This is a genomic window from Pseudomonas sp. RW409, assembly GCF_003184125.1.
Taxonomy (GTDB): domain Bacteria; phylum Pseudomonadota; class Gammaproteobacteria; order Pseudomonadales; family Pseudomonadaceae; genus Aquipseudomonas; species Aquipseudomonas chlororaphis_I.
Genome location: NZ_QHHP01000042.1, coordinates 211,690 through 269,005, shown reverse-complemented (window position 1 = coordinate 269,005; position 57,316 = coordinate 211,690). Strand labels below are relative to the sequence as shown.

At 61.2% G+C, this 57,316-nt stretch carries 51 protein-coding genes and 1 pseudogene (1 of these 52 cut by a window edge); 36 read left to right on the top strand and 16 right to left on the bottom strand.

All coding sequences use genetic code 11. From position 1 onward, the window contains the following. The 10 genes from DK261_RS28215 to DK261_RS28170 form a co-directional block, all read left to right on the top strand. On the top strand, positions 1–486 hold the 3' end of the coding sequence (locus tag DK261_RS28215) for a hypothetical protein (RefSeq protein ID WP_110177106.1). Its footprint begins 1,392 nt before the window's first position; the window shows 486 of its 1,878 coding nt (coding positions 1,393–1,878); its start codon lies off the left edge, out of view; the stop codon is at positions 484–486. A gap of 280 nt (positions 487–766) precedes the next feature. Next, positions 767–1,537: a hypothetical protein gene (locus DK261_RS28210; RefSeq protein ID WP_177411737.1), complete on the top strand. Its 771-nt coding sequence runs from the start codon at positions 767–769 to the stop codon at positions 1,535–1,537. Then, positions 1,534–7,059, top strand: a complete 5,526-nt coding sequence (locus DK261_RS28205; RefSeq protein WP_110177103.1) for a DEAD/DEAH box helicase — start codon at positions 1,534–1,536, stop codon at positions 7,057–7,059. The genes DK261_RS28210 and DK261_RS28205 overlap by 4 nt, the downstream gene beginning before the upstream one ends. Before the next feature lie 319 nt (positions 7,060–7,378). After that, entirely contained in the window at positions 7,379–8,281 is a 903-nt protein-coding gene (locus DK261_RS28200; protein ID WP_146218559.1) for a hypothetical protein, read from the top strand. Between the two features lie 264 nt (positions 8,282–8,545). Beyond that, the gene (locus DK261_RS28195; protein ID WP_110175592.1) at positions 8,546–8,863 is read left to right on the top strand and encodes a transposase; all 318 of its coding nucleotides are present in this window, start codon (positions 8,546–8,548) and stop codon (positions 8,861–8,863) included. Next, positions 8,860–9,195: an IS66 family insertion sequence element accessory protein TnpB gene (gene tnpB / locus DK261_RS33700; RefSeq protein ID WP_146218524.1), complete on the top strand. Its 336-nt coding sequence runs from the start codon at positions 8,860–8,862 to the stop codon at positions 9,193–9,195. The genes DK261_RS28195 and tnpB overlap by 4 nt, the downstream gene beginning before the upstream one ends. Positions 9,196–9,257: 62 nt before the next feature. Beyond that, entirely contained in the window at positions 9,258–10,829 is a 1,572-nt protein-coding gene (locus tag DK261_RS28185) for an IS66 family transposase (RefSeq protein ID WP_110175593.1), read from the top strand. 1 nt (position 10,830) lies between these two features. After that, complete coding sequence (locus DK261_RS28180; protein ID WP_256597558.1) at positions 10,831–11,394, top strand: AAA family ATPase; 564 nt, start codon at positions 10,831–10,833, stop codon at positions 11,392–11,394. Between the two features lie 4 nt (positions 11,395–11,398). Continuing rightward, positions 11,399–11,761, top strand: a complete 363-nt coding sequence (locus tag DK261_RS28175; protein WP_218278192.1) for a hypothetical protein — start codon at positions 11,399–11,401, stop codon at positions 11,759–11,761. Between the two features lie 12 nt (positions 11,762–11,773). Then, the gene (locus tag DK261_RS28170; RefSeq protein WP_110177099.1) at positions 11,774–14,788 is read left to right on the top strand and encodes a type III restriction-modification system endonuclease; all 3,015 of its coding nucleotides are present in this window, start codon (positions 11,774–11,776) and stop codon (positions 14,786–14,788) included. Positions 14,789–14,904: 116 nt separating this feature from the next. On the opposite strand, the gene DK261_RS28165 is transcribed toward DK261_RS28170, so the two are convergent. Continuing rightward, positions 14,905–15,186: a fructose-bisphosphate aldolase gene (locus DK261_RS28165; protein ID WP_110177098.1), complete on the bottom strand. Its 282-nt coding sequence runs from the start codon at positions 15,184–15,186 to the stop codon at positions 14,905–14,907. Positions 15,187–15,758: 572 nt separating this feature from the next. Between DK261_RS28165 and DK261_RS28160 the strand changes: the two genes are divergently transcribed. Next, positions 15,759–16,736: a hypothetical protein gene (locus tag DK261_RS28160; RefSeq protein ID WP_110177096.1), complete on the top strand. Its 978-nt coding sequence runs from the start codon at positions 15,759–15,761 to the stop codon at positions 16,734–16,736. Beyond that, complete coding sequence (locus tag DK261_RS28155) at positions 16,736–17,422, top strand: hypothetical protein (RefSeq protein WP_110177094.1); 687 nt, start codon at positions 16,736–16,738, stop codon at positions 17,420–17,422. Before DK261_RS28160 ends, DK261_RS28155 begins: the two co-directional genes overlap by 1 nt. Before the next feature lie 108 nt (positions 17,423–17,530). Here the strand turns inward: DK261_RS28155 and DK261_RS28150 are convergent, their stop codons facing one another. From DK261_RS28150 to DK261_RS28110, 9 genes are all read right to left on the bottom strand, one after another. After that, a complete protein-coding gene (locus DK261_RS28150) occupies positions 17,531–17,992 on the bottom strand; it encodes a GNAT family N-acetyltransferase (protein WP_110177093.1) in 462 nt (153 codons plus the stop codon). Between the two features lie 64 nt (positions 17,993–18,056). Continuing rightward, positions 18,057–18,476, bottom strand: coding sequence for a DUF6691 family protein (locus DK261_RS28145; protein ID WP_177411741.1), 420 nt, complete (start codon positions 18,474–18,476; stop codon positions 18,057–18,059). Positions 18,477–18,478: 2 nt separating this feature from the next. After that, the gene (locus DK261_RS28140; RefSeq protein WP_009048441.1) at positions 18,479–18,913 is read right to left on the bottom strand and encodes a YeeE/YedE family protein; all 435 of its coding nucleotides are present in this window, start codon (positions 18,911–18,913) and stop codon (positions 18,479–18,481) included. 205 nt (positions 18,914–19,118) lie between these two features. After that, complete coding sequence (locus DK261_RS28135) at positions 19,119–19,778, bottom strand: DUF2931 family protein (protein ID WP_110177089.1); 660 nt, start codon at positions 19,776–19,778, stop codon at positions 19,119–19,121. Between the two features lie 75 nt (positions 19,779–19,853). Beyond that, positions 19,854–20,507 carry a DUF2931 family protein gene (locus DK261_RS28130; RefSeq protein WP_110177088.1) on the bottom strand — a complete coding sequence of 218 codons (654 nt, stop codon included), beginning with the start codon at positions 20,505–20,507 and terminating at the stop codon, positions 19,854–19,856. Next, complete coding sequence (locus DK261_RS28125; RefSeq protein WP_110177086.1) at positions 20,507–22,084, bottom strand: DUF2235 domain-containing protein; 1,578 nt, start codon at positions 22,082–22,084, stop codon at positions 20,507–20,509. The genes DK261_RS28130 and DK261_RS28125 overlap by 1 nt, the downstream gene beginning before the upstream one ends. A gap of 206 nt (positions 22,085–22,290) precedes the next feature. After that, positions 22,291–23,115, bottom strand: coding sequence for a sulfite exporter TauE/SafE family protein (locus DK261_RS28120; protein ID WP_038579866.1), 825 nt, complete (start codon positions 23,113–23,115; stop codon positions 22,291–22,293). After that, positions 23,112–24,389: an FAD/NAD(P)-binding oxidoreductase gene (locus DK261_RS28115; protein ID WP_110177085.1), complete on the bottom strand. Its 1,278-nt coding sequence runs from the start codon at positions 24,387–24,389 to the stop codon at positions 23,112–23,114. Before DK261_RS28115 ends, DK261_RS28120 begins: the two co-directional genes overlap by 4 nt. Positions 24,390–24,423: 34 nt before the next feature. Beyond that, positions 24,424–25,308 carry an MBL fold metallo-hydrolase gene (locus DK261_RS28110; RefSeq protein WP_110177083.1) on the bottom strand — a complete coding sequence of 295 codons (885 nt, stop codon included), beginning with the start codon at positions 25,306–25,308 and terminating at the stop codon, positions 24,424–24,426. Between the two features lie 240 nt (positions 25,309–25,548). Between DK261_RS28110 and DK261_RS28105 the strand changes: the two genes are divergently transcribed. After that, on the top strand, positions 25,549–26,871 hold the full coding sequence (locus DK261_RS28105; RefSeq protein WP_110177081.1) for a sigma-54-dependent Fis family transcriptional regulator: 1,323 nt from the start codon (positions 25,549–25,551) through the stop codon (positions 26,869–26,871). A 288-nt stretch (positions 26,872–27,159) separates the two neighbouring features. Here DK261_RS28105 and DK261_RS28100 read toward each other — a convergent pair. After that, positions 27,160–27,713 (bottom strand): annotated as a pseudogene (locus tag DK261_RS28100) (N-acetyltransferase family protein). Between the two features lie 189 nt (positions 27,714–27,902). Between DK261_RS28100 and DK261_RS28095 the strand changes: the two are divergent. The 3 genes from DK261_RS28095 (at position 27,903) to DK261_RS28085 (ending at position 30,063) form a co-directional block, all read left to right on the top strand. Further along, entirely contained in the window at positions 27,903–29,402 is a 1,500-nt protein-coding gene (locus DK261_RS28095; protein ID WP_110177079.1) for a PAS domain S-box protein, read from the top strand. A gap of 149 nt (positions 29,403–29,551) precedes the next feature. Continuing rightward, positions 29,552–29,803, top strand: coding sequence for a CsbD family protein (locus tag DK261_RS28090; protein WP_038631745.1), 252 nt, complete (start codon positions 29,552–29,554; stop codon positions 29,801–29,803). Positions 29,804–29,814: 11 nt separating this feature from the next. Beyond that, positions 29,815–30,063: a DUF1652 domain-containing protein gene (locus DK261_RS28085; protein WP_029525963.1), complete on the top strand. Its 249-nt coding sequence runs from the start codon at positions 29,815–29,817 to the stop codon at positions 30,061–30,063. Between the two features lie 141 nt (positions 30,064–30,204). Here the strand turns inward: DK261_RS28085 and DK261_RS28080 are convergent, their stop codons facing one another. Further along, complete coding sequence (locus tag DK261_RS28080) at positions 30,205–31,599, bottom strand: HAMP domain-containing sensor histidine kinase (RefSeq protein ID WP_009048453.1); 1,395 nt, start codon at positions 31,597–31,599, stop codon at positions 30,205–30,207. Further along, positions 31,577–32,260: a response regulator transcription factor gene (locus tag DK261_RS28075; protein WP_007930717.1), complete on the bottom strand. Its 684-nt coding sequence runs from the start codon at positions 32,258–32,260 to the stop codon at positions 31,577–31,579. Before DK261_RS28075 ends, DK261_RS28080 begins: the two co-directional genes overlap by 23 nt. A 184-nt stretch (positions 32,261–32,444) precedes the next feature. On the opposite strand from DK261_RS28075, the gene DK261_RS28070 reads away from it, so the two are divergent. The 5 genes from DK261_RS28070 to hcnC all read left to right on the top strand — a co-directional run bounded on the left by DK261_RS28070 (position 32,445) and on the right by hcnC (position 36,590). Continuing rightward, positions 32,445–32,783 carry a hypothetical protein gene (locus DK261_RS28070; RefSeq protein ID WP_101282246.1) on the top strand — a complete coding sequence of 113 codons (339 nt, stop codon included), beginning with the start codon at positions 32,445–32,447 and terminating at the stop codon, positions 32,781–32,783. An 89-nt stretch (positions 32,784–32,872) separates the two neighbouring features. Next, on the top strand, positions 32,873–33,412 hold the full coding sequence (locus DK261_RS28065; RefSeq protein WP_053268782.1) for a hypothetical protein: 540 nt from the start codon (positions 32,873–32,875) through the stop codon (positions 33,410–33,412). A gap of 205 nt (positions 33,413–33,617) precedes the next feature. Next, on the top strand, positions 33,618–33,935 hold the full coding sequence (gene hcnA, locus DK261_RS28060) for a cyanide-forming glycine dehydrogenase subunit HcnA (protein WP_009048456.1): 318 nt from the start codon (positions 33,618–33,620) through the stop codon (positions 33,933–33,935). After that, positions 33,932–35,341, top strand: a complete 1,410-nt coding sequence (gene hcnB, locus DK261_RS28055) for a cyanide-forming glycine dehydrogenase subunit HcnB (RefSeq protein ID WP_103331707.1) — start codon at positions 33,932–33,934, stop codon at positions 35,339–35,341. Before hcnA ends, hcnB begins: the two co-directional genes overlap by 4 nt. Continuing rightward, positions 35,334–36,590, top strand: coding sequence for a cyanide-forming glycine dehydrogenase subunit HcnC (hcnC, locus tag DK261_RS28050; protein ID WP_110177077.1), 1,257 nt, complete (start codon positions 35,334–35,336; stop codon positions 36,588–36,590). Before hcnB ends, hcnC begins: the two co-directional genes overlap by 8 nt. Before the next feature lie 164 nt (positions 36,591–36,754). Here hcnC and DK261_RS28045 read toward each other — a convergent pair whose 3' ends face one another. After that, positions 36,755–37,360 carry a glutathione S-transferase gene (locus DK261_RS28045; RefSeq protein ID WP_110177076.1) on the bottom strand — a complete coding sequence of 202 codons (606 nt, stop codon included), beginning with the start codon at positions 37,358–37,360 and terminating at the stop codon, positions 36,755–36,757. A gap of 384 nt (positions 37,361–37,744) precedes the next feature. Further along, the gene (locus DK261_RS28040) at positions 37,745–38,212 is read right to left on the bottom strand and encodes an NUDIX hydrolase (protein ID WP_009048460.1); all 468 of its coding nucleotides are present in this window, start codon (positions 38,210–38,212) and stop codon (positions 37,745–37,747) included. A 272-nt stretch (positions 38,213–38,484) separates the two neighbouring features. On the opposite strand from DK261_RS28040, the gene DK261_RS28035 reads away from it, so the two are divergent. After that, positions 38,485–39,351, top strand: coding sequence for a patatin-like phospholipase family protein (locus DK261_RS28035; protein ID WP_110177074.1), 867 nt, complete (start codon positions 38,485–38,487; stop codon positions 39,349–39,351). A 3-nt stretch (positions 39,352–39,354) separates the two neighbouring features. Here DK261_RS28035 and DK261_RS28030 read toward each other — a convergent pair whose 3' ends face one another. Then, on the bottom strand, positions 39,355–40,275 hold the full coding sequence (locus tag DK261_RS28030) for a MurR/RpiR family transcriptional regulator (protein WP_009048462.1): 921 nt from the start codon (positions 40,273–40,275) through the stop codon (positions 39,355–39,357). A 321-nt stretch (positions 40,276–40,596) separates the two neighbouring features. Here DK261_RS28030 and iolC point away from each other — a divergent pair, with 321 nt between their 5' ends. From iolC to DK261_RS27960, 14 genes are all read left to right on the top strand, one after another. Next, positions 40,597–42,534, top strand: a complete 1,938-nt coding sequence (gene iolC / locus DK261_RS28025) for a 5-dehydro-2-deoxygluconokinase (protein ID WP_110177073.1) — start codon at positions 40,597–40,599, stop codon at positions 42,532–42,534. A gap of 274 nt (positions 42,535–42,808) precedes the next feature. Continuing rightward, a complete protein-coding gene (iolE, locus tag DK261_RS28020; protein ID WP_038631758.1) occupies positions 42,809–43,702 on the top strand; it encodes a myo-inosose-2 dehydratase in 894 nt (297 codons plus the stop codon). Next, positions 43,699–44,523 carry a 5-deoxy-glucuronate isomerase gene (iolB, locus tag DK261_RS28015; protein ID WP_038631761.1) on the top strand — a complete coding sequence of 275 codons (825 nt, stop codon included), beginning with the start codon at positions 43,699–43,701 and terminating at the stop codon, positions 44,521–44,523. Before iolE ends, iolB begins: the two co-directional genes overlap by 4 nt. A 30-nt stretch (positions 44,524–44,553) precedes the next feature. Next, entirely contained in the window at positions 44,554–46,053 is a 1,500-nt protein-coding gene (locus tag DK261_RS28010; RefSeq protein WP_101282251.1) for a CoA-acylating methylmalonate-semialdehyde dehydrogenase, read from the top strand. A gap of 35 nt (positions 46,054–46,088) precedes the next feature. Continuing rightward, a complete protein-coding gene (locus tag DK261_RS28005) occupies positions 46,089–46,910 on the top strand; it encodes a TIM barrel protein (RefSeq protein WP_110177071.1) in 822 nt (273 codons plus the stop codon). Positions 46,911–47,053: 143 nt separating this feature from the next. Beyond that, a complete protein-coding gene (iolD, locus tag DK261_RS28000) occupies positions 47,054–48,988 on the top strand; it encodes a 3D-(3,5/4)-trihydroxycyclohexane-1,2-dione acylhydrolase (decyclizing) (protein ID WP_110177069.1) in 1,935 nt (644 codons plus the stop codon). Positions 48,989–49,022: 34 nt separating this feature from the next. Continuing rightward, entirely contained in the window at positions 49,023–50,033 is a 1,011-nt protein-coding gene (locus tag DK261_RS27995) for a Gfo/Idh/MocA family protein (RefSeq protein ID WP_028682671.1), read from the top strand. A gap of 175 nt (positions 50,034–50,208) precedes the next feature. Beyond that, positions 50,209–51,069, top strand: coding sequence for a sugar phosphate isomerase/epimerase family protein (locus tag DK261_RS27990; protein ID WP_110177067.1), 861 nt, complete (start codon positions 50,209–50,211; stop codon positions 51,067–51,069). Positions 51,070–51,342: 273 nt separating this feature from the next. Continuing rightward, positions 51,343–52,401, top strand: a complete 1,059-nt coding sequence (locus DK261_RS27985; protein WP_009048471.1) for a Gfo/Idh/MocA family oxidoreductase — start codon at positions 51,343–51,345, stop codon at positions 52,399–52,401. 130 nt (positions 52,402–52,531) lie between these two features. After that, positions 52,532–52,717: a hypothetical protein gene (locus DK261_RS27980; protein WP_009048472.1), complete on the top strand. Its 186-nt coding sequence runs from the start codon at positions 52,532–52,534 to the stop codon at positions 52,715–52,717. Positions 52,718–52,771: 54 nt separating this feature from the next. Continuing rightward, positions 52,772–53,698 (top strand): sugar ABC transporter substrate-binding protein, encoded by a 927-nt coding sequence (locus tag DK261_RS27975; RefSeq protein ID WP_009048473.1) that lies wholly within the window; start codon positions 52,772–52,774, stop codon positions 53,696–53,698. Between the two features lie 98 nt (positions 53,699–53,796). Beyond that, complete coding sequence (locus DK261_RS27970) at positions 53,797–55,362, top strand: sugar ABC transporter ATP-binding protein (protein ID WP_009048474.1); 1,566 nt, start codon at positions 53,797–53,799, stop codon at positions 55,360–55,362. 70 nt (positions 55,363–55,432) lie between these two features. Further along, positions 55,433–56,455 carry an ABC transporter permease gene (locus tag DK261_RS27965; RefSeq protein ID WP_007923642.1) on the top strand — a complete coding sequence of 341 codons (1,023 nt, stop codon included), beginning with the start codon at positions 55,433–55,435 and terminating at the stop codon, positions 56,453–56,455. Positions 56,456–56,897: 442 nt separating this feature from the next. Beyond that, entirely contained in the window at positions 56,898–57,302 is a 405-nt protein-coding gene (locus DK261_RS27960; protein WP_007923643.1) for a TraR/DksA family transcriptional regulator, read from the top strand. The last annotated feature ends 14 nt before the right edge of the window (positions 57,303–57,316 follow it).

Sequence of the window (57,316 nt, the reverse complement as noted above, 5' to 3'; positions counted from 1 at the left end):
ATGCGCCGTCAATTCTCACTACCAAGCTACCAACATCTCTCGCTGATAGCCGCATGGGCACAGGGTCCTGCCACGTTCCCTGATGGGGGCACGCTCGCGGAGATCGGTCCGGTTTTTGATACGGATAATTTTGCTATGCGTGGGGTATCGGCCAAGTTACCCGAGCTCAAGTTTGGCCACCTGGTGCGCAACTCTTGGGATCAGATTGACGGCTTTGACGATGATTCACCGCGGGCACTTGTCTCGGAGCTGAAGGAACTCATAGAAGAGAGTTCGTTTGTCCCCGGCAATCTTTGGACAAGAATGGCCGACCGTGCTTACTCACGACTGCGGACTATCCCCGGCGGGAGATCAGAAGAAGACCTGCACTCGGTGTTGACGTTGTGGGCTCTCCCATGGGCGAAGGCAACGGCCGGCCCCGTTGAGGATATCGCTCGTATCGCGGGCCGGATGTTGGCCGAATTGCAAGCCGAGGCAGAAACCTGAGGGGACGCAGATGAAGTGGCAGGCGATGTCCCGCGAAGGAACGCGAAAAATTCTCGCGGCAGGTATTCGTTGTAGGGTTGTGGGTGAAGGGCTTCGTATCGCTGCGATAGCCGAGTGTCTGCGAGCGGCGTCGTACCTCGCTTCTGCACCGGTCGCTGGCAATGGCAATTGGGAGCCCGCTGCCTCCCTTAGCTTGACCAGTATGGTCCGAAGGCGGCTATCACCACTCTGGCCAGATCTTGCAGAGGATACTGATGCTCGCCCTGGTGTGCTGTCGGTCTTGAATAGTTTGGGCGAGTTGGGTGACTTGGTCAGACTTCAAGGCGGAAACTGGCTGACGCCACCAGCACATGCCATCAAAGCTGACAACGACAGCGCAGTGATATTAGGCGGCGGTCCCATAGAGGCTCTCCCGCACCACATCCAGGCACAAGCCGCAGGTAGGGTGCGACTTGTCGATGCAATCGCCTGTAATGATTGGATCGACGTCTGGGATGCTAGCGAGTGGATTGGTGCACCTGTCGAAGGGCTCGAAGCTTGGTCTATCCGACTGATAGCAATGATGAAGTCGCGGTTCACCGACGTGCCCTGCGAGTTGGGTGAGATTGCGATTTACGATAAAGGTAGATGGGGAGCCCTGGCGGAATTGCCCAACGCTGGAGGGGTTTTTCTTTCAAAATGCCAGACAGGTCCGGTGGCCTTACATTTCATCGGGGATTATTTCCGTGGGCGCATTCGCAAAATGGCGTCTCTCGACTTTCAGGATGCCAGACGCCTCCGTTTTCATTTGGACGCCCAAGCTGGTCGCCCCATGAGAGTCAAAGCGGTGACCTCTCAGGGCTTTGTAAAACTTCGATTAGAACGTCGGTTACCCCAGCAGGAAGCGAAAGCTCTTTTGCTTGGTTGGCAAATACCCACGCCTGAAGGCCAACACCCTGGCGTGACGTATCACGTTTTACCTATAGAAATGCTATCCATCGTGAGCACTGCGCTCGACGGGTTAGGCGTGGTTTTGGATGAGCGCTGCGGCGCAGAAGGAGGGAACCAATGAGTGTGAAGTCCACGTTGACTGAAGCGGCAGGCGTCCATGAGACCGCGAGCAGCTTGGCTGATAGCCTAAGACAATATATCGAGGCTCAGTATCACATACTCGATGAAGGTCTCGTCAGGGAGCGACGCGCGCTTCTCCAAGCGAATGAAACTATTGCTCAAACACCATATGTAGAGTCAACGCCGGTCTACAAAGTTGGAACTCCCTACGAGGACTTGCCAATACCACAGGCTGCCTCAGATGCATTGACCAAATTGTCGGTGATGGGACTTGGTCTTTACCCTCTGCCGTATGAGCACCAATCACAGGCGCTCACCTCATTCCTCGGCGATGAGGCTGCTGACCTGGTGGTGGCAACCGGTACGGGCTCGGGTAAAACAGAAAGCTTTTTGATGCCGGTCATTGGGAAACTGGCAGTAGAAGGCGCCGAGAGACCTGAGTCTGCTGCTTTGCCCGGTTGTAGGGCGATGTTGCTGTACCCCATGAACGCCCTGGTGAATGACCAACTCGCACGTATCCGTCGAATACTCGGTAATCCTGAGGCAGCAAAACTGCTGGCGAACGGTAGGAAAACACCGATTCGCTTCGGCAGCTATACCGGCAGGACCCCATACCCGGGGCAGCGTTCTTCCACGCGAGACGAGCAGTTCATCAAGCCGCTCTTCGAGGAGTTTTATAAAAAAGTGGCCAAGATACCGGCCATCCAAAAAGACCTGGCTCGTATTGGCCGTTGGCCGAGCAAAGATCTTGATGCTTTTTACGCGGATGATGTGGTAGAGACCAAAACCTATGCCTCCGGGAAGAAAATCGGCAACCAATTCGTTTCAAAAAACTGGAAGGGGCGGCTGCTAACTCAGCCAGGTGACCGTGAGCTCATGACACGGCACGAGATGCAGGCACGCTGTCCTGAACTGTTGGTGACGAACTACTCCATGCTCGAATACATGCTCATGAGGCCGATTGAGCGTGGGATCTTCGAGCAGACAAGAGACTGGCTAAAAGAAGACATCCGGAACGAGTTCATACTCGTTCTGGATGAGGCGCATATGTACAGGGGGGCTGGAGGTGCTGAGGTCGCGCTTCTCATTCGCCGCCTATGTGCCCGACTGGAAATTCCACGAGAACGCATGCGCTGCATTCTCACCAGTGCGAGTCTTGGCGCCGGCGAAACTGCCGTCGCGGACGGTGAACGATTTGCACGCGACTTGACTGGTTTGTTGGAAAACTCCTCCCGCAAGGTCAAAGTTATTCAGGGGACGAGCGAGCAGCGCTCCTCGGTACACACGGTTACCCGTGAACAGATTGATGCCTTGGCGGGCTTTGATCTCGACGCCTTCCAAGAGGCAGCAAATGATCTCCCTTCTGCCCAAAATGCCGCGGCGGCGCTTGCTGGACAGCTTGGTTGGGAAGCTCCGCGTGCTGGCGATCACTCATCATTTCGCGACTGGCTGTTTCGAAGCCTTACTGACTTCGGACCGATGGAAAAACTTATTACCTTGGTGTCAGGTAAGGCGGTCAAGCTAGGGACTTTGAGCCAAACTCTTTTTGAAGGATGTCCTCTAGAAACAGCCGAAAAAGCTACCGACGCACTACTCTCCCTGGGGAGTCATGCACAGCGAAGCTCAGATGGTCGCGTACTGCTTCCGACTCGTCTGCACCTATTTCATCGCGGATTGCCAGGGCTCTATGCTTGCGTGGACCCAAACTGTTCGAAGCGCTTGGGCGAGCATGGCGGACCTACCATTCTTGGCCGCCTTCACACTAAACCATTGAGTCATTGCGGTTGTGAGTCCAATGGTCGGGTCTATGAGCTGTTAACCCATCGTGATTGTGGCGCCGCCTTTATCCGAGGGTATGTCAGTGCTGAAATGGATTTCGTATGGCATCAGCCAAGTGGGCCGTTGTCCGAAGGCGGAACCTTGGACCTTATGCCGGTTGAAATTTTCGTAGAGGAAACTGCTCACCCGCGCAGTCGACACAGGGACATGTGGTTGCACATCTCTACTGGCATTCTTTCTGCAACATGCCCAGCGGAGGGAACCGGTTTCCGCAAAGTCCGTATAGCAGATAAGGTCGCAGTTGGTCCTGATGTAGCTTTCGATAATTGCCCTATCTGCATCCGTAGGACCAGAAGCTCCAAAGACGAACCGTCGAAGATCATGGACCATGTTACGAAGGGCGAAGCACCGTTTACCACGTTGGTTCGGACTCAAATGGCCCGTCAGGCGGCGAGTCGTGCTAACGATGCAAGACATCCCAACGGCGGTCGAAAAGTTCTCATTTTTTCCGACGGTCGCCAGAAGGCTGCTCGCCTGGCGCGAGATATTCCTCGTGATATTGAACTCGATGTTTTTCGTCAGGCTATAGCCCTGGCATGTGGGCAATTGGATGAGCAAAGGGTAGAGCCTCGACCAACGCCGACGCTGTATCTAGCTTTCCTTGCCGTTTTAACCGGTCACGATCTCGCTATATTTGATGGCACGGATGCCAAGAAAATTGAGGATGCGCGTGACGTCTTTGAGCGTGATTACGACTCCGATTTGGGTCAAGCGTTGGAGGATAGGTTCAACCCACAGGAGGCACCCGCACGTTATCGAATTGCTTTACTCAAGCTCCTATGCGGCAGCTATTACTCGCTTTCAGGTACGACCGTAGGCTTTGTAGTGCCTGCGCGAGCAAAGCTCAAAAAGCTGAAGGAGGTCTTGAGTAACAAAGGGATTTCAGTTGGGGACGAGGATCTACTTGCGCTCGCGGTTGGCTGGATTGATTCCATGCTTCAGGATTTCGCCTTCGACGCGACAATCGATAAGGGTTACCGTTACAAGGCCGCTGGATACTACAAGCCCGCGTGGGGTAGTAAGGGACAGTTCGACAAGGCTTTGAGAGAGGCACTCACTAGTCGTTGGGGCTGGGATACGTCCACCTATGAAGCTATAGAAGTCGCTTTCCGTGAGCAGCTAGCCGATGAGGTCGATGGTGCGTGGTTCCTTGCTCCTAATTCTTTGCGCCTCGTGATTGATCTTTCCCACATCTGGACCCAGTGTCCAGATTGCACCGCGCTGATGCCATTTGCGTTAGGTGGAAACATTTGTCTGTCCTGTGGGAGTGAAGGCGCCGTACCGATCGACCCCTCGACGAGCACCTATGTCACTGCACGCAAAGGTTTCTGGCGTCTTCCAGTAAAAGAGGCGCTCGAACCGGGAGCACGCCTCTCAAACTTGAGCGTGGAGGAACATACCGCGCAATTGTCGAATCGGGACCGAAGCAAAGTCCATGCAACCACTGAGTTGTACGAATTGAGGTTCCAGGACGTTCTTGTTGGCGCCAAGGATAGGCCCATCGATGTTCTAAGTTGTACCACCACTATGGAGGTCGGCGTCGACATTGGCTCACTGGTGGCGGTCGCACTGAGAAACGTGCCCCCTCAACGCGAAAACTATCAGCAACGCGCCGGGCGGGCAGGGCGTCGAGGTTCTTCTGTCTCCACCGTGGTGACATATTCGCAAAATGGACCACACGACAGCCATTATTTCTTAAACCCGGAACACATCGTCGCCGGTCCTCCACGTACTCCTGAGGTCAAGGTAGATAACGCGAAGATTGCCCGCCGGCACGTGCATGCTTATCTGGTTCAGACTTTCTTTCATGAAGTGATGGCTGACGGCACCAATCCTCCCGCAGAAAAAACCTCACTGCTTTTAAAGGCGCTCGGATTAACCCAGGACTTTTTTTACGGTGCCGATGATACGGGCCTCAATCTAGCGAGCTTCGAGAACTGGGTATCACGTCGCGTTCTCGCATCAGATGCGGATCTGAAAGCCTCTGTTTTGGCTTGGTTGCCGCCTAACTTGGACACTCGCGGTTCTACTCTTTGTGAGTGGTTGGTGGGAACGGTTGAGGGCTTGCTGTCGACTCTGCGCGAGCTCGCTTCAGATATACCGCCACCCATCGCGTCCAATGAGATTAGTGAGGAGGAAACCGAGGTAGATGAAAACCCCGGAGCCGGTGTTGAGCAGAAGGAGCTTTTGGAGTTCCTGTTTTTCCATGGGCTGTTGCCGAGTTATGCCTTCCCAACGAGTCTCTCCAGCTTTCTGGTCGAGGAGCGGAAGAGAAACTCAAATGGCAATTGGGAGATCCGTACGCTTCAGCGACCGCAGCAGGCAATTTCTAAAGCCCTTAGCGAGTATGCGCCAGGCCGGCTTATCGTAATTGACAAAAAAACCTACCGATCGGGAGGTGTTTTTGCAGACATGCCCGCCGGTGAGGTGAATCGCGCTCGTCCTCTTTTCAAAAACTCAAAAAAACATGTTCACTGCGAAGCATGCTCATTTGTACGAGATCCCAACAAAGCTGGAGGCAATGGTGAAATCTGCCCGGTATGTAGTGGAGAATTGAAAGAGGAAACGATGATTTTGCCGGAGGTATTCGGCCCGGAAAATGCTCGAGATCTTCCGGAGGATGATCGTGAGCAGGACATTACTTTCGCCACCATGGCTCAATTTCCTCAACCAGTTGACCCTGAGGTGTTTACCTTCACTGAGTGTGGGCCTAACGCAAGCTTCACCCACGCGACCGACCGAACATTGGTGACAGTCAACCGGGGCAAGGAGGGTTCGCAACTTGGCGGATTTTCGGTTTGTGTCGACTGTGGGCATGCCACCGTATTCGATCAATATGCACCGCAAGCCGGAGTGCATGACCGTCCATACCAACAACTGGGTCCAAAAGGGACACCGCAGCACTGCGCTGGCGCATTCCGGCGAGTCTTGCTGGGACATGACTTCAGCACCGACCTTCTCTTGTTGAGGCTAAAGATTGCCGAGCCGTTGGTAACAAACACGGTTGACGTCGTGGTGTTGCAGATGCTTGAAGATGCATTGCACTCGATAGCGGAAGCACTTCGACTTGCTGCAAGTCGGCACCGGCAATTGGATTTGGACCCTGCTGAATTCGGTTCAGGTTTCCGCATTGAGCCCGCGCTTAAGGACAACGCTCGAATGCTCGACATCTTTTTGTATGACACCCTTTCAGGGGGAGCAGGGTATGCCGAGGTCGCAGCTAGGAATTTGCCTGAAATTCTCGAGTCGACACTTGCGCTTCTGGAAGGCTGCACGTGCGAAACCTCCTGCACTGAATGCCTAAACCATTTTCACAATCAGCACCTTCAGAAAAGACTCGACCGAAAACTTGGCGCATTGCTACTCCGCTACGCAGTGTTGGGCGAGAAGCCTTGCTGCTCCTCTCCTGACGAGCAGGTAGTCACCCTGTCTCAACTTCGCTCAAGTCTCGAATTGGATGGTTTTCGCTGTACGCCAGTCGGAACCCCAGAGATTCCCCTGCTGGTAGAACGTGATGGCCGGCGTGTTGCGATTGGCTGCTATCCTGGCCTCATTGGAACGCAAGAGTTTGTGCATCCTGTCAGGCACGCCGCAGATGTCAGCGACAGCCTTGAGCTGAACGAGTACTTGCTCAGGTCTAACCTGCCTGACGCACATCAGAGAGTACGAGCAACGTTTCAGTAATTGGGTGGTAGGTTGCTGCTTTTGACTAAGGACTCTGAGACCTACCTCGACGTGGTCGCCCGGAAGGGCTGCTGTGGGTTTCATTTGATGGTTGAAAGGGATAAACCATACTGGTCTGAAGTCGAGGGCAGCCAAGAGCGTTGGCTGATCTCCGAAGGGCTGGTCAAGGGGGAAACGAAGTTTGGCGAATCCTCAAGCGGGAGCAGTTCACCAGCACTCGGCCATAACAAAAACGTCCCCCTACATCTGCCCCGCCTTTTCGAGGCTTCGGCCGTATAGGGATGCAACTTTCGCGTTCGTGGATTGTTTGGAGCTTAAATTGATTCGCCATGTCTATTGTGTTGACCGAAACGTCATTTCCAAGATCAAGGATAAATCCTTGTCCAGTGACGAGGAGGCACTGCTGCGTTCGATTGATCAGGAAAGCAATCGTGTCAGTCCTATTCTTGCTTGTTTCGAAGGGCAAATCGGTGTTTTGCAGACGGTAGAACAGCTCAAGGAGTCCATTGAGAAGGACACTGCTGCGCTGGCCAGTTTTTTCAAACTAGCGCTGACGGATGACATGGCAAAGGTAGCTCACCCGGAGCACATGCTTGCGATCGTCAATCGTCAAAAAGAACGGTGGGATACCAATGCCGAATTTGTTGGGTATGCGCAGCGTAGGTTGTACCAACCTATTGCCAAAGACCAACTCAGGGCAGTCCAACAAGAGCTCGCCCAAGAGGCGATACGCCTTGGCGTGCCGATCGGAAGTATTTTCGTTCTCTGCGCTCTTGCCTGCCTGTACCAGCAAAAGGACGCTCATGAAATTCTCAAGCCTTCGAAGAAGGAGGCGCGGGCCGAAAATCGGATTCATAACGCCATGCAAGACCTTGCATCCATTGGGCTGTACTTCACGGTCTCAATGTTTTTCAGCGCAGGTCGGCAAAAAATCGAAACGACCTATATCACCTTCGACGGCTGGGTAAACCGATTCATGAAGCTCACCAATGCGCGTGCCGGTGCGCTCCTGGTGACTAACGAAATGGTGAGTCAAACCAAATTTGACTTGAGCCGTGAGGTGTTTCCAAAGGCATCCGAGGCCGACTTCAAAAGTATCTGCGAACTGCTGGGTGCAACGGATGATCAACCTGGCTACAGCCGGCCAGGCTACGCCCCTTCTTGGTACCCATCCCCACATAAAATTCGCATCAAAATGGACTTGCGCGTATACCGAGAATAACCGCTGATTGAACCTTGATCGTCGATACGGATTTCGAGGTGTAGCCCTAACGATGGCACAACTCGGAAGCTATGGCTGTCATCCAATTGAATGAGCAGTTGAACCTTACCGGGTCGACGGCTTTCTTTCGAATGTGGCTTTCTGGGCTAATCTAAGAACCCAACGTAAGCGGCTGGGGAAGTCACCTTCCGAACTCCAGCATTAAGGGCGATGGTGTCCGCGTATTTTTAAGCGGACGCGATCGCCCTTAACGTCAGGATTTCCATGCGCCAACGAAGCTCTTACCCGAAACCCTTCAAGGCCCAGGTTGTTCAGGAATGCCTGCAACCGGGCGCAACCCTATCCAGCGTCGCCATCAGCCACGGCATCAACGCCAACGTGATCCGCAAGTGGCTACCACTTTACCGAGATCAGTCACCAGCGGCGTTGCCAGCTTTCGTTCCGTTGAGAGCTACGCCCAAACGGCAGGCGGAAGCATTGGCGATCATCGAGCTGTTGCTTGGCGAGCAATCGATCACAGTGAAATGGCCAACCTCCGATCCTGACGGCTGCGCCCGCTTTGTCCGTGGACTCACGCAATGATTCGCATCGACGCCATCTGGCTTGCCACCGAGCCCATGGACATGCGTGCCGGCACTGAAACTGCGCTGGCCAGGGTGATCGCGGTGTTCGGTGCGGCGAAGCCGCACTGCGCTTATCTGTTTGCCAACCGCCGCGCCACTCGTATGAAAGTGCTGGTGCATGACGGGTTTGGAGTCTGGCTGGCTGCTCGCCGATTGAACCAAGGAAAGTTTCACTGGCCCGGCATTCGACAAGGCTGCGAGATAGAACTGGATACCGAGCAACTTCAAGCGTTGGTGCTCGGCCTACCTTGGCAGCGTGTTGGGGCTGGCGGTGTAATCACACTGCTTTAAAAAGCTGTAATTAGCTCCTTGGCCTACTGCCGCAAACGACCTGCTTTGGTAAAATCCAGGGCATGACTTCCTCACCCAATCTCGATCAGATGAGCGCCGACCAACTGCGCGCCTTCGCGGCGCAGTTGCTGTCCCAGGTTGATTCGCTCGGACAGCAAGTCGACAGGATGGGCAAGAAGAATGACCGCGACCAAACCATCATCGAGCAACTCACCCACGAAATCGCCTGGTTCAAACGTAACAAGTTTGCTAAGCGCAGTGAGCAATTAAGCCCTGCTCAAGGCAGCCTGCTCGATGACCTGCTCGACACAGACATCGCGGCCATTGAAGCCGAGCTGAAGGCGTTGAATCCGCCGGCTGCGCCGGCCGAGCCACGCAAGCAGCCCAGGCGTGTTCCATTGCCTGCGCAGTTTCCGCGTACCGTGATTTATCACGAACCAGACAACACCCAATGCCCCTGCGGATGCCAGCTCCAGCGGATCGGCGAAGACGTCAGCGAAAAGCTCGATTACACGCCGGGCGTGTTCACCGTGGAGCAGCATGTGCGCGGGAAATGGGTCTGCCGCGAGTGTGAAACGCTGACTCAGGCACCGGTTCCGGCCCAGGTAATCGACAAGGGCATACCGACCGCAGGGCTGCTGGCTCACGTGATGGTGGCCAAATTCGCCGACCATTTGCCCCTGTATCGCCAAGAGAAAATCTTTGGCCGCGCCGGCCTGGCTATCGCCCGCTCGACACTGGCGCAATGGGTCGGCCAAACCGGCGTGCAACTCCAGCCCTTGGTCGACGCGCTGCGTGAAACGGTACTTGCCCAAGGCGTGATTCACGCAGACGAAACCCCAGTGCAGATGCTCGCGCCGGGCGAAAAGAAAACCCATCGTGCTTATGTCTGGGCCTACTGCACAACGCCGTTTTCGGCACTTAAAGCAGTGGTTTACGACTTCAGCCCGAGCCGTGCGGGTGAGCATGCACGCAACTTCCTTGGGCAATGGAACGGCAAGCTGGTTTGCGATGATTTCGCCGGCTACAAAGCAAGCTTTCAGCAAGGCATCACCGAAATCGGCTGCATGGCCCATGCCCGCCGCAAGTTCTTCGATCTGCATGCGACGAACAAAAGCCAACTGGCCGAACAGGCGCTGCACTCAATTGGCGGGTTGTATGAAATCGAACGGCAAGCGCGGGAAATGACCGACGAGGATCGCTGGCGAATACGTCAGGAAAAAGCGGCGCCCCTTATCGATGCACTGCATACCTGGATGCTGGCCCAGCGCGACCTTGTGCCCGAAGGCTCGGCTATCGCCAAAGCTCTGGATTACAGCCTCAAGCGCTGGGGCGCACTGGTTCGATATCTCGAGGACGGCGCTGTGCCCATCGATAATAACGCGGTCGAAAATCAGATAAGGCCATGGGCACTCGGACGCTCGAACTGGTTGTTCGCCGGATCGCTACGCAGCGGCAAACGGGCGGCAGCAATCATGAGCTTGATCCAGTCTGCGCGCATAAATGGGCATGATCCGTATGCGTACCTGAAGGACGTTCTTACTCGGCTGCCAACGCAGCGGGCGAGTGAGATCGCTCGACTGCTGCCACATCAGTGGGGCACTGTTAATTTATCGGAGATGGCAACGTTTTAGAGTGGCTGAAAGCGAAATGACAAAAGAGACGGCACGTTACATCTTGATCACAGGCGCTGCAGGTACCGGCACCACGACCTTAGCGGATGCTTTAGCAAAGGAACTGAGCACAACTCACCTGGAAGCAGATGATTTTTTGTGGCTGCCCAGTAACCCGCCATATCAGCATCTGGCAGACAAAACGCAACGAGGAGCGCGCTTGCTACAAGAAATGCGCTCTCATGGCCGTGCAGTGGTTGCCGGATCAGTAATGGGCTGGGGTCAACCGCTTGAGAGCGAATTTGATCTTGTGGTGTTCCTTTATCTTCCTGTTGAACTCAGATTAGAGAGACTAAAACGTCGAGAGGTAAAACGCTTCGGTCAAGCAAAGCCGGAGTTTCTGGCTTGGGCAGCTCAGTATGATGAGGGGGGCGTCCCTGGACGTAGCTTGGCCAGGCATCAGGAATGGCTGTCTGCGCTTACCTGTACTGTCTTAAAGCTTGAGGGGGACATATCCGTTACAGATCGGGTACGGCAAATACTGGATGCAGTCGACGGACTGAACCACACACCGTCAGTCATGTGAACGTGTGTTGGCTATACGCTTACATCAAGAGCACTTAATCGAAGGGCGTAGCGAACAAGATATTCTTTATGAGTTGCTTATCAAACGCGGTATTGATCTTGCTGCACCTATCGAATGCAAAAGTATCTCCGGGAAAAATGTCTATAGCATAGGCTTTGGAGTATTGCTGGTTTGCCTTGATGAAGTTATCACTCAAGCTGACACTGAGGATCTAGCCCAAGGAATTCTCAAGTGGCATGTAGAGCTTAAGCCCGCTTCAGATTCTCATGTCTTCTTCCGAGATAGCGCCTTCAGTGATGATGTGGCGAAGACTAACATGGCAGCCATTCTGGAACAGAACGGCATATCCCATGTGCGCAGCTTGTAAGGGACAGAACTTATGAAACTGCACTTTGAGGACAATCTCGATTATCAAATGGCGGCCATAGAATCCGTCGTCAATCTCTTTAAAGGGCAGGAAATTTCACGCTCTGAATTCACTGTAACTCATCGTCCTAAATCCGAACCACAGGGATCACTCCGCCTTGCCGAAAATGAGCTAGGTGTCGGCAACCGTTTGCAGTTGATCGATGATGAGGTCTTAGAGAACCTTCATGCAATCCAACTCGCGAATGGCCTTCGCCCCTCCAATGATCTTAAGAGTGGCGATTTTACAGTTGAGATGGAGACAGGTACAGGTAAGACATATGTCTATCTGCGTACCATTTTCGAGCTAAATAAAAACTTTGGCTTCACTAAATTCGTCATTGTTGTACCTTCCGTGGCTATTAAGGAAGGAACGAATAAAACACTTGAAATTACCCGCACCCATTTTGAGGGGCTCTATCCCAAGGCAAAGGGGTATGAGTTTTTTCTTTATGACTCCTCAAATATCGGGCAGGTGCGAAACTTTGCAACAAGCTCTAATGTCCAGATAATGGTGACTACTGTGGGGGCTATTAACAAAAAGGATGTAAATAATCTCTACAAGGAGCATGAGAATACCGGCTGGGAAAAGCCAATTAATCTAATCAAAGAAACCAACCCCATTATTATCGTCGACGAGCCGCAAAGCGTCGATGGTGGCCTGCAGGGCCAGGGCAAGAAGGCTCTGGAAGCCATGAACCCGCTTTGCACGTTGCGCTATTCGGCGACCCATGTGGATAAGCACCACATGGTTTATCGTCTGGATGCCGTTGACGCCTATGACCGTGGTTTGGTCAAGCAGATCGAGGTTGCCTCCCTTCAGGTAGAGGGTGGAAACAACAAGCCTTATGTAAGGCTTGAGTCTACGCATAACCGTCAGGGCTCGATCACAGCCAAGATCGAAATCGACGTACAGCGCGGCAAGAATATCAAGCGCGAGATTCTCACCGTTGAAGACGGTGACGATCTGGAGCAAATTGCCAACCGCGCCATCTACGAGAACATGCAGATCGGCACGATCACCTGCGGCAAGGATAACCAGTCAATCCAGATCAAAGGACCGGGTATCGACCAGGTGTTGCGCCCTGACGAGACTATTGGAGCTGTGAGCCCGGATGAGATCAAGCGCCTGATGATCCGGCGCACGATCAAAGAGCACCTTGATAAGGAGCTCACCTTCGCCGCCAACAAGCAGCCTATCAAGGTTTTGAGCCTGTTCTTCATCGACAGCGTTGAGCATTACCGTCAATACGATGAAGCTGGTAATCCGGTCAAAGGCAAATACGCTCTGATGTTTGAAGAGGAGTACTCGAAGCTCGCTAACTCCAGCGACTACCAGAGCCTCTTCAAGGAAATTGACCTGGATACAGATGCTGCCGCAGTACACAACGGCTACTTCTCCATTGACAAGAAGGAGCGTCTGGTCGACACCGCAGAAAGCACCCAGGTAGGCCGTGACAACTCCGAGCGGGCCTACAACCTGATTATGAAGGAGAAGGAAAAACTGCTGAGCTTCGATACCAAGCTCAAATTCATCTTCTCTCACTCGGCTCTCAAAGAGGGCTGGGACAATCCGAACGTCTTTCAGATTTGCGCCCTGCGCGAGATGGGAACGGAGCGGGAGCGTCGCCAGACCATTGGGCGAGGGCTGCGGCTTTGCGTAAACCAGGACGGGCAGCGCCTGCGCGGATCGGATATCAACACGCTCACCGTCATCGCGACCGAGAGCTACGAAGAGTTTGCTGAAAATCTCCAGAAGGAGATTGAAAAAGATACCGGTATCCGCTTCGGCGTCGTTGAATCCCATCAGTTTGCGACCGTTCTGACCGTAAATGACAAGGGGGAAACTGCCCCGCTGGGCGTCGAGCAGTCGGAGAAAATCTGGCAGTTCCTGAAAGGCGAAGGTTTTGTCGACGCCAAGGGCAAGGTCCAGGACTCCCTGCGCGCCGCGCTCAAGGATGGCAGCTTCCAGCTGCCCGATGACATCAAGGCTGGGCTCGGCAGCAAGCCTGATGTTGCGGTGGAAGACATCCAGGGCGTCCTGAAGAAGCTTGCTGGCAAGCTCGATATCAAGAATGCCGATGACCGCCGGATTATCCGTACCCGCGAGGCCGTTCTGCAGAGCGAGGAATTCAAGGCCCTATGGGACCGTATTAAGTACAAAACTACCTATCGCGTGGACTTCAACAACGAGAAGCTCATCGTCGATTGCGCCAAGGCCATTCAGGATTGCCCGCCGATCACCAAAACCAGGGCGCAATTCCGCAAAGCCGATATTGCGATTGGTAAGGGTGGCGTGACAGCGGAAGAAACCTCTGCTTCAGCTTTCACCACCATCCACGAGGATGACATCGAGCTTCCTGACATCATCACCGACCTCCAGGACAAGACGCAGCTGACCCGTAGCAGTATCGTCAAAATCCTCACCGCAAGCCGTCGTCTGCAGGATTTTGCCCGTAACCCACAGCAGTTCATCGAGTACGCTGCCGAGGCTATTAATCGCACCAAGCGGCTGGCTCTGGTTGGTGGTATCAAGTACAGCAAAATTGGTGAGGAGCACTTCTATGCACAGGAGCTTTTCCGGCAGGAAGAGTTAAAGGGTTATCTGAAAAATACTCTCGAAACACAAAAGTCCGTTTATACGCATGTCGTCTATGACTCGGCGGGTATTGAAAGGGTCTTTGCCGAGGACTTGGAAAAGAACGAAGCCGTAAAGGTGTACGCGAAGCTGCCGTCTTGGTTCAAGATTCCAACACCGTTAGGCACCTATAACCCAGACTGGGCAGTGGTTGTAGATGATAGTGGCCAAGAAAAGCTTTACTTTGTGGTGGAAACTAAAGGCAGTATCTGGTGGGGGGATTTACGTCATGTTGAGGGTGCCAAAATTCTCTGTGGTGAGCGGCACTTCGAAGAAGTTGCGACTGGTAGCAACCCCGCGCGGTACATACGTGCAGTCAATGTTGACGGAATGATGACGCATATGGAGTAGCAGGCGGATTTCCCAAAGTTACAGGGAATAAGAAGTCCTAAGGAAGTTTGCTCTTTATAGTCGTATTTCAATGGTGTATTAAAAAGCCGGCTTTTAGCCGGCTTTTTCGCTACAGGTCAAACGCTAAAAACACGTGTTTCAATCACCGCCAGCACATCTCGCACATCCTGCAGCAACAACCGAGCGGTATTGGTCACTGTACCAATATCCTTATCACTGGAGTCTCGCAACGTAGTACAGGCCATCAAGTTCAGGTAATCGAGGGTGGTGAGCAAGCGCTCGCTGGCGCATGCATGTAGATCCGCTAAAGGCGCGTGGCTATCGATAAACAGTACAGGCGTGTCGCTGGCGATTGGGGTCAGCGGGATGAAGCGTTGGGGCTCATCTTGAGTCTTCATGGCATTGCTCCTCGTATCGGAAAATACAGCTGCCATTCGCTGCGAATCGAATTGGGTGGCAGCTATGCGCGGGTTCGCAGACCGAAGATACGAGAACTCGGCAGATCCGAAGATCTCCCGCACACAGCCGCCATAAGAAAACTCAGGACGCGGTGGGCGACCAGTGTTTTATGGGGGGCTTAGATTAATCGTATCTGTAGGGCTGCGAAACCCTGTCGCTGACCGGAATCAGCAGACGTGAAAACTATAGGTGTGGGTTGGATTCGGGACAACGGCAGGGCTGTAGGAAAGGTCTCGATTGTGGGTAGGACGAGGCTGAGTTGTTGATCCTGCTGCAAACGAGATGGTCACCATGGACTCCGTTACCGCAGGTCTAGGACGTGGGGGAGCGTCCACTATTCAGCCGCTGAGGTGCATCTGAACAATCGTGGTGTGCCGATTCAGGGCCGCTGCGCGCCCCATCGCAGCCTCGCGGGCTCGGCAGCGGCTACAGGGCCGCAGCAACACCCTCTGATCCCCCCAGCCAACTTTGCTATCCTGCGCGCCTTTTATCCATTGCAAGGAGCGCAGGCATGACCCAGTCCGTTGGTGGCGGGAGGCGAGTAGGGGCAGGGAAGCGGGGGTGTGTGTCTCGCCTGGGGGATTTTCTATTCCGGTTGGCGCCGGTGTTTTTAGTGGGCATGGCGCTGAGTGTGCCCACGGCCAACGCCAACCCCATCACCACCTACCGTGGCACGCTTGGCGATACGCCGGTGGAGCTGGCGCTCACCTATGACTCGCAATACGGCGGCGGGATGTCCGGCTATTGGTTTAGCGGGGCCGAGCGGTTGCCGATTCCTTTGGAGCTCACGCCGTTTCGCACGGGCGGGGGGCTGTTGATCAATATCATGGACAACCCGACCTTGCCGGCGGCGGCTGTGTCGTTGCAGCCCTTTGCCGAGGGGGCCGAGGCGTTGCAGGGGGCCTTGGTCGATTTGCGCACGGGCGCGCAGCAGCCGTTGCAGTTGCAGCGGGTGATGCGTTTTGGCGGGAGTCAGCGCGAGGCCTTTGACGGTGAGTTGTTGCAGCCGGCGGCCGACAAGCAGTTCTATTTCAGTGTGCATGCCGTGCGCAATGCCGGGGAGGACACGGGGCGGGTGGACAACATCCGGGTACTGAGCCGGGCCACCGGCGAGGTGGTGCAGGAGGTGGGCGGGCAGTGGTGCCTGGCTCCGACCGGGACCCGCACCCTGACCTTCGAGCATTTCGATGCCGATTCAACCATCGATTTCCAAGTGCAGAGCTACAGCTTGAACGGCCCGTACGGCGGTGTGCTGTGCGCGCCGACCGAGTATTACCTGTACCACCCACAGACCCAGGCGTATCTGCGCCATCCGCAGCTGGAGCAGTTCGCCGCGGAAGGCACTGTGCGCTTTGCCGCGGGCGGGCAGATGGAGTTCAGCAAACAGGACTTTGTCAACTTCAGTGCGGGCACCCGGCGTTGGGATTATTACCGTGTGATCAGCCCTGACCGGCTGGAATTTATTCAGTCTGGCGAGGAGCGTTTCTGATGCGGGTGGTTGATCTTTTTCGTGGGCTGGCGGCGTTGTTGCTGGTGTCGTGGTTAGTGCCGGCGCAAGCGGCCCATGGGGTGTACCAGGGCACCTTGGGCAAGCAGGCCATTGTGCTGACGCTGGGCAGCCAGAACGCGCTGTACCAGGGGACCTATGCCTACCAGCGCTATCGCACGCCGATCCGCCTCAAGCCGACCTTCAGCTTCAGCAACAAGGTGCTGGCCATGGACGAGCTGGACGAGCAGGGCCTGCCGGTGGCGCGCTTGCAGTTCAACGACCTGATGGTCAGCCGCCAGAGCGAGCAGGTGCGCGGCAGCTGGACCAGCTATCGCACCGGCAAGACCTTGCCCATCGCCCTGAAGTTGGTGGCCCTGGTGGACTCGGACCGCTCGTGGCCGCAGCCGAACACCACGCTGTTGCAGAGTGCGTCCACCAAGCGCTGGTATTTCCAGGTGCCGATGCAGGGCAATGATCAGCGGATAACGGCGATCGAAGTGGTGGACAAGGCCAGCGGCAAACCGCTGCAGACCCTGACGCTGGCGGCGCCGGGTTGTCTGTATCAAGGGGTGGATATGTTGCAGGTGCAGGCGGAGGGGGAGAGCCTGCGGATCAGTTTGAGCGACTGCAAGTTGCCGGGGTTTCAGTGGAATGAGGGGAGTGGGCGGTTTGAGGCTTTGCCCTGAGCCGGTTTTGGTTTTGTAGGTGGGCTTGGTGTTTAGTCAGATAGGCTGTGTTTGCAGGTTTGGCGACTGCTGCGCAGTCGGGCGCAGCCTCGCGTTGCTCGGCAGCGGCTACAGGGGCGGTGTCAGTTCGCGCTGCATGATCAGGGTGCGTTCTTCGCCATGGTATTGCTCGCGCAGGGTACGAAAGCCCAGGTTGGCGTAGAAGCCTTCGGCGGTGATCGAGGAGGGCACGGTCAGCTGGGTGATGCCGGCGTTCAGGGCCTGGCGTTCGAGCTCGGCCATCAGCTGGCGGCCGACGCCTTGGCCTTGTCTTTCCGGGGCGACGAAGACCGAGCGCACTACATGGCCGTCGAGGCTGGCGGTGCCGACGATTTCGCCGGCCGCCTGGGCCACCCAGACCTGGCGTTTGCTCAATAACTGGCGCACGGCGGGCGGGCTGAAGTTTTGCCGCACCTGGGCGATCACGGCGGCTGGGTAGTCCTGGGCGTTGCTGGTCTGCAGGGCGGCGATGATCAGGCGGCTGATGGCGTCGGCGTCCTGCTCATGGGCGGGGCGGATTTCACAGTCCATGTGGGGGCATCCTTCGATCGGTAGACCCGGACACTAACCTTGGCGGGTCCGGTTCGCCAAGGGCTCAGTGCGTGCGGCGCGCTTCCAGCCATTGAAACAGCAGCATGCCCGCCAGCATGGCCAGGACAAATACCCAAGCCTGCCAATGGAGCGTGAACAGCAGGGTCAGCCCCGGCCCCGGGCAGATGCCGGCGATGCCCCAGCCGATGCCGAACAGCAGGCTGCCACCGATCAGGCGGCGGTCGATGTCGCGGCGGGTGGGCAATTGCATGCTCGCGCCGAGCAGGGCATTGGGCTGTTTGATGGCCCAGTGGAACGGCCACCAGGCAGCGCCGATGGCGCCGAACATCACCAGCGCCAGGGACGGGTCCCACTGGTCCGCCAGATCCAGAAAGCTCAGAACCTTGGTCGGGTTGGTCATGCCCGACAGCAGCAGGCCGAGGCCAAATAACAGACCGGCGATAAAAGCCGTGACCTTGCGCATGTTCATAGCCCCATCCCGTGACGCAGCAGCCAGACAGTGATAAAGCCGGTCAGCATAAAACTCAGGGTGGCGACCAATGAGCGCGGCGACCATCGGGAGATGCCACAGACGCCATGACCACTGGTGCAGCCCGCGCTGTAGCGCGTACCCAGGCCCACCAACAGCCCGGCGCCGATCAGGCCGGCGATGCCGCTTTGGAACTCGATTGTCGGCAACACCTGGAACAGCCCCCAGAACAACGGCGCCAGCAGCAGGCCCGAGAGGAACAGGGCCTTTTCGCTCCAGCCTTCGCTGCCTGGTTGCAACAGACTGCCCAGCAAGCCACTGATCCCGGCGATGCGCCCGTTGGCCATCACAAATATGCCGGCGGCCAGACCAATCAGCGCGCCACCGGCGAGGGCGCTCCAAGGCGTGAAGTGCAGCCAGTCGATGTTCATGGGGATATGGGGCTCATGAGAGGGAAGGGTGAGTGGAGTTTAGTCTTTGGGGTGGTGGTGCGATATGTGCGAGGTGGCTAGAGGGGAGTGGTGCTGTCAGGTGGGGAGTTGTCTGTGAGAGCAGCGGTATGCGGTAGAGCATTAGCGCGTCAGTTGGGCGATGAGTGCTCTCATTACCAAGGCGTCCCTCTACCAGAAGGGGAGCCTACCAACTGCCATAGGGAATGCCATATTTCTCTATGTAGCGCTTGGAATTCTCGGGTAGCGGGTAGTAGTGCCCGTTTGATTTACCCAGGTGCGGCCCCAGCGGTTCAATCTCAGCTTGCGCACGGGCGACTTTGACTGTGTTGCGGCATTCATCTCTGACCCAGACTTGTACGATGCCGCCGGGGGCCAGACCTAAATAGACCGATGCCATATAGCGGGCGGCCTGATGCGGTGTCTCCGGGCAGCGCCGGTTAGTCGAGGTCCACATGATTTTTCGGGCTTCTTCCGGGATATCGACCCAGGTGCGATAAGTCTGTGGCTCTACTATGGATTGCCAGCGTACGAAAATGCGCTTTGGTAGGTCAGCGCCAACCACCGACTTACCGCTACCTCCAACTCCCCTCCCTCCCCATCCTCTGGCCCACTCTTTGTCGTACCCCATATCACCACCCGCAGCGGAGCCGCCACCAGTGTGAAGAAATAGTTTGCCGTTGATATCTTCAACAGCGCTGTCTTCGACCCAAACTTTCATATAGAACGGCTCGCTGAAGCCAAGCTGCCACCAAGGTGCCTTGGGGTCGTTTTTCCCAGATAGCGGGTCGCTAGCCAGACAGCCAGTCAACAGCAGTGCGCCTAGCAGGGCGATGAATACTCTCATTACCAAAGCGTCCAGTCAGGTACGTGAGGGGACGTAGTCATTTAGCAACGCGCTTCGATATCAGAAGAGTTCTGTCTACCAACTGCCATAGGGAATGCCATATTTCTCTATGTAGCGTTTGGAGTTCTCGGACAGGGGGTAATAGTGCCCGTTTGATTTACCGAGGTGCGGTCCCAGCGGTTCAATTTCAGCTTGCGCACGAGCGACCTTGATCGTGTTGCGGCATTCATCACGCACCCAAATTTGCACGATACCGCCTGGAGCCAGACCTAAATAGACCGATGCCATGTAGCGAGCGGTCTGGTGTGGAGTTTCCGGGCAGCGTCTGTGAGTCGAGGTAAACATGATTTTTCGGGCTTCTTCTGGAATATCCACCCAGGCCCGATAAGTCTGTGGTTCTACGACCGATTGCCAGCGTACGAAGATGCGTTTAGGAAGGTCGGCCCCCACTACCGACTTGCCATTGCCTCCAACTCCGCTCCAGCCCCGGGCCCATTCCTTCTTTAAGCCGGGATCACCATCTGCAGCAGAACCGCGCCCGGTATGCTTGAAGAGTTGCCCGTTGATGTCTTCAACGGCAGTGTCCTCGACCCAGACTTTCATGTAGTACGGCTGGGTGAATCCCATCTCCCACCAGGGATCTTTAGGGTCGTTTTTTCCGGATAGGGGGTCGCTGGCCTGACAGCCAGTCAACAGCAGTGCGCCCAGCAGGGCGATGAATACTCTCATTACCAAAGCGTCCAGTCAGGTACGTGAGGGTGTTGCACACGCACGGCATCTGCCGTGGGGGCGTTGATGTAGACGACTTTAAGGCTGCCGCCATCCTGTTTGCCAAGCGGGTGGTTCCAGTGGGCCGAGAGATGGATATAACGCAGCTTGAGCATGGTCTCCTCGGCTGGAGTCGTACTGTAGTCACCGGCGACAAATCTGTCACAAAGGGCTTGCAGCTCTTGCGGGATGGCGTAGTCCGGGTCTTGTTTGTCGATGGTGTTGAAGCGTACGTCGTTCTCCTTGGCCAACTCATACATCACACGGAGATACACCCTCGATAGTCTGTTGCTCATCGGGCGCTTGAGCTGCAAGCCCACATACACTCGTTTTTGTCGTAAGCCGAGACGGTCCTGTGGATCTTGCGGTAGAACCATTGGCTCCGGTGTGACGATCTCCAGCCATTGTGCAGGCCAGCCCTTGGCCAGCCAGCGCGATTTTGCCTGTACCGCGTCTCGGTAAATCGAGGTTTGGGTCACATCAGTATTGAATGGCACCTCCAGCGCCTGCATCGGACTGACCAACACACACTCCTGCACCTCATCCAGATAACCGCCGCCGATATCCGAATGCGCGCCGGGCAGGGTGATTTCCACATGGTCGGGTTTGACCCGGCTCAGGGCAAAGTTGGCGCGGTACTCGTCGCGGGCGACCAATTGGACCACCGAGCGAAAGTAGCGACGGTCGAGGTGCAGCTTGATACCCGGGGCAATAGCGCTGCGTACGTTACCCAGATTACTCACGCCAGCAACCGACGGCACTGTGTCAAACAGGCCGATAAAACCCATGTCTACGTCGTTGCCGTACTGTCGGTTGAAGTGGCGACTAAAGGCTTTGGAGTGGTCGTGCAGAATCAGTTCAAGCGGCCCCAGCCAGCGTACGACTTCATTGGCAAAGTGCCGGGCTGCTGCGGCGCCTCGGCTGAAGCCGAAAGTATCGAAGATCAACGAAGTGATCTCACCCTCGGGGTTCTCCTTGTGAATGTCATCGATACGTTCCTTGATTGCGCGGAAGGCCTTCTGCACACACCCTGATATTCCCGTATCGCCACGTCCTGTACCCGAGGTAATAAGGCTGTCCTTCTCGCCAGTCCGAGTTCCTATACCTTCGATATAAATTGAGAGAAAGGCGTACTTTTTCAGGTCCTCTCCCTCAGCTTTCTGGTTGGAGAAGTACAAATCACTCAACCGCTTAACATTGCTCACATCATTCCCATAACTACTCTCCGGATCCCTCATATACGGCTTGCAACTGCCATCGAGATCCTTGGCTTCAATGGCGTGCTGCGCCCCGCAAATCTGGCCCATAGCCGAGTTGCTGGCGTTGTTTCCGGTACCGTCGAAGAACACACCGATACGCAGCGCCACCTGAACCTTTTCAGGCGGTGGTGCGGGTTCCTTGGCGTACTTTTCGTACTGGGCCCAGAGCTGTTCGCCGTAGCTGGGCTGTTCGGTCTCGGCGGCGCGTTCAGCAGAGTGCTGGTTGGGGTTGGCGGGCCGTAGAAGGTTGGGCATTGGCCCGGGTCCGTTGCTGGCCATGGGTGGTCCTGGTTCAGGCAAAAGGGGCGCTGGAAACCGTACCGGGAATGGCGGGCGATGGATTTAGGAGGAATCTGCAAGAGGCTGGGCAGGTGCTGATTCGGTTGTAGGGGCGATTGATTGCCGAGATATTTTTGCCGTCTGGGCGGGCGCTATCGCGAGCAAGCTTCGCTCCTACAGAAGAGCGTTTGCTCGCGATTGCGGGTTCAACGCCAGGCGCCGAGTGCTCCGAGGCTGAGCATCACCGCCGCCAGCATCCCCACCAAGGCAAACAACTGCTGCAGCCGCGGCCCCGCCAGGTAACGGGCGACCTGACGGCCGGCAATCAGCCCCAGCACCGCGCCGCCGGCGAAGGGCGCACCCACCGCCCAGTGCATCACGCCGCTGAGGCTGGCGGTGATCACGCTGCCGGTGGACACCAGGGCGATCACCGCCAGGGAGGTGGCGACGATGCTTTTGCTGTCCAGGTTGGTGTAGCGGGTCAGCGCCGGGATGATCACGAAGCCGCCGCCGACCCCGAGCAATCCGGAGAGCAGCCCCGAGAGCATGCCGGTGACGGTCAGGGCGCGGGCGCAGGGCAGGGTCCAGCGCAGCCGGCCCTGCAGCGGGTTGAGCACGCAGGGGCGGAACTCGGCGCGGGGTGCCGGTTGACCGTGGCGCAGTTCGCGGGTGGCCTTGAGCAGGATGCGTCCGCAGGCGTACAGCAGCACCGCGGAAAACAGCAGGGCCAGGGGCAGGTTCGGCAGGCGGTGGGCCAGCCACAGGCCGACCGGCGCCATAAGGATGCCGATGGCGGCGACGAAGCCGGCGGCGCGGTAACGCACGATGCCTTCGCGCAGCCCCAGCACCGCGCCCACGGCGGCCGCCAGGCCCACCGCGAGCAGGCCGATGGGCGCGGCCTCGACCATGCTCAGGCCGAGGCCGAACACCAGCAGCGGCACCGCGAGAATCCCGCCGCCGGCCCCGGTCAATGCCAGGATCGCCCCGATCAGCGCGCCGAGGCCGGCGCCCAACAAGCTGTACTCACTCATGATTCCGGCAGGTCCGTCACCAGGCTGGGCCGCGCCAGCCACTCATGGCCCTTGAGCATGCCGCGCCAGTACAGCGGCGGCAGGATGCGCTCCTTCAACCACCAGGCACGCCGGGTCGGCTGGCGACCGTCCAGCAGCCACGCCGGAAAGCTCGGCGCGACCTTGCCGCCGTAGGTGAATTCGGCGAGGACGATCTTGCCGCGCTCCACGGTCAGCGGGCAGGAGCCGTAGCCGTCGTACTGCGCCCGGGTCGGCAGGCGCTTGAGGTTCACCAGCACGTTGGTGGCCACCACCGGCGCCTGCTTGCGCGCCGCCGCGGCGGTTTTCGCGTTGCTGGTATTGGTCCCGTCGCCGAGGCCATGGATGTTGCTGTAGCGCTTGTGCCGCAGGCTGTGCGGGTCGACGTCGATCCAGCCGGCGGCATCCGCCAGCGGGCTGTTGCGGATAAAGTCCGGGGCGGTCTGCGGCGGCACCACGTGCAGCATGTCGAAGGGCAGCTCGATGCGTTCCGGCTGGCCTTCGGCGTTGTTGCGCACGAAGGTCGCCCGTTTGCCGGGGCCGTCCACCGCCACCAGGTTGTGGCCGAAATCCAGGGCGATATCGTACTTCTTCACGTACTCCATCAGTGCCGGCACGTAGTCCGGCACGCCAAACAGCACGCCGCCGGCATTCAGGAAGCGGGTGTTGATCTGCCCCAGCCGGCCGTTGCGCAGCCAGTGATCGCAGGACAGGTACATGGCCTTCTGTGGTGCGCCGGCGCATTTGATCGGCATCGGCGGCTGGCTGAACAGCGCCTGGCCCTGCTTGAGGTTCTGCGCCAGTTGCCAGGTGTAGGGCGCGAGGTCGTAGCGGTAGTTGGAGGTCACGCCGTTTTTGCCCAGGGTTTCGCTCAGGCCCTCGATGGCGTTCCAGTCGAGCTTGAGGCCCGGGCAGACCACCAACTGGTCATAACCCAGCACGCGACCGTCGTTGAGTACCAGGGCATTGTGCTCCGGCTCGAAGCTGCTCACCGCGGCCTGAATCCAGGTCACTCCCTTGGGGATCAGCGAGGCCATGCTGCGGGCGGTGTCTTCGGCGCGGAACACCCCGGCGCCGACCAGGGTCCAGCCGGGCTGGTAATAGTGGGTGTCGGCCGGGTCGATAATGGCGACGTCCAGGTGCGGTTCGCGGCTGATCAGGCTGGACGCGGTGGCAATGCCAGCCGCGCCGCCGCCGACGATCAGCACCTGGTGGCTGCCGTTGACGGCTCGTTGGATGGGGGAAATCGGGCGCATGGCAGCGTCTCCTGGTGGAGTGGCGTTATAGGTTTTAAAGGGCGTTCAGCGGGATCTTCAGGTAGCTCACGCCGTTGTCGTCGGGCTCCGGGAACTGGCCGCTGCGCATGTTGACCTGCACCGAGGGCAGGATCAGCACCGGCATTTCCAGGGTGGCATCGCGGGCTTCGCGCATGCGCACAAAGGCGTCTTCATCGATCCCTTCATGGATATGGATATTGTTGGCGCGCTGTTCGGCGACCGTGGTCATGTATTGCAGCTCGCGGCCGTTGGGCAGGTAGTCGTGGCACATGAACAGCCGGGTCTGCGGTGGCAGGGCGAGGATCTTGCCGATGGAACGGTACAGGGTGCGCGCGTCAGCGCCGGGGAAGTCGCAGCGGGCGGTGCCGTAGTCGGGCATGAACAGGGTGTCGCCGACAAAGGCCACGGTCTCTTCACCGACCTGTACCAGATAGGTCATGCATGCCGGGGTATGGCCGGGGGTGTGCAGGGCGCGGGCCTGGAGGTTGCCGATGGCGAAGCGGCTGTCGTCTTCGAGCAGCACGTCGAACTGGCTGCCGTCGCGGGCAAAACCCTGGCCCTCGTTGAACAGCTGGCCAAACACCTGCTGCACCACGGTGATCTGGTTGCCGATCGCCACCCGGGCGCCGAGCTGCGCCTTGAGGTAGGCCGCGGCGGACAGGTGATCGGCGTGCACGTGGGTCTCGAGGATCCAGTCGACCTGGGCATCGAGTTCACGCACCCGGGCAATCAGTTTGTCGGCGGACTCGGTGCGGGTGCGGCCGGACTTGGGGTCGTAGTCCAGCACACTGTCGATCAGCGCGCAGCGCCGGGTGTCGAGGTCCATCACCAGGTAGCTGATGGTCCATGTCTGGTGGTCGAAAAAGGCTTCTACGCACAGCGATGCGCCGATGATCATTGGGCTCTCCGAACAATAGGGTGACGCCGGCCGGGGCGGGCAGTCATCCCTTGGACTGTCAATAAGCGTGCCAACCGGCGCGCGCTGCTTTTACCGCCCATTCATTGAATTCAAAGGCCTGGGGCGGGCGTTCTGGCTGTCACTGTCAATTGTAGGTGGCAGTCGATTGGCAGTTTCTGGCAGAAAATGGCAGAAGCCGGGCTCATGGTTTAAGCTGCCGCGCAACGCCCAGGAGTTGCCATGCCCCAGTCCACCCATGCCCTCGTCAGTGCTGAAATGTTAGCCCTGATGTCCTATCTGGAACATGACGCGCAGCCGACGATTCTGTTAGACACCGACTACAACATCCTCGCCGCCAACACCGCCTACCAGCGCCAGTTCGGCGTCGAGGGCAAACCCCATGTCGGCGCCAAGTGCTATCGGGTGTCCCACCAGTTCGCGGTGCCGTGCGACCAGGCCGGCGAACATTGTCCGATGCGCAAGGCCTTCGAGACCCGTCTGCCGGAGCGCCTGCTGCATATCCATCACACCCCGCGCGGGCCGGAGCATGTGGACGTCGAGCTGCGGCCGATCCTCGGTGACACGGGGCAGGTGGTGGCCTATGTCGAGCGCTTGAGTTCGGTGGCGGTGGCCTCGGTGCAGCCGCAGCAGAAGGGTTTGGTGGGCCGTTCGCCGGCCTTCAACGAGGCCTTGAGCGCCCTGCAGCGGGCGGCGCCGTCGCAGATCCCGGTGCTGTTGCAGGGCGAGTCCGGTACCGGCAAGGAGCTGTTCGCCCGCGCCCTGCACGATGGCAGTCCGCGCGCCGGTGGGCCGCTGGTGGTGGTCGATTGCACCGGCCTGACCGAGACCCTGCTGGAGAGCGAACTGTTCGGCTATGAGAAGGGCGCCTTCACCGGCGCCCTGCAACGCAAGATCGGCCTGGCCGAAGCAGCCCATGGCGGCACCCTGTTTCTCGACGAGATCGGTGAAGTGCCGCTGGCGATGCAGGTCAAGCTGCTGCGGCTGATCGAGTCCGGCAGCTTTCGTCCGGTGGGCAGCCTGCGCACTGTGCATTCGGACTTCCGCTTGGTCTCGGCGACCCACAAGCCGCTCAAGGAAATGGTCGCCGCCGGCACCTTCCGCCAGGACCTGTACTACCGCATCAGCGCCTTCCCGATCCGCCTGCCGGCCCTGCGCGAGCGCAGCGACGACCTGCCGCTGCTGATCGACAGCCTGCTGCAACGCCTGGCGCCGGGCGCGGTGCCGCGGGTCGCGCCGCAGGCCCTGGAGCGCCTGGGCCTGTATGCCTACCCGGGCAATATTCGCGAGCTGCGCAATATCCTCGAACGGGCGCGGCTGTTCAGCGACGACGGGGTGATCCGGGTCGAGGACCTGCCCGAGGAATTACGCGCCGGCAGCGCCGCCGCCACCACCCAGCCGAGCCGGCGCCGCGCGGGCAAGGACCTGGAGCAACTGGCCCACGCCCTGGAAGTGTTCGAAGGCTCACGCAGCGAACTGGCCAAGGCCCTGGGCCTGAGCGAACGCACCCTGTACCGACGCCTGAAGGCCCTGGGCATTTCCTGAACCTGTTCACCCCTTGATATCCCAGCCCTGCTCAATGCGCGTGTAGCCGCTGCCGCAGGCTGCGATCGAGCGGCACGCTCGCGGCGATCTTGCTGGCGCCGGAGACCCTTCGGGTCTATCGCAGCCTCGCGGGGCTCGGCAGCGGCTACAGGGAACGGGGACACCCTCGATATTCCGGCCCAGCTCAATGCGTGTAGCCGCTGCCGCAGGCTGCGATCGAGCGGCACGCTCGCGGCGATCTTGCTGGCGTCGGAGCCCCTTCGGGTCTATCGCAGGCTGCGCCAGCGGCTACAGGGGCGAGCGGGGTGACAATCGGCTGTTGTGGCCGGGCAGGTCGCAGGCCATCACCCACATCCCTATTTGCTCCAGGTCGGTGTTGAAGGGGACCTCGCCTATCTGGCGCAGGCCGGCGCTGGCATAAAAGCGCTGGGCGCCAATGTTGCTCTTGAGCACGTCCAGCCACAGGCAGGGTTCACCCGCATCGGTGGCGCGCTGCAGCACATGCTCAAGCAAGCGGCGACCGTGCCCCTTGCCGGCCTGGGATTTGAGCAGATAGATCTTCTGCAACTCGGCACCGGAATGCCGCTGCCCGGGGTGGGCCGTGCCCAGTTGAGTTTGGCGAAACCTATGGCCTGCTGTTGCTCGTCCAGGGCCAGCAGCCACAGATGCTCGCTCTTGGCGGCAAGAGAGTCTTGCAGGCTGCGGAGAGAGAAGTCCTGGGCGAGAAACTGCTGTATGCCTTCAGCGCTCCAGATCGAGGAGAAATGCTCGCGGTAGGTGGCGCATCCGATGGCTTGGAGGGCATCGATATCGCGGCTGTCAGCTTCACGGATGGTGATCATGCTTCGCTCCTTGATGGCATTGGCGGATCGGGCCGGGTGCGCAGCTTAGCCTTTGCGCAGGTGAGGCTCCAGTACTCCGCTGTCATTGGCGCGTCAGCTCCAGGGCACGATGGCGATGCGCCGTGGTCGTAGCTTCTGCCCCTTTTATCCGCCGCCTTGCCCGTAGAGCCGGGCCTTTCAGGAGCTGACATGAGCCAGGATCTACTCGCCACCGAAACCAATCGCCGCCAGTTGCAGCAGATCATTTCCGGACTGTCCGACGGGGTCATCCTGCTCGAGGCGGACCGGCGTATCGTCTGGGCCAACGAGGCGGCGCTGGCCATGCACGGGGTCGAAGACATCAGTGAGCTGGGCGCCGACGATCGCCAGTACGCCGAGCGTTTCGCCCTGCGTTATCGCAACAATCACCCCCTGGCGCTGGAGAGCTACCCCATCAATAGGGTCGCCGCCGGGGAGACCTTCAGCGATGTGGTGGTGGAGGTGCGCAGCGGCGAGGGCGAGGAGGCGCGTACCTGGGTGCATCGGGTGCGCAGCATGATCCTCACCGACCGTGCCGGCGAGGTGGAGTCCCTGGTGCTGATCCTCAGCGACGCCACCGAGTGGGCCAGCGCCGAGCAGCGTTTCGAGAAGACCTTCAATTCCAACCCGGCGCCGGCGGTGATCTGCCGCCTCAGCGACCTGCGCTACATCAAGGTCAACCAGGGCTTCCTGGAAATGACCGGCTATGCCCGCGACCAGGTGATCGGCCGCTCGGTGTACGAGGTGGATGTGCTGGAGGGCGCCGAGCGCAAGGACCTGGCCATCGAGCGCCTGAACCAGGGCGCGACCATCCCGCAGATGCAGGCCGAGCTGCGCCTGCCCGAAGGCGGCAGCAAGCTGGTGATAGTCGCCGGCCAGCCGCTGGATATCAACGAAGAAGACTGCATGCTGTTTTCCTTCATGGACCTGGAGCCGCGGCGCAAGGCGGAGACGGCCCTGCGCCAGAGCGAGGAGCGTTTTGCCAAGGCGTTCCGCCTGACGCCGGTGCCGACCCTGGTGTGCGGCGCCGACAGCCAGCAGATCGTCGACGTCAACGAGGCCTTTCTCGACAGCACCGGTTATGCCGCCGAAGAGCTGCTGGGCAAGACCGTCGAAGAAGTCGGTTTTATCGCCAGCCCGCAGGCCTGCGCCAGCCTGTTCGGCGCCCTGGAGAAAAGCGCCGATGTGCGCAACCTCGATCTCAGGGTGCTGAAGAAGGGCGGCGAACTGCTCGACTGCGTGGTCTCGGCCGACACCGTGAACATCCAGGACAAGCCCAGCTACCTGCTGGTGCTGATGGACATCACCGAACGCAAGCGCTCCGAGCTGGAGCTGGTGTCGGCGATCGAGGAGGTGATGCGCGATGCCTCGTGGTTCAGCCAGACCCTGATCGAAAAGCTGGCCAATGTCCGCAGCGCCAACCAGGCCGAGCAGCCCAGCGCGTCCTTTACCGACCTGACCGCCCGCGAGCGCGATGTGCTGGGGCTGATCTGCGAGGGCCTGGCCGACAAGGAGATCGCCGCGCGCCTGCAACTGGCGCCCAGCACGGTGCGCAATCACGTGGCCACGGTGTATTCCAAGCTGGCAGTGCACAGCCGCGCCGAGGCCATTGTCTGGGCTCGCGAGCGCGGGCTGTTCAGTGGCGACCGTCGCGGCAAGGCGCAGCGCTGAAAGGTGCAGCGCTGACCGGTGCAAATGCACCAGTGTCACCAGTACAAATGACGCTTCTGCGGCGTCACGGGGTTTCTTAGGCTGGGTGATGTGCGGTGCCGTGGCGGACACGGGCCGCTCACGAAAATCATCAGCTGAAGGAATGCACGATGCGTAGCGAACAGATCAAAGGTGCGATGGGCACGGCGGCCGGCAAGGCCCGGGGTGCAGTAGGCGAACTGCTGGACGACCAGCAGATGCGCCTGGAGGGCGCCGCCCGCCAAGCCGCCGGGCAGTTGCAGGAAACCTATGGCGAGGCCCTGGACAGTGTCTCCCGCTTCGTCCGTGACAAACCCTTGGCCAGCGTTGCCATCCTCGCCGGGATCGGCCTGCTGGCCGGCCTGTTGTGGCGTCGCCACTGAAGGAGGCCTGGGTGATTTCCCAGGCGCAGTTGCGCCGCTACATCGAACAGGGCTTCGCGCCCTTGGCCTGTGCCTTCAGCACCGGCTCCGATTCCACACTGACCCTGCGGGTCTTCGAGCCTGAAAGCGGCCGGGTCGACTTGGTGGTCACCGGCATCGACCCGCGCACGCTCGCGACAGAGGCGGACGTGCTGGCGATGATCGAGGAGCTGCTGTACGAGTTGCGCAGCAATTCCATCAGCCTGGTGCACATGTCCTGACCGGGGAGCCGCCTCTGTAGGAGCGAGGCTTGCCCGCGATGGTGGTGAACGATAACGCGGGTTGTCTGAAACACCGCGTTGTCATGAGGATTTTTCGCGGGCAAGCCTCGCTCCTACAGAAGAAGAACGTGTTCTTCTGTATCAGTCCTTGGCGATCAAGCTCGGCCGGCAATCGAGGCTCAGGCGCGCGCCGCCGCTGTCGCTGCTGCCGACGTCGAGCTTGAAGCCGTGCAGGCTGACGATGGCGGCGACGATGGACAGGCCCAAACCAAAGCCGCCGTGGGAGTTGCTGTCGTCGACCCGGTAGAAGCGCTGGAACACCGCCTTGCGTTCGGCCTCGGGAATGCCGGGGCCGGAGTCGAGGACTTCCAGGCGCGTGCAGCCGCCATCCTCCATACCACGCAGAATCACCTCGCCGCCCGGCGGGGTGAACTTGATCGAGTTGCTCAACAGATTGGCCAGGGCTTCGAACAGCAGGGCGCGGTCGCCGGTCAGGCTCGGCAGCCTGTCCGGCACATCCAGGGTCAGGGTCAACTGGCCTTCCTCGGCCAGCGGCAGGTAAAAGTCATACAGCTCGCGCAGCAACGGCAGCGGGTCGAGCTCGACAAACCCCGAGCGGCGCTGGTGGTCCTCTATCTCGGAAATCCGCAGCAAGCCGCGAAAACGCGCCATCAATCGATCGGCCTCGGCCAGCACCTGGTCTAGCTGCAAGGCTTCCGGCGTGCCCTCGACCGCCTGTTGTTGCATGCGATACAGCTGGGCGCGCAGGCGGGTCAACGGGGTGCGCAGGTCGTGGGCGATGTTGTCGCACACGCCCTTGACCTCGTTCATCAGCCGTTCGATGCGGTCGAGCATGGCGTTGACGATGGCTGCCAGCATGTCCAGCTCGTCGCGGCGGTTGGACAGCGGCAGGCGGTGGGTCATGTCGCCGGCGACGATCGCCTCGGCGCTGGCCTGGATGCCACGAATGCGCCGCAACGGCCGACGCCGGAGCAGGTGCCAGCCGGCGGCGCCGGGGATGATGGTCAGCGACACGCCCCACAGCAGCGCGTGGAGGATGATCCGCGTCACCGCGAACAGCGAGCCGTTGTCGCGCACCAGGATCAGCCAGCGGCCGTCGCGGGTGTAGGTGGCCACCGCATCGCAACTGTCGCGGGGCAGGCTGGGGTCGTCGGAGTCGATGCAGCTCTTGAGCTCGTGGATCTGCCCGTCCAGCGGCAGGTCGTCGGGGATCTCGCGGATCGGCCCGCTGAGGTAGTGACGCCGCTCGTCGAACAGGCCGTAGGCGTCGATGGCGCGCATGTCGAAGGTCATGCTGGTGGTCAGGGCTTCTTCCAGCTGCTCGCCCTGGAAGCGCGCGAACAGGTGCTGGCGCTGCATCAGCGAGTGCTTGGCGAGGCTTTCCAGGTAGCCGGACACCTCGTAGTACATGACGCCCATGAGGATGCAGCTCCAGGCCACGAACAGCGAACTGTAGAGCGCCAGCAGGCGGCTGCTGGAGGAGCGCCAGCCCTTAGAGGGGTTCAGCAATGACATAACCCGAGCCTCGCACGGTGCGGATCAGCGGGGTCATGCCTGGCGGATCGATTTTTTTACGCAGACGGCCGATATGCACGTCGATCAGGTTGGTGCCCGGGTCGAAGTGATAACCCCAGACCTCCTCGAAAATCATCATCCGCGAGAGGATCTGGCCGGTGTTGCGCATCAAAAATTCCAGCAGCTTGTATTCGGTGGGCAACAGGCTCAGCAGCTGGTCGGCGCGGGTCGCTTCGCGGCTGATCAGGTTCAGCTCCAGGTCGGCCACCCGCAGGCTGGTTTCGAATTCCTGCACCGTGCTTTTGCGCCGCAGCAGCACCTCGACCCGGGCCGCCATTTCGTCGGAGGCGAAGGGTTTGGTCAGGTAGTCGTCGCCACCGGCACGCAGGCCACGCACGCGCTCGTCGACGTCGGACAGGGCGCTGATCATCAGGATCGGCGTCGACACGCCGATGGTGCGCAGGGTGGTGACGATCGCCAGGCCGTCCAGCTCGGGCAGCATGCGGTCGAGGGTGATCAGGTCGTAGTCGCCGCTGACGGCGCGCACCAGGCCTTCGCGACCGTTGTCGACCCAATCCACGTCCAGCCCGTGGCTGCTCAGTTCCGCCACGATTTCGCGGGCGGTTACGGCATCGTCTTCGATGGTCAGAATGCGGGTCATAAGGGCTTACCTGATTGGGGATTTCATGACGCAGGCCTGCATTTTGCCAAGAAATCGCCGCGGGCTTTCTAAAAAATCTTTCATCTTCGCGCCAGTGCCCTGGCGAACGCAGGGTAGCAGGCGGGCCGGGTGCGGCAATCGTTGATATCATCCAGCTATTACCGGCTGGCATGGATGCTGCGCAATGTACCTACCTCATTACCTCGACTTCAAAGCCCTGGGCGTCGGCTTGTTGCTGCTGGCGGCGGCCCCGGCGTTCGCCGCCAATCAACCCTGCTCGGGCAAGAAGGGCGGGATCGCCGGTTGCGACGGCGAGTTGTTTTTATGCAACGACGGCTCCATCAGCGGTTCCAAGCAAAACTGCGCCGCGCGCTACGGCGACTCGGGGCAGGCGGCGCGTCCACAAACCCTGTTGCGCAGCAGCGACGGCTGCTCCTGTGGCAGTGGCAGTTTCTGCACCGGGCCGCGGGGCGGGGTCTATTGCCTGACCCCGAGCGGCAACAAGAGCTACAAGCGTAAATAACGCCGTAGACGCCGATTGGACAGGCCCGGGCGCCTCTACTAGCGTTGCCGGCACGGCGCCGCCGGGGGCCACTATCGGGGGCAACACGGATGGACAAACAGCAAGCCAAGCGCCAGGTCATCGCCAGCCTCGAGGCCGGGCGCTCCAGGGGCGAAACCTTTGCCGCGTTTGCCGGCAGCGGGATCAAGGAGCGGCTGCTGGCGTTCTGGATCGCCGCCTATTCCGACCCCAAGCTCTATGCCCTGCACCGGCGCAAGATCCAGATCCTGCTGGTGGTGATGCTGTTGCAGGCGGTGGTCGGCGCGGTGGCCGGGTTCTTCCTCGGCTCGCTCATAGGTCCGAAGGCTGCATGGGTATTCGGACTGTTGGGCGGGGTGGTGCCGCTGCTGTTCGCCTGGGGCTTCCATAAACCTTCGGTGAACGCCTACAGCCTCTATGCCCTTCTGACCCTGTCACAATTCCCCCGATTGTTCGAAGGTTATGCCGAGGACCCGTTGGGTACCCTGATCGGCGCGGCCATGACCTTGGGGGTGGTGTTTTTCGCGATGTACGTGCGCAGCCGGATCTTTCCGGATTTCGCTTTCATCGGGCCGCGCAAGGTCAAGGGTCGCTACGTGTTTTCCAGTTAGGGCAGGGCGGCGGGAGGCGCATTCCAGGGCCTTGTGCTTTGCTTGGCCCAGATCAATGTTCTTGTTCGACAAACCTACTAGATTGGCCTGGTGTTCAGCTCCGAGGAGCTGGCGTCGCGCAACCCTGAACCGGGTCGAAGTCCAGGTTCAGGGTGATGCACAGCAGGACGCTGGCATTCCTCTTCACTCAAGGACGAATTTACTGATGCGCCATACCGAACGAACTTTCGATATCCAGCCGCTGCAACAGGCGGATATGACCATCAGCCTCAATGGCCAGCCGGTGACGGCGGCGATTGGTGAAACCGTACTCAGCGTCATCCAGTCCCTCGGGCTGCGTCAGGTGGCGCGCAACGACCACGGCCAGCTGGCCGGCGCCTATTGCGGCATGGGCGTGTGCCATTGCTGCCTGGTGCAGATCGACGGCCGACACAAGCGCCGGGCCTGCCAGACCCAGGTGCGGCCGGGCATGCAGGTGCAGACCGAGGTCAACCGTATCGTCGCGGCGGAGGAGGTGCTATGAGCCTGAATCCACTGATCGTCGGCGGCGGCCCCGCGGGCATGGCCGCGGCCATCGAACTGGCCGAGCACGGGGTGCGCAGTACCCTGATCGATGAAGCTTCGCGCCTGGGCGGTGTGGTCTACCGCGGGCCGCTGCGCGACGGCGTGCAGCTGGACTACCTGGGGCCGCGTTATTGCGAAGCCCTGGCGAAACTGCACGGCGCTTTCTCCGATTGCGAACAGATGATCGACGTGCGCCTCAACCACCGGGTGGTGGGGGCCGAAGGCAAGGGCAGCCTGATCCTGCTGGATGCCGACGAGCAGTTGCAGGAAGTGGCCTATCCGCAGCTACTGCTGGCCGCCGGTTGTCATGAGCGCAGCGTGCCGTTTCCCGGCTGGACCTTGCCCGGGGTGATGCTGCTGGGCGGCTTGCAGTTGCAGATCAAGAGTGGCGTGGTCAAACCGCGCGGGCCGGTGGTGATCGCCGGCACCGGGCCGCTGCTGCCGCTGGTGGCCTGCCAGCTGCACGCCAGTGGCGCGAAGGTGGCGGCGGTCTACGAGGCCTGCGCCTTTGGCCGGATCGCCAAGGAAAGCCTGGCGCTGCTGAACAAGCCGCAACTGTTCCTCGATGGCCTGAGCATGCTGGCCTACCTCAAGCTGCACCGCATTCCTGTGCATTACGGCTGGGGCGTGGTCGAGGCCCAGGGCTCGGACGGCCTGGAAAGCGTCAGCGTGGCGCCGTACTCGGCGCGCTGGGAACCGGACCTGAGCCGCCAGCAACAGGTCGCCGCGCAGACCCTGGCGGTGGGCTACGGTTTTATCCCGCGTACCCAGCTCAGCCAGCAGATGGGCCTCAACCATGGTTTCAGCCACGACGGCTACCTGCGGGCCACGGCCAATGTCTGGCAGCAAAGCAGCGAGCCGCACATTCACTTGGCCGGCGACATGGGCGGGATCCGCGGCGGTGAGGCGGCGATGCTCACCGGGCGCATCGCCGCGCTGTCGATCCTGATGCAGCGCGATGTGCTGAGCAACGAGGCGGCCCTGGAGCGGCGCCAGAAGTACCAGAACAAACTGGCCTCCATCACCCGTTTCCGCGCGGCGGTGGACCGCTACACCGAACGCGGCACCGGGCAGATCGAACTGCCGGCCGCCGACACCCTGATCTGCCGTTGCGAACACGCGACCCGTGGCGATATCGACCGCGCCCTCGAGCAGGGCGTGCAGGACATGGCCAGCCTGAAGATGCGCACCCGGGTGAGCATGGGCGACTGCCAGGGCCGCATGTGCGTCGGCTATTGCAGCGACCGTTTGCGCCAGGCCACCGGGCGCCAGGATGTGGGCTGGCTGCGCCCGCGTTTCCCCCTGGACCCGATTCCCTTTTCCGCTTTCCCTCAACCGAGCAAGGACGCTTTGAATCATGAGTAAGTTCTACGACGTGGTCATCGCCGGCGGCGGTGTGATCGGCGCTTCCTGCGCGTACCAGTTGTCCAAGCGCAAGAACTTGCGGGTGGCGTTGATCGACGCCAAGCGCCCGGGCAATGCCACCCGTGCCTCGGCCGGCGGCCTGTGGGCCATCGGCGAGTCGGTGGGGCTGGGCTGCGGGGTGATCTTCTTTCGCATGATGTCGGCCCGTAACAAGCGCCAGGCCCAGGGTTCGGCGGTGCTGGTGGACTCCAGCACGCCGCATATCCTGCCGCAGTCGTTCTTCGACTTCGCCCTGCAATCCAACGGCCTGTACCCGCAGCTGCACCAGGAGCTGCGCGAGCGCCATGGCATGGACTTCAAGTTCGAGCGTACCGGGCTGAAGTTCGTGATCTACGACGACGAGGACCGGCTCTACGCCGAGCACATCGTGGCCTGCATCCCGCACCTGGCCCATCAGGTGCGCTGGCTCGACCAGGCGGCGCTGCGCGAGGCGGAGCCGAACGTCAGCCATGACGCCCAGGGGGCCCTGGAATTTCTCTGCGACCACCAGGTCAACCCGTTCCGCCTGGCCGACGCCTACACCGAAGGCGCGCGGCAGAACGGCGTGGACATGTACTTCAACACCAACGTCACCGGCGTGCTGCACCAGGGCAGCCGGATCAGCGGGGTGCAGACGGCGGAGGCGGGGGTTTTCCATTGCGACACCCTGATCAACGCCGCTGGCGCCTGGGCCGCCGAGCTGAGCCTGCAAGCCACTGGCGCGAGCATTCCGGTGAAGCCGGTCAAGGGCCAGATCCTGCTCACCGAGCGCATGCCCAAGCTGCTCAACGGTTGCCTGACCACCAGCGATTGCTACATGGCGCAGAAGGACAACGGCGAGATCCTGATCGGCAGCACCACCGAGGACAAAGGCTTCGACATCAGCACCACCTACCGGGAAATCCAGGGCCTGGTGCAGGGCGCGGTGCGCTGCGTGCCGCAGCTCGAACAGGTCAACCTCAAGCGCTGCTGGGCCGGTTTGCGCCCGGGCTCGCCGGATGAACTGCCGATCCTCGGGCCGATGTGCGGGGTGGAGGGCTACCTCAACGCCTGCGGGCATTTCCGCACTGGCATCCTGACCTCGGCGATCACCGGGGTGCTGCTGGATCGGTTGGTGAATGAGGAGGCGTTGCCGCTGGATATCACGCCGTTCCTCGCCGAGCGTTTCGGTCTGCAGGCGGTGGCGCCGTTGCAGGTGGCGCTGGCTTGAGGTAGCGCGTCGCCCTGAAGTTTTTTCGCGAGCAAGCTCGCGCCTACAAGGACTGCGTCGTTCTCGATCTTATGAACAACGCGACCTTCTGTAGGAGCGAGCTTGCTCGCGATGAACGTGAACGATGACGCGGTGCTGCGGTAACACCGCGTCGTCCCGGGGCCTCAAACCAACGGCGTACTGACAAACAACTCCAACCCTTGCGCATACTCCGCAAACGCCTTGACCCTTGGAAACCGCGTGGCATCCAGGTGCTCGGCCACCACCAGCTGGGTAAAGCTCCAGGCCACGGCCAGGCTGATACCGGCCTGATCGATGCCGCCGTCGGTGGCCAGCGGACGTTTCTCCAATTCTCTTTCCAGCTCGCCATAGGCCGCCGCCAGTTGCCCGCGAACCCGCTCCAGCCACGGTTCGTGCTGTTTTTCCGCGGGGCGCAGCTGGTACTCGTAGTAGATCTGCACCGACTTCTCGCACGCCGCCAGCGCCAGGCCGATCAGCCGCAGGTCGTGGGCTCGTGCCTGGGGCGCCGCCGGCAACAGGCTGCGGCCGGCCAGGGCTTCCAGGTAGTCGATGATCAGGCACGAATCCATCAGCACCGTACCGTCGTCGCAGATCAGGGTCGGCGCCTTGACCACCGGGTTGATGCGCTGGAACTGCTCGAAAGTGCGAAACACCGACAACGCCTCATGCTCGAACGGGATATCCAGGCGCTTGAGGGTGAGGGCGACACGGCGAACATAGGGTGAATCGAGCATACCGATCAGTTTCATTGAGCATTTCCTTGTGCGGAACAACGAGGCAGGGGGAGGGCAGCGGCTAATTTAGCGGCAAATGTCCGGGATTGGCTATCGGGGGCTGGTGACTGCTGTCAATCACCGATGACGGCTATTCCAGGTGCAATAAGACGAGGGTGAACGTTCTCGGGTGGCTGTTGGCGCAACGTTCGCGGGCGATCTGAAAACATGAGGCGGGCTATAAGCGTCGGAGTTGTACAAGTCCCGCCAAGTACTCCTGTCTATATACCGTTGATAACGGTTGAAAACCCGCAGCCTGATATTGCACTGCGGGTTCAAGTGCCCGAAACAGTAGCGAGCCCGTTCGACTGTTTCGGTTTGGCCGGCTCAATAAACCGCCGTGCATTTCAAACCGCTTGTTTATTGTTCACTCCAGGCGATTGCCCGATTGAAGGCCTCATAGGTTTCGGACTCGGTAAACTCTGCAGTCGGAACAATCTTGAGTGATTTCAGCAGGTCCTCAACATCGTCCTGCAGCCCGACTTGCACGAAGAACTGCTGGATACTGCTCATCTCGCTGTTGGTCAGGCTGCCCAGGAAATTCTTGCCCTGGTAGTTCTCGGCTACATAAAAGCTGTAGTTATTGTTGCCAACCCTGGACTTGTAGATTGACGTCAACCCACCGCTGCCCAAGGTGATTTTACCGTCGCTTTCCTCTTTCATCTCTCGGGCGATAGTGTCGTGATCGGTCTCTCCCGCATTCTTGGTTCCGCCGAAAAACTGCGGCATGCCGCCATACACGAGATTGGCGCGTTTAATGGGGAAGTAGAGGTAGCCATTATCCTCGTCTTCGGAATGAAGAAGAATTGCGTATGCTTTATCGACCATGATGCGCTCCTTGCGTGAGTTTGAACGTTTAACCTCAAACTTCCCTGGCACTACGAGGGACGTGTCCTGATGCCCATGACCAGCACTTGATTGAGCAGCGCAAGCACGAGTGTGCTGTGGAGCATCCGTTACCCAGCGTAGGTGAGCGATGTAGCCGGTGCCGGTCTTTCAGATGAAAAGCATGCGATGGCACGGGAGTCGCCAGACGGCCTCGTAGCGGAGTGTGGCAGCGCTATTGTGTAGGAAGGCTGAGTGTTGGCAGGAGAAGCGTTATGCATCCCACCAAAACCGCCCTTGTCCTTGCCGGTGGCGGCAGCCTCGGGGCTGTCCAGGTGGGGATGCTGCGGGCGCTGCTCGAAAAGCACGTGGTGTTCGACCTGGTGGTCGGGGCGTCGGTCGGGGCCCTCAACGGCGCCTACTTTGCCGCCAGGCCCAATGCCCGCGGCGTCGCCGAACTGGCCGATTTCTGGCGTGGCTTGCGCAAGGCCGACGTGTTTCCGTTTTCCGTGATTGACGCGCTGTCCTCCGTGCTCAAGCGTCGCGGCTGCCTGTTGCCCTCGTCGGCGCTGGCGAGCCTGGTGCGCCGGGTGCTGCCGGTCACCCGCATCGAAGACACCGAACTGCCCCTGCATATCGTCACCACCAACCTGCTCACCGGGGCCGAGGAGCTGTTATCCAGTGGCAGCGTCGAGCAGGCCCTGCTGGCCAGTGCCGCGATTCCGCTGGTGTTTCCGTGGGTGCAGATCGGCGACAAGCTGCTGGTCGACGGCGGCGTCGCCAGCAACACCCCGATCGCCGCGGCGGTGTCGCTGGGCGCGACCCGGGTCATCGTGGTGCCGACCGGATTCGGCTGTGCCTGCCCGCGACCGCCGAGCGGCTTGATCGCCCTGGCCTTGCACACCCTGAACCTGATGAGCATGCGCCAGCTGGTGCGGGACATTGAGCTCTATTCGCCACAGGCGGCGATCCATGTGGTCGCGCCGTTGTGTCCGCTGGGCATTTCGGTGTTCGACTTCAGCCAGACCGAGCAACTGTTGCAACGGGCCCACCGGCAGACCCTGGCCTGGGTCGAGGAGGGCGGCCTGCTGCGCACCGGCGTGCCGGGGGCGTTGCAGGCGCATACGCACTCGGCGGGGTGAGGCTCAGTCCTCGAACCCCGCCTGCTCGTGAATCTCGTCGACCTTCAGTTCCAGGCGGTAGGCCACGGCGATGAACAGCGCCTGGCACAGGCACAGGGTCGCGCTCAAAGAGCGGAAGGCGAAGGAGCTGCCTTCGTTGACCAGCAGTACGCTGTTGGCGCGCTTGGCCAGGGGCGACAGGTTGCTGTCGGTGATGATCAGGGTCTTGGCCTGATGGTGCTGGGCGATGCGCAGGCAGTGCTGGGTTTCCTTGGCATACGGGGTGAAGCTGATGGCGATCACCAGGTCGTTGGGGCGGATGCTGCGCATCTGTTCGCGGTAGCTGCCGCCCAGGCCCGACACCAGATGGATGCGCTTGTTGGTGTGCTGCAGGTTGTACACCAGGTAGTCGGCCACGGCGAAGGAGCGGCGCACCCCGACCACATAAATGTTGTCGGCGTTGACCACCAGGTCCACGGCCTTGTCGAAGGCCGCGTCATCCAGTTCCAGGCCCAGGCGCTCGATGCCCGACAGGGTGGCGTTGATGCACTCGCGCGCCAGGTCGCCGCCGCTGGCCTTCTGCGACTTGTTGGCGATCATGCTGCGGATGCGCTGCTGGTAGTTCTGTACCGGGGTGGTCTTGTGGGTGTAGGCCTCGCGGAACAGCGCCTGCATCTCGCTGAAGCCGCTGAAACCGAAGCGTTGGGAGAAGCGCACGATGGCCGAAGGGTGCACCTCGCATTCGCGGGCGATGTCGCTGATGCGGTCGACCATGATCCGGTCGCTCTGCTGGCTCATGTAGCTGGCAATGCGCTTGAGCTGGCGCGGCAGGCTTTCGTATTCCTGGGTGATCAGTTGCAACAGGCGTTCGGCATTGATCGGGGGGCTGGCGAGGTCGCTGTCTTGCGGGCTCTCGGTCGTGGCCGGCTGATCGGTGCGGGACATAGGCAATCCTTCTGTGCTTACTGGCTTGTACTTGATGGGAACGGGCTGGTGATCCATTCCCTGACAATAGGTGGGCTGTGCGCAGTCTACAGGGTCGGCGCAGGGAAAATCTTGAGGCGCGGGCCCACAGGCCGTCTGCTGAAACGATGCACGCTGCCTGGACCGGCCTTGAAAAAGTTTATTGGAAAAAATATTCCACGTAAAAATTTTATAGAAAAAATATTGATTGGTGCCGGTGAACGTTTTAGTCTGCATCCACCACGAGCGTTCGGCACCTTCCTCGGTGCCACGCGCAGGCTGATAAAAATAACAGGAGCCAGCATGGGCCAGACTCGTTTTGCCAATGGGCGTCAATTGGATCTGATTTGCCTCGGACGCCTGGGCGTCGACCTCTATGCGCAGCAGGTCGGGGCCCGGCTGGAAGATGTCTCAAGCTTCGCCAAATACCTCGGCGGCTCGTCCGCCAACATCGCCTTCGGCACCGCGCGCCTGGGCTTGCGCTCGGCGATGCTGAGCCGGGTCGGCGACGATCACATGGGGCGTTTTCTGGTGGAGTCCCTGGCCCGCGAAGGCTGCGATGTCAGCGCGATCAAGGTCGACCCGGAGCGCCTGACCGCGCTGGTCCTGCTCGGTCTCAAGGACCGCGAAACCTTCCCCCTGGTGTTCTACCGCGAGAACTGCGCCGACATGGCCCTGCGCGCCGAAGACATCAGCGAAGCCTTTATCGCCTCCAGCAAAGCCTTGCTGATCACCGGCACCCATTTCTCCACCGACAGCGTGTACCAGGCCAGCCTCCAGGCCCTGGAGTACGCCGAGCGACACAACGTCCAGCGCGTGCTCGACATCGACTACCGCCCGGTGCTCTGGGGCCTGGCGGGCAAGGCTGATGGCGAGACCCGGTTTGTCGCCGACCAGAACGTCAGCGCCCATGTGCAGAAGATCCTGCCGCGCTTCGATCTGATCGTCGGCACCGAAGAAGAATTCCTGATCGCCGGTGGCAGCGACGACTTGCTCAGCGCCTTGCGCGCCGTGCGTTCGCTGACCGCCGCGACCCTGGTGGTCAAGCTCGGCCCCCAGGGCTGCACGGTGATCCACGGGGCGATCCCGGCGCGCCTGGAAGACGGCGCCATTTACCCCGGGGTGCGGGTCGAAGTGCTCAACGTGCTGGGGGCGGGCGATGCCTTTATGTCCGGCTTCCTCAGCGGCTGGCTGGAGGAAGCCAGCGACGAGCGCTGCTGCCAGCTGGCCAACGCCTGCGGCGGTTTAGTCGTGTCGCGCCATGCCTGCGCGCCGGCGATGCCGACCCGCGCCGAGCTGGATTACCTGTTCAGCAGCCCGGTACCCATCACCCGGCCGGACCAGGACAGCACCCTGCAGCGCCTGCATCAGGTCAGCGTGCCGCGCAAGGCCTGGAAGCAGCTGTTCATCTTTGCCTTCGATCATCGTGGGCAGTTGGTGGAACTGGCGCAGAAGGGCGGGCGCGAGCTCAAGGCTATTGGTGAGCTCAAGCAGCTGTTTATCCAGGCCGTGGAGCGGGTCGAGGCCGACTTGCGCGCGCAGGGCGTCGAGGCCGATGTCGGCCTGCTGGCCGACCAGCGTTTCGGCCAGGACTCGCTGAACGCCGCCACCGGCCGTGGCTGGTGGGTGGCGCGGCCGGTGGAAGTCCAGGGCTCGCGGCCGCTGGCCTTCGAACACGGGCGTTCGATCGGCAGCAACCTGATTGCCTGGCCCCAGGAGCAGATCATCAAGTGCCTGGTGCAGTACCACCCGGACGACGAGCCGCTGCTGCGCCTGGAGCAGGAAGCGCAGATCAAGGGCCTGTACCAGGCGTCCCAGGTCAGCGGCCATGAGCTGCTGCTGGAAATCATTCCGCCCAAGGACCACCCCTCGACTCACCCGGACGTGCTCTACCGCGCCCTCAAGCGCCTGTACAACCTGGGCATCTTTCCGGCCTGGTGGAAGATCGAGGCGCAAAGCGCCGAGCAGTGGAAGCAGCTCGATGAGCTGATCGAGGAGCGCGACCCCTATTGCCGTGGCGTGGTGCTGCTGGGCCTCAACGCCCCGGCGGCGGCCCTGGCCGAGGGCTTCCGCCAGGCCGGTAACAGCCGCACCTGCCGCGGGTTCGCCGTGGGCCGCACGATTTTCCACGAGCCGAGCCGAGCCTGGCTGGCCAGCGAGATCGACGACGAAACCCTGATCCGCCGGGTGCAGGCGACCTTCGTCGAGCTGATCGACGCCTGGCGCGCCGCCCGCGCCTGAACATAGAGCCTGACCGCAAGAGCCTTGACGCAACACCTGTAGCCGCTGCCGAGCTTTAGCGAGGCTGCGATCGAGTGCGAAGCGCTCGCAAAACCTGACAACGCGTAGTGTCAGGTACAACGCTTGCGGTGGCTGCGCCACCGATCGCAGCCTCGCTAAAGCTCGGCAGCGGCTACAGGGCTACAGCGGCTACAGCGGCTACAGGGGCTGCAGCAGTGGGTACGAGGCCGGGAATTTTTCAGAACTGGTTTAGAAAACAATAAAAGGTGCAGCCATGCCCGCAATCCGAATTGGCATCAACCCGATTTCCTGGAGCAACGACGACCTACCGTCCCTCGGCGGCGAAACGCCTTTGAGCACGGCGCTGAGCGAGGGCAAGGCAATCGGCTACGAAGGTTTCGAGCTCAACGGCAAGTTCCCCAAGGATGCCAAGGGCGTCGGCGATGTGCTGCGCCCGTACGACCTGGCGCTGGTCTCGGGCTGGTATTCCAGCCGCCTGGCGCGGCGCTCGGTGGCCGAGGAGATCGACGCCATCGCCAGCCATGTCCAGCTGCTGGCGCAGAACGGTGCCAGGGTGCTGGTCTACGGCGAGGTCGCCGACTCGATCCAGGGCCAGCGCATTGCCCTGGTGGAGCGTCCGCGTTTTCACAGCGAACAGGCCTGGCAGGAATACGCCGACAAGCTCACCGAGCTGGCGCGTTTCACCCTGTCCCAGGGCGTGCGCCTGGCGTACCACCACCATATGGGCGCCTACGTCGAATCGCCGGCGGACATCGATAAGTTGATGAGCCTGACCGGCAGCGAAGTCGGCCTGCTGTTCGATTCGGGCCACTGCTACATGGGCGGCGGCGAACCGCTGGAAGTGCTGCGCAAGCACATCGGTCGTGTCTGCCATGTGCACTTCAAGGACGTGCGCAAGCCGGTGGTGCAGCTGGCGCGCAACAACCTGTGGAGTTTCCCCGACTGCATCATCAACGGCACCTTCACCGTGCCGGGGGATGGCGACATCGATTTCGCCGCGCTGCTGGACGAGCTGTTGGCCGCCGATTACCAGGGCTGGCTGGTGGTGGAGGCCGAGCAGGACCCGGCGGTGGCACCGAGTTACATCTACGCGAAGAAGGGCTACGACACCCTGCGCGCGTTGCTCGATGAGAGGACTGCCCCATGAGCCTGCTGGTAAAAAGCGCGGCCAAGGGCCGGACCATGGTCCAGTTGACTGAGGGCCGATTGCAGTACGTCGGTTTTGCCGCCTACCGCCTGAGCCTCGGTGAAAGCCTGCCCCTCAGTGCCGGTGATAAAGAGCTGTGCCTGGTGCTGCTCAGTGGACGCATCGGCATTCAAGGCGAAGCGCCGGGGCAGGGCGCGTTCGGCTGGGACAACCTCGGCGACCGGCAATCGGTGTTCGAGGACAAATCGCCCTTCGCCGTCTACCTGCCACCCGGCAGCCAGGCCCAGGTCACGGCCCTGAGCGATGTGCAGATCGCCGTCTGCGCCGCGCCCGGCTGCACTGCAAAAAGCTCCGCCGCAAACGGCCTCGGCCCCCGGCTGATCCGTCCCGAAAGCATGAAGCGCAGCGTGCGCGGCAAGGGCGCCAACACCCGCTATGTCTGCGACATCCTGCCGGACAGCGAGCCAGCCCATTCGTTGCTGGTGGTGGAGGTGCGTACGCCGTCCGGGCATTCCTCCAGCTACCCGCCGCACAAGCACGACACCGACGACCTGCCGCACCAGAGCTTTCTCGAAGAGACCTATTACCACCAGGTCAATCCGCCCCAGGGCTTTGTGTTCCAGCGGGTCTACACCGACGACCGCAGCATCGACGAGGCCATGGCCGTGGAACACGGCGACCTGGTGGTGGTGCCCAAGGGTTACCACCCGGTCAGCGTGCCCTATGGCTACGAGTCCTATTACCTGAACGTCATGGCCGGGCCCAAGCGGGTCTGGCAGTTCCACAACGATCCGCAGCACAGCTGGCTGCTGGATCTGTGATTTCCAACCTTCGAATGGAGAACAAGAATAATGAGTGACGCCCCGGTAATCGGCCATTACATCGACGGTCAGGTGCAAGGCAGCGGCGAGCGCTTCGCCAACGTATTCAACCCGGCCACCGGCCGCGTGCAGGCCCGGGTCGCCCTGGCCAGCCAGAAGACGGTGGACGACGCCGTTGCTTCGGCGATGAAGGCCTTCCCGGCCTGGTCCGAGCAGTCGGCGCTGCGCCGTTCGCGGGTGATGTTCAAGTTCAAGGAACTGCTGGACCAACACCACAACGAACTGGCAGAGATCATCACCCGCGAGCACGGCAAGGTGCTGTCCGACGCCCGCGGCGAAGTGACCCGCGGCATCGAGATCGTCGAGTTCGCCTGTGGCGCGCCGAGCCTGCTGAAAACCGACTTCAGCGACAACATCGGCGGCGGCATCGACAACTGGAACCTGCGCCAGCCCCTGGGCGTGTGCGCCGGGGTCACCCCGTTCAATTTCCCGGTGATGGTGCCGCTGTGGATGATCCCGCTGGCCCTGGTCAGCGGTAACTGCTTCATCCTCAAGCCGTCCGAGCGTGACCCGTCCGCCAGCCTGCTGATGGCCCGCCTGCTGACGCAAGCCGGGCTGCCCGATGGCGTGTTCAACGTGGTCCAGGGTGACAAGGCGGCGGTGGACGGGCTGTTGCAGCACCCGGACATCGAAGCGATTTCCTTTGTCGGCTCGACACCGATCGCCGAGTACATCCACCAGCAGGCCACCTCCCGCGGCAAGCGCGTGCAAGCCCTGGGCGGGGCGAAGAACCATATGATCGTGATGCCCGATGCCGACCTCGACCAGGCCGCCGACGCGCTGATCGGCGCGGCCTACGGCTCGGCCGGCGAGCGCTGCATGGCGATCTCCATCGCCGTGGCGGTGGGCGAGGTCGGCGATCGGTTGATCGAGAAACTGCGGCCGCGCATCGACCAGTTGAAGATCGGCAACGGCATGCAGGGCGACAGCGACATGGGGCCGCTGGTGACCGCCGAGCACAAGGCCAAGGTCGAAGGTTTTATCGACCAGGGCGTGGCCCAGGGCGCGCAACTGCTGGTGGACGGCCGCGGCTTCAAGGTGCCGGGCGCGGAGCAGGGCTTTTTTGTCGGCGCCACCCTGTTCGACGGCGTGACCACGGAGATGAGCATCTACCAGGAAGAAATCTTCGGCCCGGTGCTGGGCATCGTCCGGGTGGCGGATTTCGCCAGTGCGGTGGCGCTGATCAACGCCCATGAATTCGGCAACGGCGTGTCCTGCTTCACCAGTGACGGCGGCGTGGCCCGGGCCTTCGCCCGCAACATCAAGGTCGGCATGGTCGGCATCAACGTGCCGATTCCGGTGCCCATGGCCTGGCATTCCTTCGGCGGCTGGAAGCGCTCGCTGTTCGGTGATCACCACGCCTACGGCGAGGAAGGCCTGCGTTTCTACAGCCGCTACAAGAGCGTGATGCAACGCTGGCCGGACAGCATCGCCAAGGGCCCCGAGTTCAGCATGCCGACCGCCAAGTAAAACCCTTCAACCCGTTGCTCTGGAGAACAAGAATAATGAGCCAGCCCCTGCGTTTCGCCCTGAATCGTATGGTTGCCCCACGTTTGAGCCTGCCGGCGTTCATCGAGTTGGCGGTGACCCTGAAAGCCGATGCCATCGAGATCCGCAATGACCTTGCGGGCGTGGAGATCGAAGACGGCACGCCGCCGCAGCAGGTGCGCCAGTTGTGCGCGGCCCATGGCATCCAGGTGCTGTCGATCAATGCGCTGTACCCCTTCGATGTCTGGAACGACGAGCGTCGCGCCCAGGCCCTGAAGCTCGCCGCCTATGCCCGCGACTGCGGCGCCCGCGGTCTGGTGATGTGCCCGCTGAACGACCGCGCCGATACCCGCAACGAAGCCGAACGCGCCGCCGGCCTGCGCACTGCCTTGACGCAGCTGGCGCCGATCCTGCGCGAGCACGGGATTCTCGGTTTTATCGAGCCCCTGGGCTTCGAGGAATGCTCCCTGCGGCGCAAGCGCACGGCGGTGGAGGCGATCCGCGCCATCGGCGGGCTGGATGTGTTCCGCCTGGTGCACGACACCTTTCACCATCATCTGGCCGGGGAGCAGGAGTTCTTCCCCGAGCTCACCGGGCTGGTGCATATCTCCGGGGTCGAGGATCGCGAGGCGCCGCTGGCGAGCATCCGCGACGGCCACCGGGTGCTGGTGGGCGAGGGCGACATCCTCGGCAACGCGGCGCAGATCGAGGCTCTGCTTGCCAGTGGCTACAGCGGCCACCTGTCGTTCGAGCCGTTCGCCGACAGCGTGCATGGGCTGGCGGATATCCAGCGGGCGATCGGCGCGAGCATCGACCACCTCAAGCACGCCCTGGCCTGATGCATTCCCCCACTGTAGGAGCGAGCTTGCTCGCGATGGACGCTAACGATGACGCGATATGCCTGTAGAAACGCGGTGCGTCTGAATCCATCGCGAGCAAGCTCGCTCCTACAGGGTTCAGCGTATCTATTGAAGGTGCAGATATGACTACGACACGACTGACCATGGCCCAGGCCCTGGTGAAATTCCTCGACAACCAGTACGTCGAGATCGATGGGGTGCAGAGCAAGTTCGTCGCCGGGATCTTCACCATCTTCGGCCACGGCAACGTGCTCGGCCTGGGCCAGGCCCTGGAGCAGGACAGCGGCGAGCTGCTGGTGCATCAGGGCCGCAACGAGCAGGGCATGGCTCATGCGGCCATCGGCTTCGCCAAGCAGCACCTGCGGCGCAAGATCTACGCCTGCACCTCGTCGGTGGGCCCGGGCGCGGCGAACATGCTGACCGCCGCGGCGACCGCCACCGCCAACCGCATTCCTTTGTTGCTGCTGCCCGGCGATGTCTACGCCAGCCGTCAGCCCGACCCGGTGCTGCAACAGATCGAGCAGTTCCACGATCTGAGCATCAGCACCAACGATGCCTTCAAGGCCGTGAGCAAATACTGGGACCGCATCAACCGTCCCGAGCAACTGATGACCGCGGCGATCCACGCCATGCGCGTGCTCACCGACCCGGCGGAAACCGGCGCGGTGACCCTGGCCTTGCCCCAGGATGTGCAGGCCGAGGCCTACGATTACCCGGATTACTTCCTGCAAAAACGCGTGCACCGCATCGAACGCCGGCCGGCCACCGCGGCCATGCTCGAGGATGCTGTGGCGGCCTTCACCGGCAAGCGCAAGCCGCTGATCATCTGCGGCGGCGGGGTCAAGTACTCCGGGGCCAACGAAGCGCTGCAAGCCTTTGCCGAGCGCTTCGGCATTCCTTTCGCCGAAACCCAGGCCGGCAAGAGCGCGGTGGTTTCCAGCCATCCGCTGAACCTCGGCGGCATCGGCGAGACCGGTTGCCTGGCGGCCAACCTGCTGGCGAAAGAGGCGGACCTGATCATCGGCATCGGCACCCGCTACAGCGATTTCACCACCGCCTCGAAGTCGCTGTTCCGCGCCGATGCGCAGTTTCTCAACCTGAATATCAGCCCCTGCGATGCCCTGAAGCTCGACGGCGTGCAACTGCTGGCGGATGCCCGCGAAGGCCTGGACGGGTTGGCCGAGGCCCTGGCGCGCAGCGACTACCAGGCGGCCTGGGGGGCGCAGATCAGCCAGGCGCGGGCGCAGCTGGAGGCGGAGGTGGACCGGGTCTACCAGGTCGAATACCACGCCGAGGGTTTTGTCCCGGAGATTAACGACCACATGGACCCGGCGGTGCTGCGCGAATTCATCGAACTGACCGGCTCCTGCCTGACCCAGAGCCGGGTGCTGGGGGTGCTCAACCAGACCCTGGCCGACGACGCGGTGATCGTCGCCGCCGCCGGCAGCCTGCCCGGCGACCTGCAACGCAGCTGGCGCAGCAAGGGGGTCAACACCTACCACGTCGAGTACGGCTATTCCTGCATGGGCTACGAGGTCAACGCGGCCCTGGGGGTCAAGCTCGCCGAGCCCCAGCGCGAGGTCTACGCCCTGGTGGGCGACGGCTCCTACCTGATGCTGCATTCGGAGCTGGCCACCTCGATCCAGGAGCGGCGCAAGATCAACGTGGTGCTGCTGGACAACATGACCTTCGGCTGCATCAACAACCTGCAGATGGAACACGGCATGGACAGCTTCGGCACCGAGTTCCGCTTCCGCAACCCGGAAACCGGCAAGCTCGACGGTGCCTTCGTGCCGGTGGATTTCGCCATGAGCGCGGCGGCCTATGGCTGCAAGACCTACAAGGTGAGGACGGTCGAGGAGCTGCAGGCGGCCCTGGCCGATGCGCGGACCCAGAGCGTGTCGACCCTGATCGATATCAAGGTCCTGCCCAAGACCATGATCCACAAGTACCTGTCCTGGTGGCGGGTCGGGGTGGCGCAGGTGTCCACCAGCGCCCGTACCGATGCGGTGGCCAGACAACTCAACGAACGCCTGGCCAAGGCCCGGCAGTACTGATTGCTCTCGAACGAACAACAACAGGAGTAGCACCATGTCTTTGAAACTGGGCGTCATCGGTACCGGGGCCATCGGCCAGGACCATATCCGTCGTTGCAGCCAGACCCTGCTGGGCAGCCAGGTGGTGGCGGTCACCGATATCAACCTGGAGCAGGCGGCGAAGGTGGTGGCCGAGCTGAAGATCGCCGCCGAGGTGTATCCCGATGGCCACGCGCTGATCAAGGCGCCGGAGGTCGAGGCGGTGCTGGTCACCTCCTGGGGGCCGAGCCATGAAGAGTTCGTGCTGGCGGCCATCGCCGCCGGCAAGCCGGTGTTCTGCGAGAAGCCGCTGGCAGTGACCGCCGCCGGCTGCCGCAAGATCGTCGAGGCCGAAATGGCCCACGGCAAGCGCCTGGTCCAGGTGGGCTTCATGCGCCCCTACGATACCGGCTACCGCGCGCTGAAGGCGGTGATCGACAGCGGCCAGATCGGCGAGCCGCTGATGCTGCACTGCGCCCACCGCAACCCGCGGGTCGGCGAGAACTACAAGACCGACATGGCGATCACCGACACCCTGATCCATGAGCTGGACGTGCTGCGCTGGCTGCTGGCCGACGACTACGTGTCAGTGCAGGTGGTGTTCCCGCGCAAGTCGAGCAAGGCGTTGGCGCACCTGCGCGACCCGCAGGTGGTGCTGCTGGAAACCGCCAAGGGCACGCGCATCGACGTCGAGGTCTTCGTCAACTGCCAGTACGGCTATGACATCCAGTGCGAAGTGGTGGGCGAGACCGGCATCGCCAAATTGCCGGAGCCGTCCCAGGTGCAGTTGCGTAGCGAGGCCAAGCTGTCCAACGCGATCCTGATGGACTGGAAGGACCGCTTTATCGCCGCTTATGACGTCGAGCTGCAGGCCTTTATCGACGGCGTGCGGGCCGGGCAGGTGGGCGGTCCTTCGGCCTGGGACGGTTATGCCGCGGCGGTGGCCGCCGATGCCTGCATCGAGGCGCAGAACAGCGGGCAGATCGTCAAGGTCGCGCAACCGCCGCGCCCGGCGTTCTATGGCTGAATGCTGATTTTGTAGGAGCAGCCGGTCGACGCTCGATTGCCCGCGATGAACCTGAGAGCGCCGCGTTTATCCAGAAAATACGCGTCATCGTTAACGTCCATCGCGAGCAAGCTTCGCTCCTACAGGGTAGGCAGCGGCTACAGGTCATCACTTCAGATTCGGGGAGAACAATAAAATGCGTATCGCACTGGACCCCTACATGTACCGCCACCTGCCGCTGGGCCAGATGACCGACAAGGCCGCCGAGCTGGGGTATCAATACATCGAGCTGTCGCCCCGCGAGGATTTCCTGCCGTTCTACAAGGCGCCCCGGGTCGACCGGGCGCGGATCAAGGCGTTTCGCAAGGCCCTGAGCGACAGCGGCGTGCAACTCTCGTCCTTGTTGCCGATGTACCACTGGGCCGCCGCCGACGAAGGCTTGCGCGTGGCGGCGGTGCGCAACTGGAAGCGGGCGATCCAGATCACCGTGGAAATGGACTGCGAGCTGGTCAACACCGAGTTCACCGGCCAGTCGGACAACCCGCTGGTGTGCGAGAACCAGTTCATGCGCTCCATGGACGAGTTGATCCCGGAGTTCGAGCGCGAGGGCATCAAGCTGGATATCCAGGCCCATCCCTATGATTTCTGCGAGCGCAACAACGAGTCGGTGGACATCATCCGCGGCTTCGACCGGGACTGGATCAACTACCTGTACGCGGCGCCGCACACCTTCTTTTACGACGACGGCAAGGGCGATATCGCCTCGATGCTCAAGTACGCGGGCAGCAAGCTCAGCCACCTGATCATCGCCGACACCTACAACCACAAGGCGTCGTCGAGCCTGCGCTATATCGTCAACCCGCCGGGTGTCACCGCCACCGTGCACCAGCACCTGGACATCGGCCAGGGCGAAGTGGACTGGACGGCGTTCTTCGATACCTTGCGCGAGATCCAGTTCGACGGCATCGCCACGGTCTCGGTGTTCGCCTGGGAAGACCGCCCGGACGAATCCAACCGGATGATGCTGGAGCGGGTCAGCAGCGAACTGTGCCGCTGAAGCGACCCTTGTGGTCGGATCATGCGGATCGAATGGGGAGCGGCCGGCATTTCTACGTACCGCCGTTTGTAGGAGCAGCCGGTCGACGCTCGATTGCTCGCGATGAACCTGAAGATGCTGCGTTTCGTCAGGAAATACGCGTCATCGTTGACCTCCATCGCGAGCAAGCTTCGCTCCTACAAGGGCGAGTTGATTACCGTTACCGCGTGGTCGATCGCAGGCTGCGCCAGCGGCTACAGCAGTACAACGGTTCTATATAAGGAGGGCTTTGCGATGCGCATTGGTTTGGTGGGTTACGGCCATGGCGGCCGACATTTTCATGCACCGCTGATTGCCAGCCTGCCCGGCGCGACTTTTGTCGGGGTGGTCACCCGCTCGGCCGAGCGCCGGCAACTGCTGGCGGCGGAGCATCCCGGGGTGCGGGCCTTCGACAGCATCGAGCAACTGGTCGCGGCCGGGGTCGACGGGCTGGTGATTTCCACCCCGCTGGAGGGCCGCGCGGCGTTGGTGCTGGAAGCCATCGAGCGCGGTGTCCCGGTGGTCAGCGACAAGCCCTTCGCCAGCGACGTGGAACAGGCGCGGGCGCTGATCGACGCCGCTGCAACCCGCCGGGTGCCGCTGAGCCTGTACATGAACCGGCGCTGGGACTCGGACTTCCTCACCCTGCGCAAGCTGATCGACAGCGGCACCCTGGGCAGCGTCAGCCGCTTCGAGTCGCGGGTCGAGCGCTATGTGCCGCAGGCCGTGGGCAATGCCAGCGGCGGCGGGTTCCTGCGCGATCTTGGCAGCCATCTGGTGGACCAGGCCTTGCAGCTGTTCGGCCCGGTGACCCGGGTCTACGCCGAGTTGCAGTACGCCGCCCAGGCGCCGACCTGCGACTACGGTTTTTTCCTCGCCCTGAGCCATGCCAATGGCGTGGTTTCACATTTGTCCGGTAGTTGTCTGCAGAACTGCCAGGGACCGCGGTTCCGGGTCAGCGGTTCGGCCGGCAGTTATACGGTCGAGGGCCTGGACGGCCAGGAGCAGGCGCTGGTCGCCGGTCTGTCGCCGCAGACCGAGGGCGAGCGCTGGGGCGTCGAGGAACACCGGCGCTGGGGCTGGTTCGAGCAGGGCGAGATTCGCGAGCGGATAGCCTCCGAGCGGGGCGACTGGTTGCAGTTCTATAAACGCTGGCAGGCGGCGCTGCAAGGGCAGGGGCCGCTGCCGGTGACGCCGGCCGAGGCCCTGGCCACCACCCGCGTACTGGACGCCGCGCGCCTGAGCTGGCGCCAGCGCCAGGTGGTGGAAATGGCCGATTTCCGGCTGCAGAATGAATTTGGAATAAAATTCTAAAATGAGTTGATATAGAAATTATTTTCCAATAAAGTCCTTTCCAGGTTGCCGACTAGCAGGGTTCTCGCACCGACCTCAAGCCCGCCTTGAGCCGAGTGGAACCCGCCAACAAAAACAACAGGTACCGTCGATGAAAACCTTCAGTTCCGCTTTGCATCTGCTTCGTCGCGCATTCTTGCGCCGCCGTCCGCTGTCTCGCCAAACATCCCGGCCTGCCGCCATCGTCCAGTCCCTGGTCCGCCTGCTTTGCGTCGAACGCAAGGGCGCGCTGGTGTGCTGCATGCCCGGCGCGCCGATCGTGCGTCTGCCTCACTGAGTGGTTTCTGCGCCTTATCCATAAAACCTACAAGAATGTGGAGAAAGACCTTTCATGAAGACCAAGACCCGTTTTGCCACGCTCGCCCTGTCCCTGTTGCTGGGTAGCGGCTCGGCGTTCGCCGACCTGAAGATCGGCGTGAGCATGTCGCAGTTCGACGACACCTGGCTGACCTACCTGCGCGAATCCATGGACCAGAAAGCCAAGTCCCTGCCGGACGGCGTCACCCTGCAGTTCGAGGACGCCCGGGCCGACGTGGTCAAGCAACTGAGCCAGGTGGAAAGCTTTATCAGCCAGAAGGTCGACGCCATCGTGGTCAACCCGGTGGACACCGCGGCGACCCGCAAGATCACCGAGGCGGCGGTCAAGGCCGGGATTCCGCTGGTCTACGTCAACCGTCGTCCGGACGACCTGAACCTGCCCAAGGGCGTGGTCACCGTGGCCTCCAACGACCTGGAGGCCGGGCAGATGCAGATGCAGTACCTGGCCGACAAGATGGGCGGCAAGGGCGAGGTGGTGATCCTGCTGGGCGACCTGGCGAACAACTCCACCACCAACCGCACCAAGGGCGTCAAGGAAGTGCTGGCCAAGTACCCGGGGATCAAGGTCGAGCAGGAACAGACCGGGATCTGGCTGCGGGACAAGGCCATGACCCTGGTCAACGACTGGCTGACCCAGGGCCGCAAGTTCGATGCGGTGGTGGCCAACAACGATGAAATGGCCATCGGCGCCGCCATGGCGCTGAAACAGGCCGGGGTGGAGAAGGGCAGCGTACTGATCGCCGGGGTCGACGGCACGCCCGATGGCCTGCGCGCGGTGCAGAAGGGTGACCTGGCGGTCTCGGTGTTCCAGGATGCCAAGGGCCAGGCCGACGGCTCGATCGACACCGCGGTGAAGATGGCCAGGCACGAGCCGGTGGAACAGGCGGTGTGGGTGCCTTATCGCCTGATCACCCCGGAAAACGTCGCCCAGTTCAAATAGGCCCGCTTTAAAAAACGGGTTCAAAAAAGCTCGCCCGTTCCATCACAACAATAAGCCGGCGGGGTGGCCCAGCTGCCCCGCGGATGGAGTACCTGATCATGTTCGCTTCAGCGACTGCTTCGAGCATCCCGGCGGCGGCCGTGCCGCCCGCCGCCCAGTCCGGGCAAGAGCCCTACCTGCTGGAAGTCATCAACGTCAGCAAGGGCTTTCCCGGGGTTGTCGCCCTGTCCGATGTGCAGCTGCGGGTGCGCCCCGGCACGGTGCTGGCGCTGATGGGGGAGAACGGCGCGGGCAAGTCGACCCTGATGAAAATCATCGCCGGGATCTACCAGCCCGACGCCGGCGAGCTGCGGCTCAAGGGCCAGCGGGTGAATTTCGAGACGCCGCTGGCGGCCTTGCAGGCGGGGATCGCGATGATCCACCAGGAACTCAACCTGATGCCGCACATGAGCATTGCCGAGAACATCTGGATCGGCCGCGAGCAGCTCAACGGCCTGCATATGATCGATCACCGCGAGATGCACCGCTGCACCGCGCTGTTGCTGGAACGCCTGCGGATCAACCTCGACCCCGAGGAGCAGGTGGGCAACCTGAGCATCGCCGAGCGGCAGATGGTGGAGATCGCCAAGGCGGTGTCCTACGACTCCGACATCCTGATCATGGACGAACCGACCTCGGCCATTACCGAGAAAGAGGTGGCGCACCTGTTCTCGATCATTGCCGACCTCAAGGCCCAGGGTAAGGGCATCATCTATATCACCCACAAGATGAACGAAGTGTTCGCCATCGCCGATGAAGTGGCGGTGTTCCGCGACGGCGCCTACATCGGCCTGCAACGGGCCGACAGCATGGACGGCGACAGCCTGATCTCGATGATGGTCGGCCGCGAACTGAGCCAGCTGTTCCCGGTGCGCGAGAAGCCCATCGGCGAGCTGCTGATGTCGGTGCGCGACCTGCGCCTGGACGGGGTGTTCGAGGGCGTGTCCTTCGACCTGCACGCCGGGGAGATTCTCGGCATCGCCGGGCTGATGGGCTCGGGCCGCACCAACGTGGCCGAGACGATTTTCGGCATCACCCCCAGCGACGGCGGCGAGATCCGCCTCGACGGCCAGCCGGTGCGCATCAGCGACCCGCACATGGCCATCGAAAAGGGTTTTGCCCTGCTGACCGAGGACCGCAAGCTCAGCGGCCTGTTCCCCTGCCTGTCGGTCCTGGAAAACATGGAGATGGCGGTGCTGCCGCACTACGCCGGCAACGGCTTCATCCAGCAGAAGGCCCTGCGCGCCCTGTGCGAGGACATGTGCAAGAAGCTGCGGGTCAAGACCCCGTCCCTGGAGCAGTGCATCGACACCCTGTCCGGCGGCAACCAGCAGAAGGCCTTGCTCGCCCGCTGGCTGATGACCAACCCGCGGGTGCTGATCCTCGACGAACCGACCCGCGGCATCGACGTCGGCGCCAAGGCCGAGATCTACCGGCTGATCGCCTACCTCGCCGGCGAAGGCATGGCGGTGATCATGATTTCTTCGGAGCTGCCGGAAGTGCTGGGCATGAGCGACCGGGTGATGGTCATGCACGAGGGCGAGCTGATGGGCACCCTCGACCGCGGCGAAGCGACCCAGGAGAAGGTCATGCAACTGGCTTCCGGGATGTCCCTGGTCCACTAGCCGGCAAACGTATCAAGGCCATCGGCGAGCTGTGTTCGCCGCCGGCCATACAAGAAGAAGGTGAAGGCTTATGAACGCGATACTGGAAAACAAACCCGCGGCGGCGCCAGCCAGAACGCGCCGGCGCCTGCCCACCGAACTGAGCATCTTCCTGGTGCTGATCGGCATCGGCCTGGTGTTCGAACTGTTCGGCTGGATAGTGCGCGACCAGAGCTTCCTGATGAACTCCCAGCGCCTGGTGCTGATGATCCTGCAGGTGTCGATCATCGGCCTGCTGGCTATCGGCGTGACCCAGGTGATCATCACCACCGGCATCGACCTGTCGTCCGGCTCGGTGCTGGCGCTGTCGGCGATGATCGCCGCCAGCCTGGCGCAGACCTCGGACTTCACCCGCGCGGTGTTCCCGTCGCTGACCGACCTGCCGGTGTGGATCCCGGTGGTGGCCGGGCTGGGGGTAGGGCTGCTGGCGGGGGCGATCAACGGCAGCATCATCGCCATCACCGGCATCCCGCCCTTTATCGCTACCCTCGGCATGATGGTCTCGGCGCGCGGCCTGGCGCGTTATTACACCGAAGGCCAGCCGATCAGCATGCTCTCGGATTCCTACACGGCCATCGGCCACGGCGCGATGCCGGTGATCATCTTCCTGGTGGTGGCGGTGATCTTCCATATCGCCCTGCGCTACACCAAGTACGGCAAGTACACCTACGCCATCGGCGGCAACATGCAGGCGGCGCGGACCTCGGGGATCAACGTCAAGCGCCACCTGGTGATCGTCTACAGCATCGCCGGGCTGCTGGCGGGGCTGGCCGGGGTGGTGGCCTCGGCGCGGGCGGCGACCGGGCAGGCGGGCATGGGCATGTCCTACGAGCTGGACGCCATCGCCGCGGCGGTGATCGGCGGCACCAGCCTGGCCGGTGGCGTGGGGCGCATCACCGGCACCGTGATCGGAGCGCTGATCCTCGGGGTGATGGCCAGCGGTTTCACCTTCGTCGGTGTCGATGCCTACATCCAGGACATCATCAAGGGCCTGATCATCGTGGTGGCGGTGGTCATCGACCAGTACCGCAACAAGCGCAAGCTCAAGCGCTGAGCCCTGTGCTTCTGTAGGAGCGAAGCTTGCTCGCGATGGACTTCAACGATAACACTTAGCATCTGATGCACCGCGGCGTATTGACGATTATCGCGGGCAAGCCTCGCTCCTACAGAAGCCTTGCACCACGGCAGCGGCAGGCCTTTTTCGGGCCTGCCGTTGCCGTTTGTCTTCTAAAAGACCCCGGCCGATGGAATTTCTTGTTATAAACGCACTCCGATAACCGCCGCCAAAGCCAGCCCTGGCGGGCTTTCAGGGCTTGTCGGACAAATTCGATGTCATTTCAGTTGCTGAGGTCTCAAACGGGCCTTAGACTGCCGCCCCTCGTAAATTGAGTGCCGGGTGGCGCTTGGAATGTATGGCGCCTTTCCGATGCCCCGAAAGGGGGCACGGAAAACAGCTTTAATTCGCCTTAATGCACGTATTTTTTATAGAGAAATCAATGACAAAGGAAAAGTTGCTGGCCATGCCGGCGGATGACTACATGAACGCCGAGCAGCTGGCTTTTTTCACTGAGCTGTTGCAGGCCATGAAGGTCGAAACCCACGAGCGCATCGAACAGAACCGAATCGCCATTGAGAGCCTGGACACCCCGGCCGACCCTGCCGACGCGGCTTCCGTAGAGGAAGAGCGGACCTGGCTGGTCAACGCTATCGACCGCGACCAGCGCATGCTGCCGCAACTGGAGCAGGCCCTGGGCCGTATCGGCGACGACAGCTTCGGCTGGTGCGACGACAGCGGCGAGCCGATCGGCCTGAAACGCCTGCTGATCAGCCCGACCACCAAGTACTGCATCGAAGCTCAGGAACGTCACGAGCAGATCGACAAGCACCAGCGTCAGGCCTGATCGCCAAGACTTCT

Excerpts from the sequence above, each read along its gene's own strand:
- DK261_RS28205 (WP_110177103.1), top strand. The coding sequence starts at position 1,534 with ATGAGTGTGAAGTCCACGTTGACTGAAGCGGCAGGCGTCCATGAGACC.
- DK261_RS28195 (WP_110175592.1), top strand. The coding sequence starts at position 8,546 with ATGCGCCAACGAAGCTCTTACCCGAAACCCTTCAAGGCCCAGGTTGTT.
- tnpB (WP_146218524.1), top strand. The coding sequence starts at position 8,860 with ATGATTCGCATCGACGCCATCTGGCTTGCCACCGAGCCCATGGACATG.
- DK261_RS28185 (WP_110175593.1), top strand. The coding sequence starts at position 9,258 with ATGACTTCCTCACCCAATCTCGATCAGATGAGCGCCGACCAACTGCGC.
- DK261_RS28170 (WP_110177099.1), top strand. The coding sequence starts at position 11,774 with ATGAAACTGCACTTTGAGGACAATCTCGATTATCAAATGGCGGCCATA.
- DK261_RS28165 (WP_110177098.1), bottom strand. The coding sequence starts at position 15,186 with ATGAAGACTCAAGATGAGCCCCAACGCTTCATCCCGCTGACCCCAATC.
- DK261_RS28160 (WP_110177096.1), top strand. The coding sequence starts at position 15,759 with ATGACCCAGTCCGTTGGTGGCGGGAGGCGAGTAGGGGCAGGGAAGCGG.
- DK261_RS28155 (WP_110177094.1), top strand. The coding sequence starts at position 16,736 with ATGCGGGTGGTTGATCTTTTTCGTGGGCTGGCGGCGTTGTTGCTGGTG.
- DK261_RS28150 (WP_110177093.1), bottom strand. The coding sequence starts at position 17,992 with ATGGACTGTGAAATCCGCCCCGCCCATGAGCAGGACGCCGACGCCATC.
- DK261_RS28145 (WP_177411741.1), bottom strand. The coding sequence starts at position 18,476 with ATGCGCAAGGTCACGGCTTTTATCGCCGGTCTGTTATTTGGCCTCGGC.
- DK261_RS28140 (WP_009048441.1), bottom strand. The coding sequence starts at position 18,913 with ATGAACATCGACTGGCTGCACTTCACGCCTTGGAGCGCCCTCGCCGGT.
- DK261_RS28135 (WP_110177089.1), bottom strand. The coding sequence starts at position 19,778 with ATGAGAGTATTCATCGCCCTGCTAGGCGCACTGCTGTTGACTGGCTGT.
- DK261_RS28130 (WP_110177088.1), bottom strand. The coding sequence starts at position 20,507 with ATGAGAGTATTCATCGCCCTGCTGGGCGCACTGCTGTTGACTGGCTGT.
- DK261_RS28125 (WP_110177086.1), bottom strand. The coding sequence starts at position 22,084 with ATGGCCAGCAACGGACCCGGGCCAATGCCCAACCTTCTACGGCCCGCC.
- DK261_RS28120 (WP_038579866.1), bottom strand. The coding sequence starts at position 23,115 with ATGAGTGAGTACAGCTTGTTGGGCGCCGGCCTCGGCGCGCTGATCGGG.
- DK261_RS28115 (WP_110177085.1), bottom strand. The coding sequence starts at position 24,389 with ATGCGCCCGATTTCCCCCATCCAACGAGCCGTCAACGGCAGCCACCAG.
- DK261_RS28110 (WP_110177083.1), bottom strand. The coding sequence starts at position 25,308 with ATGATCATCGGCGCATCGCTGTGCGTAGAAGCCTTTTTCGACCACCAG.
- DK261_RS28105 (WP_110177081.1), top strand. The coding sequence starts at position 25,549 with ATGCCCCAGTCCACCCATGCCCTCGTCAGTGCTGAAATGTTAGCCCTG.
- DK261_RS28095 (WP_110177079.1), top strand. The coding sequence starts at position 27,903 with ATGAGCCAGGATCTACTCGCCACCGAAACCAATCGCCGCCAGTTGCAG.
- DK261_RS28090 (WP_038631745.1), top strand. The coding sequence starts at position 29,552 with ATGCGTAGCGAACAGATCAAAGGTGCGATGGGCACGGCGGCCGGCAAG.
- DK261_RS28080 (WP_009048453.1), bottom strand. The coding sequence starts at position 31,599 with ATGTCATTGCTGAACCCCTCTAAGGGCTGGCGCTCCTCCAGCAGCCGC.
- DK261_RS28075 (WP_007930717.1), bottom strand. The coding sequence starts at position 32,260 with ATGACCCGCATTCTGACCATCGAAGACGATGCCGTAACCGCCCGCGAA.
- DK261_RS28070 (WP_101282246.1), top strand. The coding sequence starts at position 32,445 with ATGTACCTACCTCATTACCTCGACTTCAAAGCCCTGGGCGTCGGCTTG.
- DK261_RS28065 (WP_053268782.1), top strand. The coding sequence starts at position 32,873 with ATGGACAAACAGCAAGCCAAGCGCCAGGTCATCGCCAGCCTCGAGGCC.
- hcnA (WP_009048456.1), top strand. The coding sequence starts at position 33,618 with ATGCGCCATACCGAACGAACTTTCGATATCCAGCCGCTGCAACAGGCG.
- hcnB (WP_103331707.1), top strand. The coding sequence starts at position 33,932 with ATGAGCCTGAATCCACTGATCGTCGGCGGCGGCCCCGCGGGCATGGCC.
- hcnC (WP_110177077.1), top strand. The coding sequence starts at position 35,334 with ATGAGTAAGTTCTACGACGTGGTCATCGCCGGCGGCGGTGTGATCGGC.
- DK261_RS28045 (WP_110177076.1), bottom strand. The coding sequence starts at position 37,360 with ATGAAACTGATCGGTATGCTCGATTCACCCTATGTTCGCCGTGTCGCC.
- DK261_RS28040 (WP_009048460.1), bottom strand. The coding sequence starts at position 38,212 with ATGGTCGATAAAGCATACGCAATTCTTCTTCATTCCGAAGACGAGGAT.
- DK261_RS28035 (WP_110177074.1), top strand. The coding sequence starts at position 38,485 with ATGCATCCCACCAAAACCGCCCTTGTCCTTGCCGGTGGCGGCAGCCTC.
- DK261_RS28030 (WP_009048462.1), bottom strand. The coding sequence starts at position 40,275 with ATGTCCCGCACCGATCAGCCGGCCACGACCGAGAGCCCGCAAGACAGC.
- iolC (WP_110177073.1), top strand. The coding sequence starts at position 40,597 with ATGGGCCAGACTCGTTTTGCCAATGGGCGTCAATTGGATCTGATTTGC.
- iolE (WP_038631758.1), top strand. The coding sequence starts at position 42,809 with ATGCCCGCAATCCGAATTGGCATCAACCCGATTTCCTGGAGCAACGAC.
- iolB (WP_038631761.1), top strand. The coding sequence starts at position 43,699 with ATGAGCCTGCTGGTAAAAAGCGCGGCCAAGGGCCGGACCATGGTCCAG.
- DK261_RS28010 (WP_101282251.1), top strand. The coding sequence starts at position 44,554 with ATGAGTGACGCCCCGGTAATCGGCCATTACATCGACGGTCAGGTGCAA.
- DK261_RS28005 (WP_110177071.1), top strand. The coding sequence starts at position 46,089 with ATGAGCCAGCCCCTGCGTTTCGCCCTGAATCGTATGGTTGCCCCACGT.
- iolD (WP_110177069.1), top strand. The coding sequence starts at position 47,054 with ATGACTACGACACGACTGACCATGGCCCAGGCCCTGGTGAAATTCCTC.
- DK261_RS27995 (WP_028682671.1), top strand. The coding sequence starts at position 49,023 with ATGTCTTTGAAACTGGGCGTCATCGGTACCGGGGCCATCGGCCAGGAC.
- DK261_RS27990 (WP_110177067.1), top strand. The coding sequence starts at position 50,209 with ATGCGTATCGCACTGGACCCCTACATGTACCGCCACCTGCCGCTGGGC.
- DK261_RS27985 (WP_009048471.1), top strand. The coding sequence starts at position 51,343 with ATGCGCATTGGTTTGGTGGGTTACGGCCATGGCGGCCGACATTTTCAT.
- DK261_RS27980 (WP_009048472.1), top strand. The coding sequence starts at position 52,532 with ATGAAAACCTTCAGTTCCGCTTTGCATCTGCTTCGTCGCGCATTCTTG.
- DK261_RS27975 (WP_009048473.1), top strand. The coding sequence starts at position 52,772 with ATGAAGACCAAGACCCGTTTTGCCACGCTCGCCCTGTCCCTGTTGCTG.
- DK261_RS27970 (WP_009048474.1), top strand. The coding sequence starts at position 53,797 with ATGTTCGCTTCAGCGACTGCTTCGAGCATCCCGGCGGCGGCCGTGCCG.
- DK261_RS27965 (WP_007923642.1), top strand. The coding sequence starts at position 55,433 with ATGAACGCGATACTGGAAAACAAACCCGCGGCGGCGCCAGCCAGAACG.
- DK261_RS27960 (WP_007923643.1), top strand. The coding sequence starts at position 56,898 with ATGACAAAGGAAAAGTTGCTGGCCATGCCGGCGGATGACTACATGAAC.